The sequence below is a fragment of the Kocuria sp. CPCC 205260 genome (assembly GCF_040981045.1).
Lineage (GTDB): Bacteria > Actinomycetota > Actinomycetes > Actinomycetales > Micrococcaceae > Kocuria > Kocuria palustris.
The window spans coordinates 1-56,426 of sequence record NZ_JAVKPT010000010.1 but is presented as its reverse complement, the minus strand read 5'-3'; the positions used below and the strand labels follow the sequence as shown (position 1 = coordinate 56,426).

The following is a 56,426-nucleotide window of genomic DNA, read 5'->3' as shown; positions in this document are numbered from 1 at the left end:
CGGCCAACCCCTCCAACACCCCGGCTCCCGAGGACGAGGAGGAGGGCGGCCACCACTGAGGCCCCTGCACCGGGCCCTGACCGGTCCGGTGCAGCGCAGGCATCGCACACGACGGCGGGGCGGCGACCACCAGGTCGCCGCCCCGCCGTCGCTCTGCCCGCCGCGGTGGAGCCGCGGCGGGGGCCTCAGACCTCGAACTTGTAGCCGAGCCCTCGCACCGTCACCAGGTGGCGCGGATCCGAGGGGTCGGGCTCGATCTTGGAGCGCAGCCGCTTGACGTGCACGTCGAGGGTCTTGGTGTCGCCCACGTAGTCGGAGCCCCACACGCGGTCGATGAGCTGTCCTCGGGTCAGCACGCGGCCAGCATTGCGCAGCAGCATCTCCAGAAGCTCGAACTCCTTGAGCGGCATGTTCACCGTCTCGCCCTCGACCGTGACGACGTGGCGCTCGATGTCCATGCGCACGGGTCCGGCCTGCACGGTCGCCGAGACCAGCTCCTCGGGCTCGGAGCGGCGGCGCAGCACGGCGCGGATGCGCGCCACGAGCTCGCGCGACGAGTACGGCTTGGTCACGTAGTCGTCGGCGCCCAGCTCGAGGCCGAGGACCTTGTCGATCTCGGCGTCCTTGGCCGTGAGCATGATGATCGGGACGTTCGAGCGCTGGCGCAGCGCCTTGCAGACCTCCGTGCCGGACAGGCCCGGCAGCATGAGATCGAGCAGGACGAGGTCCGCGCCGGCGCGATCGAACTCCTCCAGCGAGGCCTGGCCGTCGGCCACGACCTCAGGGTCGAATCCCTCCTTGCCCAGGAGGTAGGCCAGGGGCTCGGACAGCGACTCCTCGTCCTCCACGATCAAGATCCGGGTCATGCGGACTCTCCTCCTTCTCGTCGGGCCGTCCCGGCGCGCACGGGGCGACGGCCCCGGCGGCCGGAAGCGGCCTGCTCTGCATCGTTCGCCGCAGCGCCCTCGGCGCCGTCGGCCTGGTCCTCCTGGCCCTGCTTCCCGCCGCCCTGCTCGCTCATCAGCGGGATGCAGAGCGTGAAGGTTGAGCCCTGGCCCTCCTCGGACCAGATGTCCACCCTGCCTCCGTGCTGCTGCATCACGTGCTTGACGATGCTCAGCCCCAGACCGGTGCCTCCGGTCTGACGGGAGCGCGCCGAGTCCACGCGGTAGAACCGCTCGAAGATCCGATCCTGCTCGCTCTGCTGGATGCCCGGGCCCTGGTCCGTCACCGCGATCAGGGCCATGCCGTCTCGCTGGCGCAGCCCCACGCCCACCCGCGTGCCCGGAGGCGAGTAGCGGATGGCATTGTCGATCAGGTTGCGCACTGCGGTGGTCAGCATGTCGGCGTCGCCGAAGGCCGGAGCATCGACGGAGCCGCCGATCACCAGGCTGATGTCCCGGGACTCCGCCGTCATGCGGTTGCGGTCCACGGCCTCGGCCACCACGCGCCCGAGCTCCACGGGCCCGCCGGAGGTCACGACGTTCTGGCCCTGCAGGCGCGAGAGCTCGATGATGTCCTGCACCAGCAGGGTCAGCCGCTCCGACTCGCGATGCAGCCGGGACGTGAAGTGACGCACGGCGTCCTCGTCCTCGGCGGCGTCCTCGATGGCCTCGGCGAGCAGCCGGATGGCGCCCACCGGGGTCTTCAGCTCATGGGACACGTTGGCCACGAAGTCGCTGCGCACCGACTGGGCCCGAACGATCTCGGTCTGGTCCTCGGCCAGCAGCAGCACGAACTCATCGCCCAGCACGGCCACGCGCACGTCGAGCACGATCACGCCGGTGTTCTCCGCCCCGCGGCCGATCTCGACGCGGCGCTCCTCCGTCACGCCGGAGGCCCGGGCCGCCCGGATCATGCCCAGCAGCTCGTCGCGCACGATCGAATGCCCGCGCACCAGGCCGAAGGCGTAGGCGGCCGGTGAGGCGCGCACGACTCCGTCGACCCCGTCCACGACCACGTAGGCGGGGCCCATGACCGACAGGACGTCCGCGGCGCCGTGCGGCAGCTGGGGCTCGCCGATCTCCGCCGCCTCGATCCTGCGCCGGGAGGTCCCGCGCAGGGCGAAGAGACCGCTGAGTCCGAGCAGCAGTCCGATCAGCCCCGACAGGAGCGCGAGAAGCAGGGGTTGCACCCTCCCAGAGTAGGGCCACCCCGGGCGCCGACGCGTGCGCCTCGACGCTGTCGGACGGGCCGACGCCTGGGCGCCACAAGGAGATCACCGGACGTTCTCCCGCCGTTCACCGCAGGCCCGGCAGCGCTGCAGCCGGCGCGCGTAGCCTCGACTCTTCGATCATTGCAGTGAGGCGGGCGTCCTATCCGGCTATCCGGGCGCAGGGGCCGCCCGAGGGGAGGCGCAGGATGCGCACGGTGTTCCAGGCGGAGCTCAAGCAGGTGGGCGATGAGCTCGTGGCGATCGCCAGGCTCGTGCGTCAGGCGCTGTCCGAGGCCCGCTCAGCCTTCCTGGAGACCGAGCTCGAGACCGCCCAGGGCGTCATCTCCAACGACGCCCGGATCGACCTGCTGCAGGACGAGCTCGATGAGCGCTCGATCGACATCCTGGCCCGCCAGTCCCCCGTGGCCTCCGACCTGCGCACCCTCGTGGCCGCGCTGCGGATGAGCACCTCGCTCGAGCGCATGGGCGACCTGGCTCGGCACCTGGCTCAGGATGCCCGCCGCCGCTTCCCGGAGGCCGTGATCCCCGAGCGTCTGGCCGACGACTACGCGCGGCTCTTCGAGCTCGACCTGGCCATCCTGGACGGGGTCATCGAGATGCTCGAGACGCGCGACATCTCCTTCTACGAGCGGATCGCCGAGCAGAAGGCGCAGGTCAGCGCCATGCACCGCGGGATCCTCGATGCCATGGGCCGACCGGACTGGGACGCCCCGGTGCACACGACCGTGGATGTCACGCTCTCGGCCCGCTATCTCGAGCGCATGAGCGATCACGGGATCGCCGTGGCCCGCAAGGTCTCGTACCTGGTGACCGGGCAGTGGGCGCCCCCGGCCTGAGCCGGACGGTGCGAGCAGCACCGCACCCAGCGACGACGGGGCCCGGATGCCTGATGGCATCCGGGCCCCGTGCGCTGAAGCGCTGCTGCCGGCCTGCGCCCCGGTGGTCGGGGCGCAGGCCACAGCTCACTTCTTGCCCTGGTTCGCGACCGCCTTGATGGACTCGGCCGCAGCCTCCGGGTCCAGGTACTCGCCGCCGGGGGTGATCGGCTTGAAGTTGGCGTCGAGCTCGTAGACCAACGGGATGCCGGTGGGGATGTTCAGGCCGGTGATCTCATCGTCCGAGATGCCGTCCAGGTGCTTGACGAGCGCGCGCAGCGAGTTGCCGTGCGCGGCCAGCAGGACCGTGCGCCCTGCCTTGAGGTCCGACTTGACCTGGTCCTCCCAGTACGGGAGGAAGCGCTCGAGAACGTCCTTGAGGCACTCGGTGCGCGGGAGGTTCTGGACGTCCTCATAGCGGGGATCGCCGGCCTGCGAGTACTCGTCGCCGTCCTCGATGGGGGGCGGCGGGACGTCGTAGGAGCGGCGCCAGGTCATGAACTGCTCCTCGCCGTACTTCTCGCGGATCTCCGCCTTGTCCTTGCCCTGCAGGGCGCCGTAGTGGCGCTCGTTGAGGCGCCAGGAGCGCTTGACGGGGATCCAGTGGCGATCCGCGGCATCCAGGGCCAGGTTGGCCGTCATGATCGCGCGGCGCAGCAGGGAGGTGTGCACGATGTCCGGGAGCAGACCGCGCTCCTTGAGCAGCTCGCCGCCCCGAGTCGCCTCGCCGCGGCCCTTCTCGGTGAGAGGCACATCCACCCAGCCCGTGAAGAGGTTCTTCTCGTTCCAGTCGGACTGCCCGTGACGGAGCAGGATCAGGTTGTACTTCGCTTCAGTAGCCATGCCCCGAGTATCGCACCTGAGGGACCGACGGGCGAGTGCCGAGCTGACCCGCGACCGGCGGCGTCACCAGGCCGAAGGCCCCGAGGACTCGACGTTGACAGCGGGCTTGACATCCGCCAGGTACACGCCGGAGGCGGTTGCCGCGACCAGCACGAAGATCAGCTGCCCCATCTGCGGGATGCCGCCGGTGAGCAGCGCGATCACCGCGGGAACGGTCATCAGCAGGCTGAAGAGCAGGCAGGCGCCCGTCACCAGCATCCAGAAGGTCCGGGTGCGCTTGAACGCGCGCTGGAACTGGATGGGCTTGGCGGACAGGCAGTGGAGGAACGCCATGGCTGCCAGGACGGTCACCAGCACCATGACAGCGACGTCGACCACCCCGACGGCCAGGAGGATGAGGGAGGTGAGGGACATGGCCACGATCCTACCGGGCGGCGGGCTCGCCCACTGCGGCCAGCGCCCGCTCGAGGTCCTCCCAGAGGTCCTCGACGTCCTCGATGCCCACGGACAGGCGCACCAGCGACTCCGGGACCGTGCGCGGCTCCTCGGGGTGGCGGCGACGGCGCTCGACGAGCGACTCGACGCCGCCCAGCGAGGTCGCCGGCACCCACAGGCGCAGGGCCTCGACGACACGATCGGCCGCTGCGGCGTCGCCGTCGACCTCCAGTCCCACGATCGCCCCGAAGCCGCCCTGCAGCTGCTGAGCGGCCCGCTCGTGGCCGGGGTCCTCCGTCAGGCCCGGGTAGCGCACGGCGCGCACGCCGGGCTGCTCGAGCAGGCGACGGGCGATCTCGGCGGCGCTGGCACCCGCGCGCTCGACGCGCAGGGACAGCGTGCGGATCCCCCGCAGGGCCAACCAGGTCTCGAACGGGCCGGGAATGGCGCCGTGGCGGGAGCGATGGGCGTGCAGGCGCTGGCGGAGCTCCGGATCCACGGCGGTGGCCGCTCCCAGGACGACGTCCGAGTGCCCCGCCAGGTACTTGGTGGCCGAGTGCACGACGAGGTCGGCGCCCCAGGCCAGCGGACGCTGCAGCAGGGGCGTGGTGAAGGTGCTGTCCACGCAGCTGAGCACACCCAGGCGACGGGTGCCCGCCAGGATCTCCGGGAGGTCGGCGACCTCGAGCATGGGATTGGTGGGCGACTCCAGCAGCACCAGATCTGCGCCCTCGGCGGCGGCCAGCACGGCGTCGGTGTCGGTCACCTCCACGGCATCGACGCGGATCCGACCCTCCTGCTCGGCCTCGCGCACGAGCGTCATGGTGCCCATGTAGACGTGCACCGGCACGACGACCCGGCCGCCCAGCGGCACGAGCGAGAGCACGGCCGAGATCGAGGCCACCCCGGAGGCGAAGGCCAGCGACGGCAGCGGCGAGCCCTCGAGCTGACCCAGCACGGATTCGAAGTCGTCCCAGGTCGGGTTGCTGGCGCGGCCGTACATGCGCTCGCCCGGCACGGGCTCCCCCGCGCCGCGGTAGGTCGAGCTCAGCACGATCGACGGGCCGACGGGAGCATCGCGCTCCGGGGCCGGGCGACCGCCGGCGACCGCGATCGTGGCCGGACGCAGCCGCCCGTGGAGGGTCTCCCCCGAGGGCTGCTGCCCGTCGATCGGGCGGGGCGCGGCGGAATCCGGAGAAGTCATGACCTCACCCTATGACGGCCGCGCCCACACGCTTCATGGGGGCGGCGCCGATGTCTGCCGCGGCCCCTACAGTGTCCGTGTGACATTCCAGACCAGCCCAGCGAGCACGCCTGCCGCTCTCATCGCCTTCGAGGGCGGCGACGGCGCCGGCAAGTCCACGCAGCTGCGCCTGCTGGCCGAGTCCCTGCGGGAGCGCGGCGTGCCGGTGCTGCTCACCCGCGAGCCCGGCGGATCGGCCATGGGCGAGCAGATCCGCTCCCTGGTCCTGGACCCCGAGCACGCGCCGGTGGATCCGCGCACGGAGGCGCTGCTGTTCGCCGCTTCGCGCAGCGCCCACGTCCAGCGCACCCTTCTTCCTGCGCTGCGCGAGGGCATCACGGTCCTGACCGATCGCTACCTCGACTCCTCGGTGGCCTATCAGGGAGCGGCGCGCGAGCTCGGCACGCAGACCGTGCGGGATCTGAACCTGTGGGCAGTCGACGGCCTGCTGCCGGATCTGACCGTGCTGCTCGACGTCCCCGAGGAGACGGGGCGGGCTCGCCGGGCCGAGCGCGCCGCGGATCGCATGGAGCAGGAGCCCGCCCCCTTCCACGAGGAGGTCCGCCAGGCCTTCCTGGAGCTGGCCCGGCAGGCGCCGCAGCGCTATCTCGTGCTGCAGGCCGACGCCCCCGTGGAGGAGCTGGCGGCGCAGATCCGCGAGCGCGTGCTCGACCTGCTGGCCCAGAGGGCCTCCGGAGGGCAGCGATCGTGAGCGTCTGGGACGACCTGGTGGGGCAGGACGCCGTCGTGGATCAGCTCGCCCGGGCTGCCCGTGATGAGCAGCCCTCGCACGCCTGGCTCGTGACCGGGCCGCCCGGATCGGGGCGCTCCCACGCCGCTCTCGCGCTGGCGGCCGCGCTGCTGTGCGAGCAGCCGGATCCCGCCGATCGCGGCTGCGGCGAGTGCTCCGCCTGCCGCACCGTCCGCGCCGGCTCGCACGCCGATCTCACACACTTCCGCACCGAGCACAGCGAGATCCGCATCGACGAGGCCCGCGAGCTCGTGGTCAGGGCTCAGGACCGCCCGTCCGTGGGGCGCTGGCGGGTCATGGTGATCGAGGACGCCGACCGCATGGCCGAGCGGACCTCCAACGTCATGCTCAAGGCCATCGAGGAGCCGCCGCCGGGGACCATCTGGCTGCTGTGCGCGCCGAGCCCCAGCGACGTCCTGGTCACCATCCGCTCGCGCTGCCGCCCCGTCACCCTGCGGGTGCCGCCCGTGGAGGCCGTGGCCGAGCTGCTCGAGCGCCGCGACGGCGTGCCGGCGGCCCGCGCACTGGAATGCGCCCGCCTGGCCCAGTCCCATGTGGGCGTGGCGCGCCGGCTGGCCCTGTACGACGACGCCCGCGAGCGCCGTCGTCGGGTCGTCGAGATGCCTCTGCGGCTGGGCGGCGTCTCGGATGCCGTGCGCGAGGCAGGGCGGCTGACGCGCCTGGCCGAGGAGGAGGCGACCGCCGAGTCGGAGGCCCGGGACGAGGAGGAGCGCGCGCACCTGCTGACCTCCATGGGCGCCGCGGAGTCCGGGAAGATGCCGCCCAGCGTGCGCAGCGCCCTGCGGCGCCTGGAGGAGGACCAGAAGCGCCGCTCCAAGCGCGTGCGCACGGACACCCTGGACCGCTTCCTGATCGATCTGACCACGTTCTACCGCGATGCCCTCACGCTGCAGCTGCAGACCGGGTCGGAGCTGGTCAACCAGCACATCGCGGACTCGCTGCGCGATCACGCGCTGAACTCCACGCCCGAGGAGTCCCTCGAGCGCATCGACACGATCGCCCGCACCCGCACCAGGATCCGCACCAGCGCCGCCGCCGGACTGGCCTTCGAGGCCATGGCCGTCTCCCTGCTCTGAGGCCCGCCCGTCGGCGCGTCCCGTGCGCGCCGGGCCGGACCACGAACCCGCACCACAGATGGGATGCCCCCCGGATGAGCCACCGCCCCCGCCGCCGGATGCGGCTGGCCGCTGCCCTGGCCGTGTGCGCCCTGGCGCTGAGCGCCTGCACCGATGCCGACTCCCCCGCCGGGGGCCAGTCAGCACCCGAGGGCGCTGCGCAGGGCATGGACGAGTTCTACGCCCAGGAGCTCGACTGGGGATCGTGCGAGGACTCCGGCGGGATCTCCGGGTTCTTCGGCGGCGACGACCAGCAGTGCGCGCAGCTCACCGTGCCGGTGGACTACTCCGATCCCGAGGGCGAGACCACCACGGTGGCCATGGCGCAGCTTCCCTCGACCGGGGATGCCCCGGAGGGTGCGCTGGTCGTGAACCCCGGAGGACCGGGCGGCTCCGGGGTGGACCTGATCTCCCAGTCCGGTCCGCTGTTCGGCGACGATCTGCGCGCGGGCTACGACATCGTCTCCTTCGACCCTCGCGGCGTCTCCCGCTCGGACGAGATCCAGTGCTTCGACGACGACGCCGCCCTCGACGCATGGCGCTCCCAGCCCTCGCTCACGGGCCAGGACATCACGGCAGAGGATCTGCGCGAGGAGTACAGGGAGCTCGGCGAGGGCTGTGCAGAGCACTCGGGACCTGTGCTGGAGCACATGGACACGGCCTCCGTGGCCAAGGACCTGGACGTCATGCGCGCAGCCCTGGGCCAGGACCGGACCGACTACCTGGGCTTCTCCTACGGCACGCGCATCGGCGCCGAGTACGCCCGGCAGTTCCCGGATCGCGTGGGGCGGTTCGTCCTCGATGGTGCCGTCGATCCGCAGGCCTCGAACTCCGAGGTGGCCATGGGCCAGGCAGTGGGATTCGAGAGCGCGCTGCGGGACTTCATGGAGGACTGCACGCAGAACTCCGCCGACTGCTTCACGGACGGCTCCGCGGACGACGGCATGGAGGAGGTCCAGCAGATCCTGGCCCGCTCCGCGGACGAGGAGATCACCGGGCCCGACGGCCGACGCCTGACCCCCGTCCAGGTGGCCGAGGGCATCATCACGCCGCTGTACAGCACCGCCACCTACCCCAGGCTCAACCAGGCCCTGCGGGACGCCTCGGACGGCGACTACGACGCCCTCCAGGAGCTCTCCGACCTCAACCACGGGCGCCAGGAGGACGGGACGTACCACGGGAACTCGACCGTCGCCTTCAGCGCGGTCAACTGCCTGGACTCGACCGACGACTCGGTCACCGACCAGGACATGGCGGCCCAGCAGCAGGAGCTCACCGAGCGGGCGCCGACCTTCGGCCCCTACCTCGGCTACGCGGAGGCGGCCTGCCAGGGCTGGCCGTACGGACCGGTCGAGGAGGATCCGGACGAGCCGGCGGAGTACTCGGGCGACTCCGAGATCCTGGTCGTGGGCGGGACCGAGGACCCGGCGACCCCGTATGCCTGGTCCGAGGCCCTGACCGAGCAGCTGGGACGGGCCACCCTGCTCACCCGGGAGGGCATGGGCCACGTCTCCTACTCCTCGGGCAACGGGTGCATCGTCGAGGCGGTCGACGCCTATCTCCTCGAGGGCATCCTCCCGGAGGAGGGCACGGTCTGCCGGGACGCCGGCATCTGAGCGGAGGCCGCGCTCAGGAGGCGTGCGAGCGCAGCGGCAGCTCGAGCAGGCCGGGGATGTCGCGGATGGAGTCCACGACCGCGTCGGCACCCGAGGTGCGCAGGGAGTCCTCGCGGTGGGCTCCGGTCAGCACGCCCACGTTGGCGCGGGATCCCGCCCGGCGCCCGGAGAGCATGTCCGCGGCGGTGTCGCCCACGACCATGACCTCGCGGACGTCGGCGAGGTCCAGGGCCAACAGCGCCGTGAGGATCATGTCCGGGTAGGGGCGGCCGCGGCCGGCGTCGGAGGGGCACAGGCTCAGATCGGCCAGACCCATCCAGTCCAGGTGCTCCAGGATCTGGTTCTGGCTGTGGCGGTTGTAGCCGGTGGCCAGCACGACCTTCAGCCCGGACTCCCGCAGCCCCAGGATGACGTCCTCGGCGCCCGGGACGGCAGTGACGGCGTCGGTGCGCAGCAGCTCGTCGAACTGGCGCTCGAACTCGCGGCTGGCCTCGGCGGCGACGGCAGGCTCGTCCTCGAAGAGGTGCTGGAAGACGCGGACCTTGGACTGGCCCAGGGTGTCGCGCACGAAGCCGAGCATGCCCGTGAAGCGCGGCGAGTCCGCGGCGATGCCCAGCTTCTCGAGCGTGCGGGTGAAGGCGCGCTCCATGATCCCGTTGTCCTCGAAGGACGTCCCCGACATGTCGATGAACGCCAGGCGGAGATTGCGGACGATGTCTGGGCGGAGGGTCATCTGCGGTCCTTCAGCGATCGATGCCTGCTCAGCGCGCCGTGCAGCAGCGGTCTCGGAGCAGGAGGGGCCTCGCTCAGCACGAGGGGCTGCAGCGACCATGCTCTCCCCCGGTCCGAGCGCGGTCGCGGATTCGCACCGACGTGAGGGTGAACACACGACGAACACTCATGCATCTCGACCCGGCTTCGACGTCCGCACGGATGTGACCGGCCCGCCCGACGGTGCTAGGGTGTCATCCGCGCTGTGGCCCGCCGCGGTCCGGTCGCGCCGCCTTAGCTCAGTCGGTAGAGCGATTCACTCGTAATGAATAGGTCGCCGGTTCGATTCCGGCAGGCGGCTCCAGCAGAACCCCCAGATCCGATCCCGTGAGAACGGGACGGCCTGGGGGTTCTCTCACGACACGAGCCAGCCCGGAGCTCGCGGCAGATCCGATCTCCGCGGCAGCCCCCTGATCACCCCGTCGATCGCAGAGACGAGGGACAGAGCTGCGATGTCTGATGGACATCAACCTGCAAAGACATGCAACACCGGCAACCGAATCCTGGGCATCATCACACTTCAGGCCTAAGTTGAACCCTGGCGCGCCCTGCCCATCACGCGTCTCGCTCTGTCAGACGGACGGAGCTTCTCCCCCCGGAAGCCCGCCACGTCGACAGCTGAGCCCTAGGACGGCAATGATTCTCAGCTCTCCCTCTGCCACGACATCCACGCACAAGGCCTATGACTCCGTCTGGGTCGAGTTCGATTCCATCTGGCTGAAGCCCCGACTCGTCTTCGATGAGCGCACGCGCGACGCGTTCGATGCCTGCGCAGAGATCTGCAACACGGTGATGTGCGAGAGCATGGGAACCGCGCCGTCCGCGCAGCGCCCCCTGGTGCGCTGCGCGCTGCGCACGGACGGACCGGGGTCCTATCTCCTGAGCTTCGAGATCCCGGAAGAAGGCCCTGCGCTTCCGGAGCCGGACACCACCTCGCCCGCAAGGGGTCGCTGGAAGGCCAGAAAGCGCACCCAGGAAGCTCGGACCGCAAGCCAGCAGGACCCTGACCTGCAGCTCAGGCTCCTGTCGGCCACTCGCATCCTCGTGGAGATGCTGCTGGCGGTCGACACCATCTGCTCCACGCCCGCAGGCCAGCTCAGCGTGAACGAGCGGCGATGCAACCACGGGCACTTCGTGGAATTCGTCAACGGCGTCAGGGTCCTGAGGCATATACACCGGAATTCCTGGATGATGCTGTCGCAGCCGAGGATCCAGAAGCTGCTGAGCCGAGCCTTCGCTCCGTTCCAGGATGCCGAGCTCCACACCATGAGCGTGCGAGAGATCCCCCAGGAGGGGAGCCTCGGCGCCAGCTGGGTGGTCACAGCCAACCGTCGCCTGCAAGCTTTCGCGAATGGGGCACTGCTCGAGATGCCCGCTCTTCAGGGCACGATGCTCGGCGCCCAGCAGTTATCGGCCGAGCGCTCCTGAGCGACCCAACCCCGATTCACCCCGCCGTGAGCCGCCCGTCGACCAAGGTCAGCCGGCGGTCGTCGTCCTCCAGCAGCTCGGCCTCGTGCGTGACCAGCACCGTGGCGGTGCCGAAGCGCCGCGTCGCGTCTCGCAGCATCTGCATGACGGAGATCGAGCGCTCGTGATCCAGCGCGGCCGTGGGCTCGTCGACGAGCATCACCGACGGGCTCGACATCAGCGCCCGGCCGATGTTGACCCGCTGCTGCTGACCGCCCGAGAGCTGGTGGGGCCTGCGACCGGCGGCGGCCTCCAGCCCGAGCAGCTCGAACAGCTCGTCGGCGCGCCTGGCCGCCTCCCGGCGCCGGCGCCGATCCTGTCCGCCGATGTGCGCGGTGAGCAGCAGCTGCTCCCGAGCGGTCAGCGAGGCCAGCAGATTGGGCTGCTGGAACACGACGCCCACCCGGGTCCGGCGCATCTCGGCGCGCTGCTCTGGGGTCATCTGCACGACGTCGCGGCCGTCGATCAGCACCTGCCCCGAGCTCGCTCCGACCAGACCGGCCACGACGGACAGCAGGGAGGACTTGCCCGATCCCGACGGCCCCGTGACCGCGGTGAGGACCCCGGCGGGTGCCTCCATGGAAACGCCGTCGAGGGCGTGGACCACTCGGGGGCGCCCGTCGTCGTCCTGGCCGTCGGGCCAGCTGAGGCGGACGTCGCGCAGCCGCAGCGCGGCTGCGGAATCGACGCGCTCAGCAGCCTCGGCGGACTGCCAGGGGGCGGGGGCGGTGGACAGCACAGTCATGTCGGGCTCCTTCGGAAGCAGAGGGCGGAAAGCGGGCAGGGGCTCAAGCCGCGGACAGCGCGATCTGCGGGTCCACGCGAGCGACCCGGCGCACGGCCAGCAGCGCGGCGGCCAAGCCGAGCAGCAGGATCCCCAGGGCGGGCACCAGGGTGGTGGTCGGCGTGAGGCTGAACGGCACCGCTCCTGTCACCAGGGCGCCGCCGAGGCCGCCGAGCACCAGTCCGAGCGCGGTTCCGCCCAGCAGGACGGCCGCCGACTGGGCCAGCGCATCGCGCAGCACCCAGCCGCGAGAGGCCCCCAGGGCGCGCAGGATCGCGACCTCACGGGTGCGCTGGATGCTCCACACGGTCAGGAACGCGATCACCACGAGCGCGCCGATGCCGTAGAGGAAGGCCTGCATCATCAGCAGGGAGCCGCGCTCCGAGCTGTAGGCGGGCAGTGCCGCGAAGGAGTCGCGCGTGCCGGCGCTCCAGGTGCCTGCGGCCTCGTCCTGATCGGTCATCCGATCCTCGAGCTCGCTGCCGTTCAGGCCGTCGGCAGGGAAGACGGCCAGCGCGCTGCTCTGGCCGTCGCCCATGCGCAGCAGCTGCGCGGAGTCCTCGGTCGAGGTCCACACCACCGGAGAGTGCGAGTACCACTCATCGGCCGCGATGCCGATGACCGTCAGCTTCAGCGCACCCGCGTCCAGCTCGTCGCCGACACCGACGCCCAGCGACTGGGCCGTCTCCTGCGACAGGACGGTCTGCCCGGCCCCCGGACGGGCCCGTCCTTCGAGGATCTCGAGGTCCGGGGCCAGCTCGGTGCCCGGCTGCAGGGCGAGCACGGCAGCCGAGGCCGAGGCGCCGTCGTGCTCGAGCTGAGCGCGCCCGACGTCGAAGCGCTCGGCGGCCTCGACGCCCTCGGCGCGGGCCCATGACCCGGCCTGCTGGGCGTCGACGCGCGAATCGCTGTAGGAGGGATCCTCGCCGTCGCTGCCCGCGGCCAGGACGATGCGCGGGGCCTCGAGCGCCTCGAGGGCGGAGGTGGACTGGCGGCCCAGACCGTCGGTCAGGCCGGTGAGCATGACGACGAGCAGCGTGATCATGGCGACCACGGAGCCGATCAGGGCGAAGCGACCGCGCGCGAAGCGCAGATCGCGCAGGGAGAGGAACATGCTGGTCACTCCTGGCGGATGGTTCGAGGGGCCGGGTGCCTTCCCGGCGCTGTGCGATGGCTCCACTGTCCGCCGCGGCAGGTCGCGGGCGCATCGGACGGCGGTGGGGTCCTGAGCGCACCGAACGGCGCACCCCGGGATCAGCCGATCGGCTGATGCCCCGTCCGGCAGGATCCGTAGGCTGGAGCGATGACCACCTCCGCCGCCGACCGGGCCCTCGGCCCGGACTCCGACGGGGCCGCAGCGACTCCCGCCGTGCTGCGGGCCATGCGCGTGATCCTGCACGTGAGCTTCGCCGGGCTGCTGGGACTGGCAGTGGGCCGGTTCCTGATCGGCGCCTCCTGGCCCGGCGCCCTGTGGCCGCTGGCCCTGTCCCTGCTGCTGGGCCTCGCCTATCTGAGCGGCACCGTCGCGGAGCATCGGGCCTTCCTCGGCGTCCGTCCCCGTGCGCGCCCGGCCAGCGCGGGCGTGTGGCTGGCGGCGGTGCTCGTGCTGTGGTGCCTGCTTGCTCTGCGCGCACCGGACTTCTCCTGGGTGGTCTTCCCGCTGTTCTTCGTCGTCCAGGCCGTGCTGCCAACGATGCCGAGCCTGATTGCGGTCGCCGGGCTCACCGCGGTGGTGATCGCCACCCAGGCTCTGCACGCAGGCACGGGGGGCTTCGGCACCGGACAGGTCATCGGCCCGGTCCTCGGCGCGGTGTTCGCCGTGATCGCGGCCTGGGCCTACCGGGCCCTGTGGCGAGATGCCCAGCGCCACCGCCGCACCGTCGTCGCGCTGCAGGCCGCCAGGGAGGAGCTCGCCCACCGCGAGCACCGCGCGGGGGTGCTCGCCGAGCGCGACCGGCTCTCCCGCGAGATCCACGACACCCTGGCCCAGGGCCTCGCCTCGATCGTGCTGTTCTCCCGCGCCGCCCAGGACTCCCTGGCGCAGGATCGCCCGGACGCCGCCGCCGAGCAGCTGCAAGTCCTGGAGTCGACGGCTTCGGCCGATCTCGCGGAGGCCCGTCGCTTCGTCCAGGGCCTGGCCTCGCCGCGCCTGGCCGCCGGGCTCGAATCGGCCCTGCGCGATCTGGTCGACGGCCTGCAGGGGCGTGCCGAGTCCGCAGGCACCGACCTGAGCGTCTCCCTGCGGGTAGAGGGAGAGCCCCGGGACCTGGAGCAGGCGACCGAGGCCGTGCTCCTGCGCGCGGCCCAGACCTGCCTGAGCAACGTCGAAACCCATGCCCGCGCCTCCCGCGCGGCCGTCACCCTGGCCTACTGGCCGGAGACGGTGACCCTGGACGTCGTCGACGACGGCGTGGGATTCGACGCCGCAGCGCCGCACAGGCCCGGGCGCGACGGCGGCTACGGCCTGCCCCACCTGCGCCGACGTGCGCGCGAGCTCGGCGGGCGGCTGTCGATCGAGTCGCGCCCGGGAGCCGGCACGGCAGCGGCTCTGCAGCTGCCCGCGCCCGTCGCCCGGCCGAGCACACCGCAGCAGCCCTCGAAGGATCGAGACCGGACATGACCCACCCCGCCCCGACGACCGAGACCCCTCTGGGCCTGCTGCTCGTGGACGACCACCCCGTCGTGCGCGCCGGGCTGAAGGCTCTGCTCGAGGCCGACGGCACGCTCGCGGTCCTCGCGGAGGCAGGCGACGGGGCCCAAGCCCTGGCCGCCCTCGACGACCAGCACGTGGACGTCGTGATCATGGACCTGCAGATGCCGACCATGGATGGGCCCACGGCCATCCGCAGGCTCCGCGACCGCGGCGGGCCTCCCGTCCTGGTCCTGACCACCTACGAGACGCAGGCGGACATCGTCTCCGCGCTGGAGGCCGGAGCTACCGGCTATCTGCTCAAGGACTCCCCCGCCGAGCAGCTGCGAGAGGCCGTGCGCCAGACCGCGCAGGGTCGCTCCGTGCTGGCGCCGTCGGTGACCCAGCAGCTCGTGCAGCGGGCGGCTCGCCCGGCGCAGAGCCTCAGCGCACGGGAGATCGAGATCCTGCAGGGACTGGCCACGGGTGCAAGCAACCGCGAGCTGGCAGCGCAGCTCGTGATCTCCGAGGCCACCGTCAAGACGCACCTGCTGCACGTCTACGACAAGCTCGGCGTGGACAACCGGACCGCCGCCGTGCACCGGGCCAGGGAGCAGCGGCTCATCTGAGCCCGAGGGCGCGGGCTGCGGATCAGCAGGCAACCGCTGCAGCTGCCTCAGAGCGATGCGTCCGGGCAGCTCGCCTTCGGCGACGGCGCTGCGGCCGTTCGCCTCAGACCGCCCCGTGCTCCTGCACCAGCGCCTCGCCGCGCACGATGTGCCCGCCGACGGCCTCGGCGCGCCGCCGCACGGCCTCCAGGCGCTGGGCGCGGGCCGTCTCCGGGTCGATGCCCGGCGTGCGGAAGCGGGCCAGCGCCAGCGCTTCGGCCGCCTGGGCCATGTCATTGCCCGCCCGTGACAGCTCCCGATGGAGGTCATTGAGCCAGCCGCCCTCGGAGCCGGGGATGTCCTGGTCGTTCGTGGGCGCCATCGCCTGCGCGGCCGTGCACAGCGCGCGCACCCGGGGGAGCAGATCGGCCAGCTCGTTGGCCGCGGGGACGGCCGCGGCCTGCAGGCCGGCGTCCTGGATCTGCTCGAGCACCTGGTGAAAGCGATCGAGCCCGCGCCGGAACCGGTCATGGGCGCGACGCCACACGCCCAGACCCAACTGCTTCTCATCGCGGCGCTGTGCCCGATGCTCGCTGAGGAATCCCATAGACCTCCATGATGACACGTCGTCACCATCCGGGACGATGCGATTCCGGCGCCCCACGAACCAGTGGCCCCGCGGTGTGCTTCTCGAGCTCGAGACGCACACCACAGGGCCACTGGAGGCAGAACCTGGCGCCCCGCTTCAGCAGCAGCGGCCCTCCGGGTGGCGCTCCTGCCAGTCCTGCCAGCTGCGCCAGAACTCGCGCTCGGTCATGGGCTTCTCCCCCTCGCACCCGTGGGCGCGGTGGTGCTCCAGATAGCGCTGGTACTTGTCGGCGCCCAGCACACCGTCGGCGAACCGCTTCAGCGAGGACACCGCCTCGAGGATCGACGTCATCTGGTCCTCTCCTCCTCTCGTCGTGCCGTGCGATGGCCGCGCTCGTCGTCGGGGTCGTCTCCCGACGACGAGCGCCGCCTCAGTGCCCGTGCCCCGACAGTCCGCCGGGAGTGCGCTGCTCGATCGGGATCTGCTCCCAGCGCTGGGCCAGCTGCTTCTCCGACGGCGTCGTGATGAAGCCGGCCGGAGCATAGAACCGGGACTCGACGTACGGGTCCTCGTGCCCGACGGCCTGCCCGCTGAGATCCTGCACGCCGATCTTCCCGTGCGCGCGGTAGTGCTGGATCGTGCGGATGACGGCCATGACCACGACCGTGATCGTCAGCACCACGAACAGGATGGACAGGGTGCCCTGCACGGTCGTGTTGCGCACGACCGCCTCCATGGCCTCCGTCGTCTGCGCGGTGCCGTGGCTCGTCTCGCCATCGGCCAGCGCCTTGCGGAAGGCCGCGTTGTTCGCCCAGTAGCCGATCGCGGGGTTCGAGGAGAAGATCTTCTGCCACGAGCCCGTGACCGTCACGGCGAAGTCGAAGGCCAGCGGGACGATGATGATCCACAGGTAGCCGAAGCGGCCTCGGGAGGCGGCGATCGTCAGGCAGACCGCCAGCGCGATCGCGGCCAGCAGCTGATTGGCGATGCCGAACAGCGGGTAGAAGGTGTTGATGCCGCCCAGCGGGTCGGTGACGCCGAGGATCAGGATCGATCCCCAGCCGGCCACCATCAGCGCCGTGGTCAGCCACGCTCCCAGCCGCCAGTCCGGGTCGCGGAAGCGCGGGATGAAGTTGCCGAGCGAATCGCTGAGCATGAAGCGGGCCACACGGGTGCCGGCGTCGACGGCGGTGAGGATGAACAGCGCCTCGAACATGATCGCGAAGTGGTACCAGAAGCTCATCATGGAGGCTCCGCCGAACCACTGGTTCATGATCCCGGCCAGGCCCACAGCGAGGGTGGGCGCGCCGCCGGTGCGCGAGACGATCGACTCCTCGCCCACGGCGTCTGCCGTGCCCTGGATCTGCTCCGGTGTGACGTCCACACCGGCCAGTCCCAGCGAGTTCACCCAGGCCACGGCACCCTCGACCGTGCCGCCGGTGGCGGCGGGCGAGGAGTTCATGGCGAAGTAGATGCCCCGGTCGATCGAGATCGCAGCGACCAGCGCCATGATCGCCACGAAGGACTCCATGAGCATGCCGCCGTAGCCGATCAGGCGCGTCTGGCGCTCCTTCTCGATCATCTTGGGGGTGGTGCCCGAGGCGATCAGCGCGTGGAACCCGGACAGGGCGCCGCAGGCGATCGTGACGAACAGGAACGGGAACAGCGCGCCGGAGAACACGGGGCCGTCGGTGCGCCCGGCGAACTCCGAGACCGCCGGCACCGAGATCTCCGGACGGACGACGACGATGGCCACCGCCAGCAGGAGGATGGTGCCGACCTTCATGAAGGTCGAGAGGTAGTCGCGCGGGCTCAGCAGCAGCCACACGGGCAGCACGGCGGCGACGAAGCCGTAGATGATCACGAACCACGCCAGCGTCACGCGCTCCAGGGTGAACAGCTGGACGCCCCAGTCGGTGTCGGCGACCCACCCGCCGGCCACGATCGCGAGCATCAGCAGCGCGAAGCCGACGATGGAGATCTCCAGGACTTTGCCCGGGCGGATGTAGCGCAGGTAGATGCCCATGAACAGCGCGATCGGGATGGTCATGCCCACCGAGAAGACGCCCCACGGGGACTCGCCCAGAGCGTTGACGACCACCAGGGCCAGGATGGCCACGATGATGATCATGATCACGAGGGTCGCGATGATCGCCGCCCAGCCGCCGACCGGTCCGAGCTCGTCCTTGGCCATCTGGCCCAGGGAACGGCCGCCGCGGCGCATGGAGAAGAACAGCACCAGGTAGTCCTGGACCGCACCGGCGAGGATCACGCCGACGATGATCCAGATGGTCCCGGGCAGGTAGCCCATCTGGGCGGCCAGCACGGGGCCGACCAGCGGGCCGGCGCCGGCGATCGCGGCGAAGTGGTGGCCGTAGAGCACGCGTCGGTCCGTGGCCAGGTAGTCGCGGCCGTTGGCCTTGTACTCCGCCGGGGTGGCGCGGAAGTCGTCGGGCTGGGCGAGCTTGCGCTCGATGAACTTGGAGTAGAACCGGTAGGCGATGAAGTAGCTGCAGACCGCTGCCAGCACGAACCAGATCGCGTTGACGGTCTCGCCGCGCACGATCGCCAGCATGACCCAGGCCAGTCCGCCCACCAGGGCGATGGCGACCCACAGGGCGATCTTGGCCGGGGTCCACTTGGCCTGCTCGGCCTCGAGGACCTCGGGTTCGACGGCGGCCGGAGGAAGGTCGGTGCGCGGATCCGGGGTGCCGGATCCGCCGGATCCGGGCGGTGTGACGGTGGTGCTCATGGAAGGCTCCTGGTGAGGGAGAGGGGAAGGCGCGGCCTCGACTGGAGGGCCGGGGCCGCGCACCTGTCACCGGGAGTCTAAGCCGAGGTGATCCGCTTCACGGGGCGGGTGCCGCGGGCGGGCCGCCGCCCCGCAGGCCATCGATCACGGGGTCAGCAGGATCTTGCCGATGTGCGTCCCCGAGTCGAAGTGCTCATGCGCCTGCGCCGCCTGATCGAGCGGGAACTCCCTGTCGACCACAGCGCGGATCTGGCCGGAGGCCACGAGCGGCCAGACGTGCTCGTGGACCTGCGCCATGATCCGAGCCTTCTGATCCGCCGGCCGAGCACGCAGCGTGGTGGCCACGAGATGCTGGCGCTTCACCATGAAGGAGCCCAGATCGATCTCGGCCTTCCGACCGCCCTGCAGCCCGATGATGATCAGCGTCCCGTCCACCGCCAGCGCCTTGAGGTTCGGCTCGAGGTACTTGGCGCCGACGACGTCGAAGATGACCTCCGGGCCGCGGCCATCGGTCAGCTCCTTCACCCGGCCCACGAAGTCCTCCTGGTCGTAGCGGATGGCCTCCGCGCCGAGCTCGCGGACGAACTCGGCCTTGGCCTCGGAGCTCACGGTGGTGATCACGCGCATGCCGATCGAACGGGCGATCTGGATGGCCGCCGTGCCGATGCCGCCCGTGCCGCCGTGCAGCAGCAGCGTCTGCCCGGACCGAGCACCGGCCTCCATCACGAGATTCGACCAGACGGTGGCCAGCACCTCGGGCAGCGCGGCGGCATCCGTCATGGACAGGGCATCCGACACTGGCAGGACGTTCGCCGCCGGGGCGACGACCTCCTCGGCGTAGCCTCCCGAGTCCACCAGGGCGCAGACACGGGCCCCGGGCACCAGGACGTCTCCGGACAGGGCGTGCTGCGGGGCCTCGGCGCCGACTTCGAGCACGCGGCCGGAGATCTCGAGTCCGTAGATCGCGGAGCCGCCGTCGGGGACCTTGTAATGACCGGTTCTCTGGAGGACATCGGCGCGGTTGATCCCGGCATGCTCGACGCGGATGCGGATCCCGTGGTCGGTGAGCTCGGGGACGGGCTGATCGGTCACGGTCAGGACCTCGGGCCCTCCGTGGTCGGCTTCGGCGACTGCGCGCATTTCTACCTCTTTCGAATTTATGGCATCAAATAGGAACACTCAATTTCATGCACAATGTATCAATTTGTGCCCTGGTTCCTCAAGTGTGGGCCGATATATCCAATGTAGATTTTTTCAGTATTTCCGCCATCGAAATAGTAGTGGATTCTCGGTGTCACCATTCCAACTTTACTCAGCTTGAAGTGGGCCCCCATGTATACTCGCCCAGCAGCTTCAACCTCCGTCGGCACCGGAAACACTCGCTCTCGCCCGTATTGATTCTCCGTGGATTCACTCTCTCCAGCAGCATGCTTTCCCGGCGATATACTGAGATACCCCTCGGGAGAATTACTGAGATAATCATGGACTCCACCCGAGAACTTTTCATCACTTCTTGCCCTGAGGTAATCAACACACACTAGGAGGCATTGCCATGCCCCCAAAACAATTCGCCCGTTGGTATCATACCTAGATAGCGACTCCATTGTTCCCACATCCCCCGTGAAGACAACTCCATGCTGTTCGAGATCAGCGATCCTATCTCCCAGATCCTCCATGTTCTCCGGCACGTCCGATATAGATGGAAGATCAACCTCGGAGAACGCTGATTCGCCATCCTCAAAGGTAAGCAGCCTTGTCTGTAATGCAACTTTCTCTTGACTGAGCCGAAATGATTCGCGCTCTTTGAGGACAATGCTCTGGTCATACTCGGCCAACAACGCTTCGTACGCTTGCTCATTCTCCTCAAGTTCAAAGACTTGAGCTTGAAGTCCGGTAATGCGGACCTCAATTTCACTGGCCGCCGCACCCAGTGAGTTTTTAAATTCTATCGCCTCAGCCACTTCCAAGAGCTGCTCATCAGTCACCTCTGAAATTTCCAACCACGACTTAACCAGCTCAATCTGGCCGCGTAGCTTCTCGATTTCACTTCCGCCACCTATTGCATTCGTAGCAGCTGCGCTTTCGGCCTCCATTCGGGGAGCCTTCGTAGACCCACGGTCTAGCCTGAGCCTGCTTAGGAGCTTCTGATCCGAGGCCATCTCCAACAGATGGAGCGCATCCAGAACCTCCTTGGGAATCGGGAGCGCTGAGACCTGCGAACGCGCAGCAACTCCCAAAATTCTAGCAACTCGTCCAGGTCGCTCCTCTACCAACCGTGAGGTTCCTAGAAAGCGGTGACGACTTGCCGATTCCGGTGATTCAAAATCAAGCTTCGGCTCAAACGTTCTAATAGACCACGGGCTGACATTGAAGCCCGATGGGACGATGTCATTAAATTTTCGAGTCGCCTCGGAGTCGAGTATTGCAACCCCTCCCACACCAAATACTTCACGTCCCCACTCTTTCAAGCCCGCCTCAAAGAGTTGTTGAAATTCAGAGTCACCGGTCGACCCCACCAACATGAGTGGTACACGACGACCTTCATCCTTCAGGGATGCTATCAACCCATCGACGTCAGCTACTCCAAGTATTGCAGGCTCGGCTCGCATTCTCCATTGTGCATCAAAAAATGGAAAGCGGCGCATCAGTGACCTGGCGATGCGAGGAACATTTACGTAGGACCGCTTGTCATTACGAATATCGATCCAGACCCAGGGAAGCGTCCCGCCATGCGCCACAATAGATGTAGAATATGTTGGCGTCTCTGGGTCGGCAGGATTCGGCGATTCAATTAGATGCAGCTTGAATATTTCGCGATCGGCGCCTGCTCTCTGCGTCTCCGCAACAAATCGACCATCGTCGGATTCGCTCTTTTCATCCTGCCTTACACTGACACCAAGGTTTTTGACATTGATCCAATCCTGGATTTCGTGCAGGACTTCTCCAAAATCAACCCCTCGGCCCGCCGCCAAAAATGTCCGGTAAGAATCACCAGCCCAGGTGACCTCATTTCTTGCAGTCGAGCCTCTACCGCGAGACACAAAATGACCCCCGACTGGGGCATCCACTCGCGGACTTTGCCCGCGTACAAGTTTGGAAATATCCGAGGGCTTCGGCACAGCTGACTCCGGCCCCGCTTCCAGGGCGGCGGACTTAGCGGAAGCAGTGGAAGGCGAAGGCAGGACTCGATTCGAAGCTTGATTGATTCCCTTACTGGTACTAGCGGCTTCCTCAACTTTCGAGACAGAGCGTGGACCAGTTTGCTCATTTCGCGGATTGTTCCGCTCATACCGTGTAGTGCGGCCTCCAAAGCTCTCCGCTTCGGCAGACCCGAAGGCGCCTTCCCCAGGCGCCCGATTACTGTTAACGTCTAGAGTCGAACTCCTCCGCCTCGTTGCATCGTTTTTTTGAACTACACGTTCGGATGCATTATGCGCATATGGATTCATCGCGAAATTCTTGACGGCCCGCAGTCCCAGGGCGCTGTAATTGGCCTTATTCGCGCGAGCAAGTAGCCGAAATGATTCTTTTTTTAGTATATCGATTTCGTTTCGCGATAACCCCCACTTTTCAGCCTTGCTGATTTGCCTGCGAATCCTACTAAGTTCAATATCAATTTCATATATTTCTTCGTGCACTTCAGCTCCTCAGAAAAACTACCCGCATTCGACCTTGTTCCATGGTTAGCCTACACGCGACACGCGCGAGAATACATATCCATGGGAGTCATTCTTCAAATTCTCGCTCGATGCGAGCCAACCACAGATTCGCTTCCTGTGCGTCCAGGTGGGATACTGGCGCTGTGCGGGCGGTGCATGCCGACCCGTCACGGGAAGGTTGTCCGAGCGGCCGAAGGAGACGGTCTTGAAAACCGTTGTGCAGCGACCCTGCACCAAGGGTTCGAATCCCTTACCTTCCGCGCAGAGCAGCTGAGAGCCCCGACCCCCGCGGTCGGGGCTCTCGCCGCATCACCTGCGGTAGTTTCATCGCCATGGACCAGACGCCGCCCGCCCCCGCCGACAGCCGCTCCCGACGCCACGAGGTGACGCTGCGGTTCCTGGCAGCGCCCACCGATGAGGGGCATTCCGGGACCGTCGACGCCGGCCGGGTCCTGGAGTGGGTGGACAAGGCCGCCTTCGCCGCGGCAGCCGCCTGGTCGGGCTCCTACTGCGTGACCGCCTACGTGGGCAACATCCACTTCGAGTACCCCGTGCAGGTCGGCGAGATGGTCGAGGTGACCGGCACGGTGCTGACCACGGGCCGGTCCTCCATGCACATCAACACCGTGGTGCGCTCGGGCGATCCCAAGACGGGCGAGCTCGAGCAGCGGGCCCGGTGCCTGACGATCTTCGTGGCCGTCGACGGCAGCGGGAAGTCCACGCCCGTGCCGAGCTTCGAGCCGCGGGGCCTGGAGCAGGAGCTGGCCCGTGACTACGCGCTCTCGCGCATCCCGATCCGCGAGGAGATCACCGCCGAGATCGCCCGCCAGGACTTCAGCGCGGAGGGCACCGGCGAGCGCGAGGTCCTGCGCTTCCTGGCCGCCCCCACCGATGTGAACTGGGGCGGCAAGGTCCACGGCGGCATCGTCATGGAATGGATCGACGAGGCCGCATATCTCTGTGCGACCCGCTACTGCGGCCGGGACACCGTGGCCGTGTTCTCCGGCGGCATCCGCTTCATGCGCCCCCTGCACATCGGGGATCTGGTCGAGGTCGACGCCCGCCTGATCTACACCGGGACCAAGGGCATGCACATCGCCGTGGAGGTCCGCTCCGGGGATCCGAAGTCCCGCGAGCTGGAGGTCACCACCAACTGCCTGACAGTCATGGTGGCCCGCGACGAGGAGGGCACCTCCGTGCCCGTCCCCGCCTGGGAGCCGGTGACCGAGGCGGATAAGCGGCTGTGGCAGCACGCACGCACGCTGCTCGAGATCCGCAGCCGCGCCCAGGGCAATCGGCTGCCGAATCACCTGCTGGAGGAGTCCGGCGAGTCGACGACGTCCGCCTGAGGCCACGCGGCGCCGGGAGGCTCAGCGCCGCGGCACGACCAGCCGCACGGTCCCGGAGACCAAGCTCTCGAGCGGGCCGGGGCCTTCCCCGCCGGCCCGCCACAGCGCGGCGAGCCCCAGCAGCAGGAGCACCTGCAGCACGTACAGGTCGGTCAGCTCGGACAGGATCACGTGCAGCGTGTACATGCTCAGCGGCATGGAGCCGGCCGCGAGCACGGGCATCAGCAGGCGGGTGCGCTCCCCTATCGCCAGGCAGATCAGAACGCACACGGCGATGACCGCCGCCGCGATGCCCGAGGTGAAGACCAGGTCGAAGGTCGTCGACGAGTGCGGACCGACCGTGACCAGCCACCACCACGTGGTCGTGGGCGTGGTCCCGTGGCTGCCGATGGTCTGCGCGGCATACGGCGAGCCCCAGGCCAGCGGCGACAGACCGGAGCCGGCGCGCTCGAGGGCCTCGTGCCCGCCTGCGGACAGCAGCAGCTGCGAGCTCACCCAGGCCGCGACGGCCAGCAGGGCGCCGACGGCCCCTGCCCAGGCGGCCGTGGCGGCGCTGCGCCAGTCGAGCCGGGCCAGGAGCAGCCCCACGAGGAGGTAGCCCATCCACTGCAGCACCGGGTAGTAGCCGGTGAGCAGCACGCCGATGACCAGCTCACCCGGCTGAGCCAGGTGGGAGAGCTCGGGCGCTTCGGCGGCGCGCTGGAGGCCGAGCCCGCCGCGGATCAGGTGGGAGGCCACCGGTGAGACCACCAGCCAGAACACGGTCGTGGCCGCCAGACACCGGGTCGGAAGCCGCAGAACCAGCGGGGCGAGCAGGAACAGTACGCCGTAGTTCACCAGGACCACCGCGATCGAGCTCGACAGCGATCCCAGCACGAGTCCGAGGATCGCGATCAGCACGCCGCGCACCGCCAGTGAGGCAGCCGCGTCGCGCCAGCGCCCATAGCGCCGCGTGGACAGCTCGACGGAGAACCCGGCCAGCACCGCGAACAGGGCTGCCGCCTTGCCCGCGATCAGCCCGACGGGCTGCGGATCACCAGCCGCATCCACCAGGTCCATCGTGTGGGTGGCCATCATCCCGAGCAGGGCGACGGCCCGCGCCAGATCGATGCCGAGCATGCGGGCCCCCGGGTCCGGGCGCGTCGGGGGGCTCGAGGGCTCGGAGGCGATGAGGGGCACGCCCTCACTGTGCCTCACATGCTCGGGCCTCGGCCACGCGAGCCCGTCGCACCGCTAGGATCGACGGTGCGGCGCGCAGGTCGTGGGACCTGCACCGCTGAATGACCCCACACGGGAGCCCGGGCACGGGCTGAGAGGAAGCTGACGCGGCTTCGACCGTCGAACCTGCTCCGGTTCATACCGGCGAAGGAAGTGAGAGCTCGATGCCTTCTGCACCCCTGTCCGCCCCCGCGACCGCATCCTCCGACGGGCGCCCTCCCGCACCGACCCGCCGCGCGATCCGCGGCGGGATCATGGGCAACTACGTCGACCAGTTCGACATCTTCCTGCCCGTGATCGCCCTGGCTCCGGTGTCGGCGCAGCTGTTCGGCGATCATGACATCGTGCGCAATGCTGGCCTGATCTTCGTGGCCACCCTGCTGGGCCGCCCGCTCGGGGCCATGATCTTCGGCCCGATCGCCGACCGCGCGGGCCGGGTGCTCATCACCCAGGTCGCCCTCGCCGGCATCTGCCTCACGACCCTGCTGATCGCCCTGGTCCCCGGGCACGAGGTGCTCGGCGCGGGCACGTTCCTGGCGGTGCTGGCGCTGCGCCTCCTGGGCGGGATCTTCCTGGGCGGGGAGTACACCTCGGCGATCCCGCTGGCCATGGAGTGGGCGCGCCCGCGCTCACGCGGTCGTCTCAGCGGGATGATCATGGCGATGTCGCCGCTGGCCAACGCCAGCATCGCCGCCGTCACCTTCCTCCTCCTGCTGCTGCTGGACGACAGCGAGTACGCCGCCTGGGGCTGGCGGCTGCCGTTCCTGCTCGGCGCCGCCCTGGCCGCTGCCATGCTGATCTACTACCGCCACATGGTCGAGGAGGCTCCGCAGCGTCGTCGCCCGGCCCGTTCCGCACACCCGCTGGCGCAGCTCGTCAGGGGCAGCAGCCGCCGGTCGCTGCGGCAGGTCCTCGTGCTGATGACCGGGCTGTGGCTGCTCACCTACATGGCAGTGCCCACCCTGACCGCCCAGCTCTCGCGCAGGCCGCAGCTCGAGCCGCAGACCGTCTCCCTCGTCATGCTGGGCGCGACGGCCGTGTCCGCGCTGGCCATGGCCGGGGCGGGTGCGCTGTCCAGTCGGATCGGGCGGCGCCGGTTCTTCGTGGGCTTCGGTCTGCTCTGCGCAGCGGTCTCTCCCGTCATCCTCCTGGCGCTGCTGTCCGGGGCCCTCGGAGCCGGCATCGGCACGGTGCTGCTGCTGGCAGCCGCGCTGCAGGTCACGACGGTGACCGGCTACGGGCCGGTGGGCGCCTATCTGACGGAGCGCTTCCCCGACGAGATCCGGGCCAGCGGATACGGGGTGGCCTACAGCATCTCGATCGTGCTGCCCGCGCTCTACCCCTACTACCTGCCGCCGCTGCAGCAGCTGCTCGGGCCGCACGCGGCGATCGCCGCGGTGCTCGCGGTGGGCGGGCTCCTGGTGGCCCTCGGCGGGCTGCTCGGCCCCGAGCCGGATCGGTCGGGTCCGCTGCCCGACTGATCGGCAGATCGCGGCTCACAGGCAACTGCCAGCCGCCTGAGGCCCTCGGCGGCGGGGCCGTGAGCGGGACAAGCGCATCATGTACGACGTGATCGCACTGCCCTCCCGCGCCGCCGCCTGGCTGCTGGCCGGATCCCCCTCCGCCTCCTACGGAGCCCCGCATCGCCGACCCGATCGCGACGAGAAGACCCATTCCTGGTGGAAGGTCATGTGCCTGTCCGGCGTGGACTACTTCTCCACCCTGGGCTATCAGCCCGGCATCGCGATCCTGGCCGCCGGGCTGATCTCTCCGCTGGCCACCCTGGTGCTGGTGGCGGTGACGCTGTTCGGCGCGCTGCCGGTCTACCGGTGGGTGGCGGTGGCCTCCCCGCACGGCGCCGGCTCCATCCGGATGCTCGAGACGCTGCTGCCGCGCTGGAGCGGCAAGGTGCTGGTCCTGTGCCTGCTCGGCTTCGCGATCACGGACTTCGTCATCACCATGACCCTGTCCTCGGCCGATGCCGCCGTGCACATCGTCGAGAATCCGCACGTGCCGGCCGAGGCGCAGCACTGGCAGTTCTGGGTGACCGTCGGGCTGCTCCTGCTGCTGGGCGCGGTGTTCATGGCCGGGTTCTCGGAGGCCATCAGCGTGGCCGTCGTCCTGGTCCCCGTGTATCTGAGCCTCAACGCCGTGGTGCTGGCGGTGGGCTGGTGGCAGATCGCCCGCTCGCAGGAGATCGGATTCGCGCAGTGGTGGCATGCGGCGCTGAGCCAGCACTCCTCGCCCTGGGCGGCGGTCGCCGTGGCTGCCCTGGTGTTCCCCAAGCTGGCGCTGGGCCTGTCCGGCTTCGAGACCGGGGTCTCCGTGATGCCCCTGGTGCGCACCTCGCGGGGCCTGCGGGGCCGCGTGGAGGGCACCCGACGACTGCTCACGACCGCTGCGCTGATCATGGCCGGGTTCCTGCTGACCTCGTCGCTGGTGTGCACGATCCTGATCCCGGCCGGGGACTTCGAGCCCGGCGGCGCTGCCAACGGGCGGGCCCTGGCCTACCTGGCGCACAGCCTGCTGGGCGAGACCTTCGGGTCGGTCTACGACCTGTCGACGGTGCTGATCCTGTGGTTCGCGGGCGCCTCGGCGATGGCCGGTCTGCTCAACCTCATCCCGCGCTACCTGCCGCGCTACGGCATGGCGCCCGAGTGGACCCGCGCTCCGCGGCCGCTGGTGCTCACGATCCTGGCCGCTGCCCTGGTCGTCACGGCGGTCTTCCGCGCCGACGTGGATGCGCAGGGCGGGGCCTACGCGACCGGGGTGCTGGTGCTGATGCTCTCGGCCTCCTTCGCCTCGACCCTGTCGGCCGGAAAGCGGGGGCACCGACGCGCCGCCGTGGGATTCGCGGCGATCACTGTGGTGATCGCCTACACGACCGCCGACAACATGATCAGCCGCCCCGATGGCCTCCACGTGGCCCTCGTGTTCATCGCGGCCCTGCTGGCGGCGTCGTTCGCCTCGCGGGTCTGGCGGGCCTCGGAGCTGCGGATCCGCAGCATCGATTTCGACGAGACCTCCCAGGACTGGCTGCGCAGCTGCCGCGGCCGCACGGTGCGGCTGATCGCGCACCGGCCGCGCACCCAGCTGGGCGCAGCAGGGGCCCAGGCCCAGCAGCTCCTGCTCAGCGACCCCGACCTGGCCGAGAAGCTGCGCGACGAGCGCGAATGGCATCGCCTTCCCTCGGCCGACGGCGTCCTGTTCGTGGAGGTGACCCTGCGCGATCCATCGGACTTCGAGGACCGGCTGCGCGTGAGCGCCCACGAGATCGACGGCCACCGCGTCCTGCGCGCCGAGGGCTCGTCGGTGCCCACCTGCCTGGCCGGCGTGGCCCTGGCCGTCCGGGACCGGACGGGGCGGCCGTCGCACCTCTACCTCGAGTGGTCCGACGGCTCGCCCCTGGTCAACTCCCTGCGCTTCCTGCTCCTCGGCCGCGGTCAGACGGCGACGGCGGTGCATGAGGTCCTGCGCCGGGCGGTGCCGCGCAAGCAGGACCGCCCGTTCGTGCACGTGACGTGAGGCCCCACGCAGGCCTCCGCACGCAACCCTCGGGATCAGCAGCCTGAAGTCCCGGACGCATGCATCGGCGCTGCATCCCTGCCAGTGATGGCAAAGGGCCTCGGAAGGGCCAGGGCCTCTGCCGGCTGCCGTTCTCCAGCCCTCAGCCGAGATCCCGCGACGGGGTGTCCGCCGTGGACGGCCTGCCCACGTAGGCCCCGCGGTACTTGGCCGCCGGGTGGGTGTCGAGCACCTTGGTCTGCCCGGCGCCGTAGACGTTCTCGCGCAGGGTGGGCCCGTCGTAGTCCGTGCGGTAGCGACCGCGCTTCTGCAGCTCCGGGACCACGTGCTCCACGAAGTCCTCGAACGAGCCCGGGGACACGTGGTAGGCCAGGTTGATCCCGTCCAGCCCGCCCTCGTCGATCCAGGTCTCGAGCTGATCGGCCACGGTCTGCGGCGAGCCCACGACCACATCGCCCATGCCGCCGATCGCGCAGTGGCGGGCGATCTCCTCGCGCGTCCACTGCTTGGTGCCGTCCTGCATGGTGAACGGCGTGAGGAAGGACTGGATGGCCTCGGTCTTGACGTAGTTCAGGACCTCGTCCTCCTGGAACGTGGACAGATCCAGCCCGGACCAGCCGCCGATGATGGCCTGCGAGGCCTCCAGGTTGGCGTAGCTCTGGTACTCGCGGTACTTGGCCTGGGCCTTCTCGTCGGTCTCGTCGACCACCACGGAGAGCATCGCGTAGATCTTCACGTCGTCCCGGTCACGGCCCTCGGCCTCGACCTTGTCGCGGATCCGGTCGGTCATGTACCGGGTGAGGTCCGGGCGCAGGGCGCCGATGAACACGGCTTCGGCGTGCTTGCCCGCGAAGGCCTGCCCGCGCGAGGAGGCCCCGGCCTGGAAGATCAGCGGCGTGCGCTGCGGGCTGGGCTCGGTGAGCGCCGCACCAGGCACCGTGAAGTGCTTGCCCTGGTGCTGGATCGGGTGGACCTTGGCCGGATCGGCGTAGATCCCGCGCTCCACGTCCTTCACGACGGCGTCGTCCTCCCAGGAGCCCTCCCACAGCTTGTAGCAGACGTCGAGGAACTCCTCGGCGATCTCGTAGCGCTCGTCGTGCTCGATCTGCGTGGGCAGACCCTGGTTCTCGGCCGCCGAAGGCAGGTAGGAGGTCACCACGTTGAAGCCCACGCGCCCGCGGGTCAGATGATCCAGCGTCGCGTACTTGCGGGCCAGCGTGTACGGCTGCTCGTAGGTGACCGCACTGGTCACGCCGAAGCCGAGGTTCTGGGTCACCGCGGCCATGGCGGAGATCTGCATGAACGGATCGTTGACCGGGACCTGCGCGCCGTCGGCGATCGAGGGGGCGGCCGAGTTGCGGTAGATGTCGTAGATGCCGACCACATCGGCCAGGAACAGGGCGTCGAAGCGGCCCCGCTCGAGCACCTGGGCCAGGTGCGTCCAGTACTCGATCGTGTTGTATTCCGTGGCCCGCGAGCGCGGGTGGCGCCACAGCCCGAAGCTCTGGTGATCCACGCAGGTCATGTCGAAGGCGTTCAGGGAGATCCGCTTGGCCATAGAAGGCTGCTCCTGAGAAGACAGACCCGCGCCCCGTGCGCCGCTCATGCCGCGGCCAACCTGCGGGTCCAGCGCGTGCGTGCGCCGTACTTGCCGCACGCGGTCTAGCGAGCGGCCCGATCCTCACCTGGGGCACCCCGCTACGGGAGAGGGTTGCCGTCCGGCCAGCCAGGGCTGTGGGCCGGAACTCTTGATCGTGTGAGCGTCATCCTATGCACACCTGAGGCGACAGTGCGAAGCCCATGCCGCGCGTTGCCCCGCTCGTCCTCCGATTTGCTGTCTCCCCGGACCAGGGCATTGAATGACCCCCGGTTCCCATCCGGAGCGGCCGAGAGACCTGGCTCGTCGACGCCGCAGCAACCAGTGCCGTCCATCCGCGGCACAAGGTGCTAATGCCAGGACCGATGGAGTGATGTGATGATCTCTGCACCCCCGTCCGCCCTGAGCACGGTCGATGCCGCCGCCCTGACCTTCGACCGGGTCGGCAAGTCCTTCCCGTCTTCCGGGGGCCGCCGGCGCGACGTCCTGGCCGATGTCAGCTTCGAGGTCCGCCCCGGGGAGATCGTCTCCGTGCTGGGCCCGTCGGGCTGCGGCAAGTCCACCCTGCTGCGCGCGGTGGCCGGTCTCGGCACCGCCACGGCCGGCCGGGTCCTGATCGACGACGCGCCCGTGCGCGGCCTGGACCCCCGCTGTGCGGTGGGCTTCCAGGAGCCGCGGCTGCTGCCGTGGCGCACCGTGGCCCGCAACGTGGCGCTCGGACTGCCGCGCGGCGTGCGCGGCCGCGAGGCCGAGCAGCGGGTGGCCCACCTGCTCGAGCTGGTCGGGCTGTCCAGGCATGCGGAGGATCACCCGTCGGAGATCTCCGGAGGCATGGCGCAGCGGGCCTCGCTGGCTCGGGCGCTGGCGCGCAACCCGCAGGTGCTGCTGCTCGACGAGCCGTTCGGCGCGCTCGACGCACTGACGCGCCTGAAGATGCAGGACCTGCTGCTGGAGATCCACGCCGCCGATCCCACGACGGTCCTGCTGGTCACCCACGACGTCGAGGAGGCCCTGGTGCTCTCCGACCGCGTGGTCGTGCTCGGGACGCCGCCGGAGGGCGGGCCGGCGGGCATCCAGGAGATCCTCACGGTGGACTCGCCCCGCCCGCGCCACCGCGATGATCCCGAGCTGACGGGTGCCCGCAGGCACCTGCTCGGCCTGCTGGGCGTGGAGGCATGAGCGGGCTGACGCGTCGTCGCCTGCTGGGCCTGGCCGCCGTCGGGGCCGCCGCCGCGCCCCTGTCCGGGTGCGTCATGGAGGGCGAGGGCCCGGGCCGCGGCATGGCCTCCGGCTCGGACACCGAGATCTACCTGGACTACGCGACCTACAACCCGCTGTCGCTGATCGTCCGCGAGAAGGGCTGGCTGGAGACCGTCGCCGCCGAGGGCGGCCAGGAGGTCCACTGGACGTTCTCGGCCGGGTCCAACAAGGCCAACGAGTTCCTGCGCGGCGGGGCGATCGACATCGGCTCGACCGCGGGCTCGGCCGCGCTGCTGGCGCGCACCAACCGCTCCCCCATCCGCGCGATCGACATCTGCTCCCAGCCGGAGTGGGCAGCACTCGTGCGCACCGCGGACTCGCCCCTGCGCTCGGTCGAGGATCTGCGCGGCAGGTCGGTGGCGGCCACCAAGGGCACGGATCCCTACTTCTTCCTGCTGCAGGCGCTGTCGGCGGCGGATATGGGCTTCGACGAGACCACCGTGGTCAACCTCCAGCACGCCGACGGCCGCTCCGCCCTGACCAGCGGGCAGGTGGACGCCTGGTCCGGGCTCGACCCGATCATGGCCGGCGCCGAGCAGGACGGGGCGGTGCTGTTCCAGCGCGACCTGGCCTTCAACACCTACTGCTTCCTCAACGCTCGCGAGCTGTTCCTGGAGATCAACCCGCGCGGGGCCCAGATGGTCGTGGACGTCTACGCCCACGCCCGCGCCTGGGCGCTGGAGAACCCCCAGGAGGGCATCGCGATCCTGGCCGAGGCCTCCGAGATCGAGACGACGACGGCCGAGCGGGTCTGGGAGCGCACGCACCTTGACATCGACCCGGTCCCCGGCGACGACCAGCTCGAGGTCCTCGAGCGCATCGCCCCGATCCTCGTGGAGACCGGTGACGTCCCCGACTTGGAGACCGTCCAGAAGGCCATCGACACCATCCTCGACGCGCGGTTCGCGCAGGAGGCCAGCGCCCAGCGCGCGGCCGAGATCATCGAAGGGCACAGCGCATGAGCGTCACGACCACCTCCGCACCAGCCTCCGAGGCTCCGGAGCCCGCGGGCTCCGACCGTCCCGGCTCCCAGCGTCCGGACTCGCAGCGCTCGGTCCGCACCCCCGCCCCGCGGGGCGCCATCCTGCGCAGCCCCTGGGCCCGGGTCGGCCTGGGACTGCTGCTGCCGGTGGCACTGCTCGCGATGTGGCAGCTGCTGTCCACGAACGGCACGTTCTCCCCGGTGCAGCTGCCGCGTCCCCTGGCGGTCCTGCAGGCCGGTGGCGAGCTGCTGACCGACGGGGCGCTGTGGACCCACATCGGGATCTCGACCCAGCGCGTGGTCGTCGGATTCGTGATCGGCTCGCTGCTCGGGCTGGCCGTGGGCTCCCTGATCGGGCTCTCCCCCTGGGCCAGCGCCCTGGGCTCGCCGCTGATCGGGGCGCTGCGCGCGGTGCCGTCGCTGGCGTGGGTGCCGCTGCTGCTGCTGTGGATCGGGATCGGCGAGAACTCCAAGGTGACCCTGGTGGCCATCGGCGCGTTCTTCCCCGTGTTCACCACGGTCTCGACCGCTCTGCGGGAGGTCGACCGCCATCTCGTGGAGGCCGCCCGATCCTTCGGCTTCTCCGGTCTGCGCCTGCTGCTGACCGTCCAGCTGCCGGCGGTCATGCCCTCTGTGATCTCCGGCCTGCGCCTGGCCCTGGCCCAGGCCTGGCTGTTCCTGGTGGCCGCCGAGCTGCTCGGCTCCTCGATGGGCCTGGGCTTCCTGCTCACCGACTCCCAGAACAACGGGCGCACCGACCGCCTGCTGCTGGCCATCGTCCTGCTGGCGATCCTGGGCAAGCTCACCGACGCCCTGCTCGGGCTGTTCGAGCGCTGGGCCCAGGCCCGCTGGGGCGCAGTGCGCCGGACCTGAGACCCTGGAAGCCGTCCTCGACCCGTTCCGAGAACCCGCCCGCAGCCGCGGGCACCCCGCAAGGAGCACCCGTATGAGCGCAACGCAGTCCTACTCCGATCCCCTGGCCCCCACGCCGAATCCCGCGCGGATCTCCGATGAGGCGCGCGTGGCCTTCTGGGCCGAGCAGGCCTCCCGCCTGGACTGGGCGCAGCCGTGGCACACGACGCACCGCTTCGACAAGCCGCAGCGGATCGGCACCGACGACGACGGCAGCCCCATCTACTCGGTGCCCGAGATCGCCTGGTTCGAGGGCGGCAAGCTCAACGTCGCCGTCAACTGCGTGGACCGCCATGTGGAGGCCGGGCGCGGCTCGCACGTGGCCCTGCACTTCGAGGGCGAGCCCGGCGACCGCCAGACCTGGACCTACGCCGACCTGCAGAAGGCCGTGGCCCGAGCTGCGAACGCGCTGGAGTCGCTGGGCGTGGTCCAGGGCGACCGCGTGGTGATCTACCTGCCGGTGATCCCGGAGACCGTGATCATCACGCTGGCCTGCGCCCGGATCGGGGCGGTGCACTCACTGGTCTTCGGAGGCTTCTCCGCCGAGGCGCTGCGCTTCCGCGTCGAGGACACCGGCGCCAAGGTCCTGGTCACCACCGACGGGCAGAACCGCCGCGGCAAGGTGGTGCCGGTCAAGGCCCAGGCAGATGAAGCGTGTGCCGGCACCAACGCGATCGAGCACGTGCTCGTGGTGCGCCGGACCTCCCGGCCCGGCAACGCGAAGCTGCCGGCCGGCAAGCGCGGGGCGCGCTCCAACGACCAGATGGAGCTGCCCTGGACCCAGGGCCGGGACCTGTGGTGGCACGAGCTGCTCGAGTCGGTCTCCGACGTCCACGAGGCGCAGGCCTTCGACGCCGAGACGCCGCTGTTCATCATCTACACCTCCGGTACCACGGGCCGCCCCAAGGGCCTGGTGCACACCATGGGCGGCTACCTGGTCCAGGCCGCCTACACGCACGCCCTGCTCTTCGACCTGCTGCCGGATGCCCCGGACGACCACGGCGTGCTGCGCCCGCAGGAGCTCTCCGCCGTCAACGACCCCGCCAAGGTGGACGCGACCATCCACTGGTGCACCGCCGACCTCGCCTGGGTCACCGCGCACACCTACGAGATCTACGGGCCCCTGGTCAACGGCGTCACCGAGGTCATCTACGAGGGCACTCCGAGCACCCCGGACTTCGGCCGGCACTTCGACATCATCGAGCGCTACGGCGTGACGACCTACTACACCGCCCCCACGCTCATCCGCTCGCTCATGGGCGCGTTCCCCAAGGGCCTGCCCAAGGTCTGGAACCTGTCCTCGATCCGCCTGCTGGGCACGGTGGGCGAGTCCATCAACCCCAAGGCCTGGCGGTGGCTGCGCGAGCAGGTGGGCCGCGGCGAGGTCCCGTTCGTGGACACCTGGTGGCAGTCCGAGACCGGCTCCTGCGTGGCCTCGCCCCGGCCCCACGATCCGCAGTTCGCCCCTTCCGGGACGTTCCCCGAGGGCACCCCGCACACCGCGGCCAAGCCGGGCTGCGCGGTGCGCCCCGTTCCCGGGGTCTCGACCCGCGTGGTGGACGCGGCCGGCGAGGAGGTCGCGGCGGGCGAGCAGGGCCTCGTCGTGGTGGATGCGATCGGGCCGTCCATGGCCCGGACCGTGTGGGGAGACCCGCAGCGCTACCTGAGCTCGTACTGGGCGGACTTCGGCGAGCGCGGCTGGTTCCTGGCCGGCGATGGCGCCCGGCTCGACGAGGAGGGCGATCTCTACATCCTCGGCAGGGTCGACGACGTCATCAACATCTCGGGGCACCGGCTGTCCACGATCGAGATCGAGTCGGCGCTGGTCACGCATCCGCTGGTCGTCGAGGCCGGGACCGCTCCGGTGGCCGATGCGCTGACCGGCCATGCCGTTCTGGCCTGCGTGGTGCTCACCTCGGAGGGCCGTGCCCTGCCCGAGGCCGAGGTCCGCGAGACCCTGCGCGCCCATGTGGCGCAGGAGATCGGCCCGATCGCCAAGCCGCGCGAGGTGATCCCCGTGCCCGATCTGCCCAAGACCCGCTCCGGGAAGATCACCCGGCGCCTGCTCGCCCAGCTCTACGAGGGGCGGCCGCTGGGCGATCGCTCGTCGCTGCAGAACGAGGGGTCGCTCGAGGCGATCGAGCAGATCTTCTCGGCGCGCGGCTGACCCGCACCCACCATCGCCGCCGCGTCGCCCTGCTTGCAGGGCCCCACCCGGCGGCACAGACTCTCCAGCAGGACCCACGCCAGGGGCGCGCCCCACGAGGAGGACACATGGCCGAGCACCAGTTCGGATTCCGCACCCGTGCGCTGCACGCAGGCGGGACTCCCGATGCCGAGCATGGGGCCCGCTCCGTGCCGATCTACCAGACCAGCTCGTTCGTGTTCAAGGACGCCGACGATGCCGCCAACCTGTTCGCCCTGCAGAAGTACGGCAACATCTACTCGCGCATCGGCAACCCCACGGTCGCGGCCTTCGAGGAGCGCGTGGCGTCCCTGGAGGGCGGCATCGGCGCCGTGGCCACCGCCTCCGGCATGGCCGCCGAGTTCATCACCTTCGCCGCGCTGTGCGGGCAGGGCGATCACCTCGTGGCCTCGTCCCAGCTCTACGGCGGCACGATCACCCAGCTCGACGTCACCCTGCGCCGCTTCGGCGTGGAGACCACGTTCGTGCAGGGCACCGACCCGGCCGACTTCCGGGCCGCCCTCACGCCGCAGACCAAGGCCGTGTACACCGAGCTGATCGCGAACCCGTCGGGCGAGATCGCCGATCTGGACGGGCTGGCGGCCGTGGCCCACGAGGCCGGGATCCCGCTGGTCGTGGACGCCACGCTGAACACCCCGTACCTGAACCGGCCCTTCGAGCACGGTGCGGACATCGTGATCCACTCGGCCACCAAGTTCCTGGGCGGGCACGGCTCCACGCTGGGCGGCGTCGTCGTCGAGTCCGGGCGCTTCGACTGGGGCAATGGGAAGTTCCCTTCCATGACGGAGCCGGTGCCGTCCTACAACGGCGTGAGCTGGTGGGGGAACTTCGGGGAGTACGGCTTCCTGACCAAGCTGCGCTCCGAGCAGCTGCGCGACATCGGCCCGGCGCTGTCCCCGCAGTCGGCCTGGAACCTGCTGCAGGGCGTGGAGACGCTGCCGCAGCGCATCGACGCCCACGTGGCCAACGCCCAGGCCGTCTCCGAGTGGCTGGAATCGGACCCGCGCATCTCCTACGTGAACTACGCGGGGCTGCCCGGGCACCCGCATCACGAGCGCGCGCAGAAGTACCTGCCGCAGGGCCCCGGCTCGGTCTTCGCCTTCGGCGTGGCCGCCACCGCCGAGCTCGACGCCCGCGAGGTGGGCGGCCGGTTCATCGAGGGACTGCAGCTGGCCTCCCATCTGGCCAACATCGGCGACGCCCGCACCCTGGTGCTGCACCCGGCCTCCACCACGCATCAGCAGCTCACCGCCGAGCAGCTCGTCTCAGGAGGCGTGGGCCCGGACCTCATCCGCATCTCCGTGGGTCTCGAGGACGCCGACGACATCCTGTGGGACCTCGATCAGGCCCTCACCACCGCCACGGGCATCACCCGCGAAGGAGCCTCCGCATGAGCAGCCAGAACCGCATCTGGGTGGGCCCCAGCGCCCCCGAGCGCCTGAACATCCTGCGCTCCACGAAGTCCATCGCGATCGTCGGGATGTCGAACAAGCCCTCGCGCGCGTCGTACTTCGTGGCGACCTACCTGCTGTCATCGTCGCCGTACGACGTCTACTTCGTGAACCCCGTGCTCGACGAGGTGCTGGGGCAGAAGGTCTACCCCTCGCTGGCCGACCTGCCCGTGGTCCCGGACCTGGTGGAGGTCTTCCGCAAGGACGCCGACCTGCCCGGCGTGGCCCAGGAGGCCGTGGACATCGGCGCCAAGACGGTGTGGATGCAGCTGGGCTCCTGGAACGAGGAAGCCGCGCGGATCGCCGAGGACGCCGGGCTCAACGCCGTGATGGACCGCTGCGTGAAGATCGAGCACGCCCGCTTCCACGGCGGGCTGCACCTGGCCGGCTTCAACACGGGCGTCATCTCGTCCAAGCGACAGGTCACCGCCTGAGCTGACGCCCCTTCCCCGCCGCGCGCCAGCGTGCCTCCGCGCGCTCTTCGCCTGCGAGAGCGAGGACAAGCACACAGGCGCGCGTGGTCGCGCTCGCGCTCCATGCCGCCCCAGCGGGCGGCGTCGATGTCCCTGGCCGTCAGCGGCACCAACAACGGGTTCGTGGGAGCGCCCCTGCTCCTGCTGCTGATCCCTGAGTCCGCGGGCCTGGCCATCGGCATGTCCATGCTCGTGGACAACGTGGTGATCATCCCCGTGGCGCTGACCCTGTTCGAGGCCGCCTCCGGCCGCGGCGCTCCCCTGGGACGACGGATCGGCGGCATCGCCCGCAGCGTGCTCACGCACCGCTGATCATCGCGATCGCCCTGGCCCTGGTGATGACCGGCTTGGGCCTCGATCTGCCCGGCATGCTCGACGACGCCGTCCGCCTCATCGCGCAGTCGTCGTCGGCGGTGGCCCTGCTGTCCATCGGCGGCATGCTCGTGGGCCTGCAGCTGCGCGGTCAGCTCGCGGATCTCTCAGCCACGGTGATCGCGAAGCTGCTGGTCATGCCGGCGATCGCACTCGGCCTGATCCTGCTGCTTCCCGCGCTCGGGCTGCCCGGGCTGGCCCCGGACCTGGCGGCGGCCGCGCTGCTGGCCTGCGCGCTGCCGTCGATGTCGATCGCCGCAGCCCTGGCCGAGCAGCATGGGGAGGGCGAGTTCGGAGCCGCGGCGCTTCTGCTCTCCACGGTGGCCTCGTTCCCGACGCTGACCGCCTGGCTCTTCGTGGTCGGCGCCCTGGGCTGGCTGCCCTTTGACGCGGCGGCAGCCTGAGCCCTGCCGCCGGCCCCTGCCTGATCGCCGTCAGCTCGCGGCCGCGTCCTCGGTGGACTCCGGCGCGGCCTTGTCCTTGGTATCGCCCGAGATCAGGCTCATGCCCAGCGCGACGGCCATTCCGGCGGCACCCGCGACCTGGAGCGCGATGAGATCCATGAGCACCAGGATCACTGCCGTCGCCGCGCTGACGAGCAGCTGCCACGACTTCAAGACCGCCACCTGGCGGGTCCACACCTCGCGCGACAGGGTGAGCACCGATCCATGGGGCTTGCGCAGCATCGAGGTCGGCATGCACCACACGTCGGCAGCCAGCATGGGAGCCATGATCACGGAGGGGATGACCCGCTCGTTCCCGAGCAGGGGAGGCAGCAGCGCCACGGCGAGCACGGCGATGCAGCCTTCCACTCAGTCCCGCGAGCGCTCCCCAGATCCGGCGGCGCCGGTGCCGATCGCCAGGGCGATGCCGAAGACGACAGCAACCCCAGGGTCGAAGACGTTCAGGAGGACCAGACCGAGCGTTGCCGCGCCCGCCACGTACAGCTGCAGCGCCTTGAGCCGGGCGGTCCGAGCCGTCCACACCTCCCGACCCATGAGAAGCGCCGAGCCGGTCTGGTCCGAGCTGAAGGAGGTGGGGGCGCACCAGGCGCCCACGATCAGGGCGATCGCGGAGACCACCGCCCCCAGGACGTGGGCGCCGGAGATCAGCGGCAGGAGCAGGGCGAGGGCTGCGGCCACGACGGCGGTGGCGATCAGCGGGGGTCTCAGCATGAGCCCATTCAATCCGAGCCGAGCGGGCTTGTCCTCAGTCTCCCGGGGGATGACGACGCCGCTCCAGAGGCCTATGCCTCTTGACCGCGTCGGCGACCCCTCCGTTCTATGGAGCCATGGATTCGGTCCCACGGCAGGGCGGGCGGGGCAAGGACTCGCTGTGCTTGGCAGCAGCGGCGGTACTGGGCATCGGGCACGGACTGTTCAGCCTCTACTGGGCCGGTGGCGGTCAGTGGCTGCTGAGCACGGTCGGGGATGTCGCGTCGCAGTTCGACGGACGCCTGTGGCTGCTCGTGCCGGTGGGGCTTGTGAAAGTCACCGCTGGCCTGGCGCCGTGGCTGCTGGCGCGCAGCGGGTGGCCCCTGGCTCCGCTGAGCCGTGCGGTCTGCTGGCTCAGTGCCGCTGTGCTCATCCTCTGGGGAGGGCTCAGCACCGTGACCGCCCAGCTCGTGCTCGCCGGGGCCATGCAGCCGGACGGCGGCTTCGACCGCAGCTCGATGCTGGGCCATGCCTGGCTGTGGGATCCCTGGTTCGTCGTGTGGGGAATCGTCCTGGTCATCGGCCTGGTCCGCTCCCGTCGGGGCCCGTCCCGGCGCCGCTCGACGACGGCGCCGGGGGCGACAGATGAGCTCGCGCGCGATTGACTGGCCCCATGGAGATCCTCAAGCAGTACCCGGTGCTGGACACCGACGACGTCGACGCCGAGGCCGACTTCTGGGCCGCAGTGCTCGGCGGGACTACCGAGCCGGACTTCCAGAGCGCGGCCGGCGAGTGGCGCACGATCGTGGTGGACGGCCGCGAGGTGCTTGGCATCCAGCTGGCCCCCGATCACGTCCGCCCGCAGTGGCCCGACGGCCCCCAGCACCAGCAGATGCACCTGGACCTCTACATCGCCGACCTCGAGGCCGCCCACGCGGAGGTCACGGGGCTGGGGGCCGAACTGCTGCAGCCGGCCGAGGATCCCGCCGCCGCGCGCGGATTCCAGGTCTACGCCGACCCCGCCGGCCACCCGTTCTGCCTCTGCTGGGGCTGACACAGCCGTAAGGGAGGCTTGAGCCCCCTCCCGCGCCTACGTACCTCGATGCGCCACGTGACACTCAGGGCGCATTAAGGCACGTAGGCGCGGACGGAAGAGGGCACTACTCGGCGAGAGTGCCGAGTGTCAGTGAGTGTGGTGCGCGTGCCGGGCGATGTGGGACGCGCTTCCGGGTCCCGTCGAGCCCGCACCGGGAACCGCAGAATCCGAGGCGGCGGCTCCGGACGAGGCCCCGGTGAAGGCGCCGATCGCCAGGGCGACACCGATGCCGAACATGGCCGCCATGGCCGCACTCAGCAGCTCGAGGCCCTCGAGTCCCACCAGCACGCCGCCGGCCACCACGAGCTGCAGGGTCTTGAGGCGAGCGAGCCGCTGGGTCCAGACGTCCTGGCCCACCGTCAGCAGCGAGCCGATCTCGCCCTGCGTGTAGGTCGCCGGCACGCACCAGGCCCCGATCACGGCGATCAGCCCGGCCACGATGCTGACCGAGACGAACTCGCTGCCCACCAGCGGCACGACGACAGCGACGACCACCACGATGGCCGGGGTCGCGATCAGCGGTGCTCGAAGCATGAATACATTCAATCGCACACAGATCGCTGCACCATCCGGATGACCGGTCATGTCAGCTCCCACATAGGGGGACGGCCGACAGCGGGTGCTGTCGGCCGTCCTGAGGCGCTGCGGGAGTCGTTGCAGGTCAGCCCACAGGGACCGGCGCCTTGACCAGGGAGTACAGGTCCTTGGGGTCGTCGGGATCGGCGATCAGGTCGATGTGCTGCTGCAGATCCGTGTCCGCCGTGGCATCGCGGACGCAGCGCAGCGCGGAGAAGTCGGAGATCGCGAAGCCCACGGAGTCGTAGAGCGTGATCTCGTCGTCCGATCTGCGGCCCGGGGCAGCACCGGTGAGGACCTGCCAGAACTCGACGACCGGGAACTCGGGCTCCATCTGCTGGATCTCGCCCTCGATGCGGGTCTGCGGGGTGAACTCCACGAAGACGCTCGCCCGGCGCAGGATGTCCGCCTCGAGCTCCGTCTTGCCGGGGCAGTCGCCGCCGACCGCGTTCAGGTGCACGCCGGGGCGCACCTGATGATCCGAGAGCACCTTGTTCTGCGCCTTGTCGGCGGTGCAGGTGGTGATGATGTCGGCACCCTCGACGGCCTCGTCGACCGAATCGGCCAGGGTGATCCGGAAGCCGAGCGGCTCCAGGTTCCGGCGGAGCTTCTCCATGGCGGCGGGATCGACGTCGTAGACCCGCAGGTCCTCGATGCCGAGCACCGAGCGGAAGCCCAGGGCTTGGAACTCCGACTGGCTGCCGGCGCCGATCAGCGCCATGACCTTGGAGTCCTTGCGCGCCAGCTGACGGGCGAACATGACCGAGTTCGCCGCGGTGCGCAGCGCGGTCAGCAGGGTCATCTCGGCGAAGAACGTGGGATAGCCGTTATCGACATCCGAGAGCATCCCGTAGGCGGTCACTGTCTGGTACCCGCGGGCGGGGTTCGACGGGTGCCCGTTGACGTACTTGAAGCTGTACGTCTCGAGATCCGAGGTGGGCATGAGCTCGATGACCCCCACCGGGGTGTGCGTGGCCACGCGCGGGATCTTGTCGAAGCGCTCCCACTTGCGGAAGTCCTCCTCGATGTAGCCGACCATCCTCTCGATGATCGATCCGACGCCCTCGCGCTGGATCCACTGCGCCATGGACGGAACATCCACGAGCTGCGGCATACGGCCTCCTTCTGACGTGTTGGGGAACTGCTGCTGACGAGCTGCTGCACGGTTCGTCGAGTGACCCGTTCAACAATATGCGCAGAGAAGTGCGCAGATAAGCCGCAATCTGTGTGCAATCTGCTCACTTGAGCCGCAGTCTGCACAGCGACGCGTAGCATTCTGCGCATGTCGGAGATCACCGAGCTGGAGCGGCGCCTGATCGCCGAGCTGCGCGCCGACGGCCGAGCCCCCATCGCCGCGCTCGCCGAGCGGCTGGGGGTCTCGCGCACCACGATCAGCCGCAGCATCGAGCGCCTGACGGCCCGCGACGTGATCATCGGCTTCACCGTGCGCACCCGCTCGATCACCGACGACGAGGTCCGGGCGATCTCCTTCATCGAGGTCCAGGGCTTCACGACCGATCAGGTGATCGGCTCGCTGCGCGGACTGCCGGAGATCATGGGACTGCACACCACGAACGGCCACTGGGACCTGGTCGCGGAGATCTCCTGCCGGAACCTGCGCGCCTTCGACGACCTGCTGCGCCGGATGCGCTCGATCAAGGGCATCGTGAACTCGGAGACCTCCCTGCTGCTCAGCTCGGTCGTGCGCTGAGCGGAGCACGCGGCCGCCGGGCGGAGCCGGCATATCCCGGCTCCGCCCGGCGGCGGCTGGATGCTGAAGCGCTGAGGGTCAGCGGGACCCGTCGGGATCCCCCGAGGCGCCCCCGCGCGGATCCTCCGGACGGTGCGAGCGCTGGGTGAGCAGCTCCTGACCGGGGCTGGTGCCCACCACGGGATAAGTGCCGGTGTAGCCGTCGCGGGCCGCGGCGATCTCGCGGACGCGATCGCGCACCACGAACCAGCCGATGACCAGGAACGGGATGACGGCCACCATAGCGACCAGCGTGTAGGTGCCCACGGGGTAGTCGAAGGCGATCAGCACCATCACGGCTGCGATGAACGCGATCACGAGCCAGTCGGCGAAGCGGCCGCCCGGGGCCTGGTAGCCAGGGCGGGTGTACTGCCCGAGCTTCACGAGCTGCAGGAACTTCTGGTGGGACATGGCGATCGCCGCCCACGAGGCCATGGTGCCGATCGCCGCGATGTTCAGCACGATCTCGAAGGCCTGCGCGGGGACCCAGAAGTTCAGGGCCACGCCGAACAGCGCCACCACCGCGGTGAGGAGGATGCCGCCCACCGGCACACCGGCCTTGTTCATGGTCCCGGCGAACTTCGGCGCGGAGCCCGCCACCGACATGGAGTGCAGGATGCGACCGGTCGAGTAGATGCCGGCGTTCATGGAGGACATGGCCGCGGTGATCACCACGAGCTGCATGAGCGGACCTGCAGCCTCCACGCCGATCGAGGAGAAGAAGGTCACGAACGGGGACTCGTCGGCGGAGTATGCCGTGTACGGCATGAGCATGCACAGCAGGACCACGGAGCCCACGTAGAAGACCGCGATGCGCAGGATCACGGAGTTGATCGCCCGCGGGATGACCTTCTCCGGGTCCATGGTCTCGCCGGCGGTGGTGCCCACGAGCTCGATGCCGGCGTAGGCGAACACGACGCCTTGCGTGACGATGATGGCCGGGAGGAAGCCGTTCGGGAACAGGCCGCCCTCGCTCGTGATCAGGGAGAAGCCCACCTCGGTCCCCGTGGGGGTCCCGAAGATCACGAAGATGATGCCGATGACCAGGAACAGCAGCAGCGCCCCGACCTTGACCAGGGAGAACCAGAACTCCATCTCGCCGAAGACCTTGACCGAGACGAGGTTCAGAGAGACCACCGCGACGACCACGATCAGCGCCACGACCCACTGCGGGATCTCCCCCAGGAAGGCCATGGACTCGTACTGCCCGAACCAGGCGATGTAGATCGCCAGCGCCGTGGCATCGGCGACCGCCGTCATGGCCCAGTTCAGCCAGTAGAGCCAGCCGGAGACGAAGGCCGAGCGCTCCCCGTAGAACTCGCGGGTGTAGGAGACGAACGAGCCCGAGGACGGACGGTGCAGCACCAGCTCGCCCAGGGCGCGCAGGATCAGATAGCCGAAGAAGCCGCAGACCGCGTACAGGATGAACAGCGACGGGCCGGCGGTCTCGAGCCGCCCGCCGGCACCCAGGAACAGGCCGGTGCCGATGGCCGAGCCGATCGCGATCATCTGGAGCTGACGCGCCCCGAGGCCCTTGTGGAAACCCTCCTGCTCATAGGCGAAGGGATCATCCGGCTGCTGCACCGGGGCATTGCTCTCGTGTGACATGACTGCCTTCTTCTGCTCAGGCGCCATCGGCCCCAGGCGCCGACAAGCACCACGGGGACGCGACGGGAGGGCCGGACGGGACAACCGGTGCAGCAGCGACCGTCATCAGCCGAGATGTAGCGTACATCACAGCTGAGAACGCGCTGCTCCATGAAGGACAGCCCCTCCCCCGCACGCCGTGCAGGCGCGCTGGAGAGGGGCTGTCGTCGTCGCGGAGGATCAGCGGCCGTCGCCGTCCGGACCCTCCAGCGGGCGCGGCGCGAGCTCGTCGTCGCGCATGGCCAGCGTGCCGATCGGGATGAGATCGGTGTAGCTGTCTCGGGTCCGGGAGATCTCCATGACGCGATCACGCACGACGAACCAGCCGATCACCAGAGCGGGCACGACCACGACGACCACCAGGCCGAGCGTCCAGCTGCCCACGGGGTAGTCGATCGCCATGAGGAAGAGCACCACTACGACGAACCCGACCACGAGCCAGTCGCCGAAGACCCCCAGCGGGCTGCGGAACGACGGGCGCTGGTACAGACCCTGCTCGGAGAGCTTCACGAACTTCCGGTGCGACATCACGATGGTGACCCAGGCGGCCATCACGCCGACCGCGCCGATGTTCATGACGATCTCGAAGGCCTGCTCCGGCACGAAGATGTTCAGGGCCACGCCGATGAACGCCATGACGGCGGTCAGCAGGATGCCGCCGACCGGGACGCCCTGGGCGTTGATCTTGCCGGCCAGCTTGGGCGCGGAGCCCGCCACGGACATGGAGTGCAGGATGCGACCGGTCGAGTAGATGCCGGCGTTCATGGAGGACATGGCCGCGGTGATCACCACGAGCTGCATGAGCGGGCCGGCCGCGCCAACGTTGATCGAGGAGAAGAACGTCACGAACGGGGACTCGTCGGCGGAGTACGCCGTGAACGGCAGCAGCAGGCACAGCAGCAGGACCGAGCCGCAGTAGAAGACGGCGATGCGGAAGATCACCGAGTTCACCGCGCGCGGGATCTCCTTGTGCGGGTCGGCAGCCTCCCCGGCGGTGGTGCCCACGAGCTCGATGCCCGCGTAGGCGAAGACCACGCCGCCGATCATGACCGCAGCCGGCACGACGCCGCTGGGGAAGAGGCCGCCGTTCTCGGCGATGAGGGAGAACCCGACGGGCGCCCCGGTCGGCGTGCCGAAGAGCACGAAGAAGATGCCCACCACGAGGAAGAGCAGGATGGCGCCGACCTTGATCAGCGAGAACCAGAACTCCATCTCGCCGAAGACCTTCACGGAGACCAGGTTCAGGGACACGACCAGGATCACGACTGCGAATGCGATGGCCCACTGCGGGATCGCAGCGATCCACTCCAGCGGCATGTAGCGGCTGAACCAGCGGAAGTAGAGGGCCAGGGCGGTGGCGTCGGCCACGGCCGTGAAGGACCAGAACATCCAGTAGAGCCAGCCGGACGCGTAGGCGGCCTTCTCGCCGTAGAACTCGCGGGCGTAGGAGACGAAGGAGCCCGAGGACGGACGGTGCAAGACCAGCTCGCCCAGGGAGCGCAGCATGAGGTACCCGAAGAACCCGCACAGCGCGTAGAGGAGGAACAGCGACGGGCCGGCCGTGGCCAGGCGACCACCTGCACCCAGGAACAGACCCGTGCCGATGGCCGAGCCGATCGCGATCATCTGGACCTGGCGACCGCTGAGGGACTTGTGGAAGCCCTCCTGCTCGTGGGCGTAGGCGTCCTGCGGGGCAGGATCGGTAGTGGGGTGTGACATGTGCACCTTCTCAAGGTGAGGAGCAGTGATGCCTCGTCCTCGGGGCATTGTTGAACAGACCGAGACAGTACTCGCCCCGAGACCCATCAGTGACATGAGCCACGAACCTGACTTCACAATATGCACTGAGCGGTAACTCAGGGTTCACCCAGGAATGATCGTCTGGCCTGGTCAGGTGCTCCGGCCGCTCCAGCAGCGGGGCACATCCTCGGCCTCGCAAGGATCCTGCATGTCTGCCCTGAAGCCCTCCCGCGCCTCGTCGCTGTCCGCCGCCGTCGTCGCAGGCGTCGTGGTCACCTCCTCGTTCGTCGTCCCGGCCCAGGCCGTGGAGCCCACCCCCGACGCTGCTAGCGCCACGGCCACCACCGACCTGCTGTACTTCAACGACTTCCACGGCCGTCTGGACGAGGACCCCGTGGGCTTCGCCGGAGCCATCGAGTCGCAGCGCGGGCCCGAGGACCTCCTGCTCTCGGGAGGGGACAACATCGGCGCCTCGCAGTACACGTCGGCCGCTCAGGACGACAACCCCACGCTGGACATGCTCAACGCTCTCGAGCTGGACGCCTCCGCCGTGGGCAACCACGAGTTCGATCAGGGCCGCGACGACCTCACCGAGCGCGTGGTCGACCGGGCCGAGTTCCCCTACCTGGCCGCCAACGTGCGGGTGGGCTCGGAGACCGGCCCGCTGCTCATGGAGGGCGAGGGCCACGACGGAAATGGCGCCTACGAGCTGTTCGAGCGCGACGGAGTGAGCTTCGCCGTGATCGGTGCGGTCACCCAGGCCACGCCGTCCAAGCTGGCCCCGTCGGCCACGGAGGGCCTGGTCTTCACCGACCCGGTCGCCGAGGTCAATGCGGTGGCCGAGGACCTGGCCGCCTCGGGCGAGGCCGACGTCATCATCGCCGCCTACCACGACGGCTCCGCGAGCCAGACCCAGGCCGAATCGGACCGCTTCTGGACCGAGACCTCCGAGGAAGTCGACGTGATCTTCGGCGGCGACACCCACGCCGAGTACACCGTGAGCGACGACGTGGACGGCGACGGCACCGACGACCGGGCCTACATGCAGACCGGCTCCTACATGGCGAACCTGGGCAAGGTGGAGGTCACCTACGACGCCGAGGCCGATGACGTCGACCTGGTCCCCACCCTGACCTCCTACGACGAGTTCATCGCGGGCCAGACCCCCGAGCAGCTCGTGGCCTCCTCGCCGCGCACCGCCGAGGTGGACCGCATCGTCGACGAGGCCACCGCCACAGCGGAGCAGATCGGCTCCACGCCTGCCGGGCAGATCACCGGCGACCTCACCACCGCCTTCACCGGCAGCACCCGCGACGACCGCCAGAACGAGTCGGCGCTGGGCAATGAGGTGGCCGAGGGCTTCCGCTCCGAGCTGGCGGAGTCCCACGGCGTGGACATCGGCGTGATCAACCCGGGCGGGCTGCGCAACGAGCTGTACTACGTCGACGACCCGGAGGAGATCATCGACGGCGATGCCGACGGCGTGGTCACTGAGGCCGAGATCAACAACGTCCTGCCCTTCGCCAACAACCTCAACACGGTCGAGCTGACCGGCGCCCAGTTCGAGAAGGCGCTCGAGCAGCAGTGGCAGCCGGAGGGCTCCTCGCGGGCGTTCCTGCACCTGGGGCTGTCGGACAACGTCCAGTACACGATGGACGAGTCCCGCCCCGCAGGTGATCGCATCACCTCGATCACGATCGACGGCCAGCCGCTCGACCCGGCCGCCACCTATACCGTCGGCTCGGTCTCCTTCCTGCTCGAGGGCGGCGACGGCTTCACGGCCTTCACCGAGGGCGGGGCCAGCACCGACACAGGTCGCATCGACCGCGAGGCCTTCCAGGACCACCTCGGCTCCTTCGACGCTCCTCTGGAGCCCGCGTTCGACCGCCGAGCGGTCAACGTCACCGGCTCCACGACCGAGGGCGGCACCACGACCCTCGAGCTCTCCGAGCTGAACATGACCTCGCTGGGAGCGGTGGCCAACGAGACCGTCGAGGTCCGGAAGGGCTCGCCGGAGGGCGAGGTCGTGGCCTCCGCCGAGGTCACCGGCGAGCCCGCGAAGGACGCCTCCGGTCAGGTGGGCGGTGCCGCGAGCCTCGAGGTCCAGGTCGCCGATCTGGAGGGCGGGCCCGCCTACCTGGTCGTCTCCCCAGCCGGCACCACTATGCAGCTGCCCGCCGAGCTCTTCGTCGCCGGCGACCCGGAGCCCACACCGGAGCCCACCGATCGCCCGACCTTCGGGCACGGCCGCGATCTGGCCGATCAGCGCAAGGCCGACCGCGGGCGCCCCTCCGGCGATCTGCGCGAGTGGGTGCTCGAGCAGCGCGAGCGCCGCTCGGGTCGCTGAGCCGCAGCCGCCTGCCCAGCTCATCTCCCGGGGCCCGTCGGGAATCCCTCCCGACGGGCCCCTCCCCTCTCCGTCCTCACCCCCTGCCCCCATCCTCCGAAGGGAATCCAGAAATGACTGCCCAGAAGACCCCCCAGCATCGCACCGGGCGCCTGCGCTCGGCCGCTCTTCCCCTGGCCGCCCTGCTGGCCATCCCCGCCGGGCTCAGCACGCTGGCGCCGGCGAGCGCCTCACCGGCCGGCGACGAGGTCGTCATCAACGAGGCCTATCTCAGCGGCGGCTCGGCCAACGCGGTCTACTCGCACAAGTTCGTGGAGCTCTACAACCCGACTGATGCGCCCGTGAGCCTGGACGGCTGGTCGCTGCAGTACCGCTCCGCGACCGGAACGGCGGGGACGTCGAACACCGTGCGCCTGTCCGGGACCATCCAGCCCGGCGAGCACTTCCTGGTCAGCGGAGCCTCCAACGGCACCAACGGGGCAGCGCTGCCCGCGGCCGATGTGGAGGCCGGCGGCAGCCTGAACCCGTCGGGCACCCGCGGCACCCTGGTGCTCTCCAACGGCTCCCAGCCCCTGAGCCTGCCGACCGGCTCCGTCGTGGAGGGCACGGCGGGCGCGGAGTCGGTCGTGGACCTGCTGGGCTACGGCGACTCCAACACCTTCGAGTCCGCCGGGGCCACCAGCCCGTCGTCGAACTCCGACCCGCGCTCCCTGAACCGCACCGACGCGGTGGACACCGACGACAACTCCGCCGACTTCTCGCTGTCGACGCAGGTCACCCCGGCCTCCGGCGACGGCTCCGAGACGCCGAATCCGGAGCCGACTCCCGACCCCGAGCCGGGACCGGCCCAGGAGCTGTCGATCGCCGAGATCCAGGGAGAGGGCGAGACCACTCCGTACCCGGACCAGCAGGTCTCCACCCGCGGCGTGGTCACCGCCGTCTACGCGACCGGCGGGCTGAACGGCTATCAGATCCAGACCGAGGGAACAGGCGGCGATCTGGGCGAGGACCACGGCGCCTCGCACGGAATCTTCGTCTACGCCCCCGAGGCCCTCGACGCGGCCCAGCTCGGCGATCACGTGGAGGTCACCGGGACGGCCAACGAGTTCTACGGCCAGACCCAGATCTCCGTTCCGGCCGATGGCATCGAGGTGCTCACCGCCCCGGCCGAGGCCGTCAAGCCGGCAGAGACTGCTTGGCCCGCCGACGAGGCCTCCCGCGAGCAGCTCGAGGGCATGCTGCTGCAGCCCAGCGGGGAGTTCACCGTCTCGGACAACTACAGCCTGAACTCCTACGGCGAGATCGGGCTGGCCTCCGGCGAGGGCCCGCTGCGCACACCGACCGACGTGGCCCCGCACGGCTCCACCGAGGCCGCCGCGGTCGAGGCCGACAATGCCGCCCGCGGCGTCCTGCTCGACGACGGCTCGACGTGGAATTACACGAATCTGGAGCGCTACGGCGATCAACCGCTGCCCTACCTCACCCTGGAGAATCCGGTGCGCACGGGCTCGACCGTCAGCTTCGATCAGCCGGTCGTGCTGGGCTACGGCCACGATGCCTGGCGCTTCCAGCCGCTCGAGCAGGTCACGGGAGACACCCCCGAAGCCGTGCCCGCCGTGTTCGAGAACGACCGGTCGGAGCATGCCGCCCCGGCCTCCGTGGGCGGCGACTACACGCTGGGCACGTTCAACGTGCTCAACTACTTCACCTCTCTGGGCGAGGACGAGCCCGGCTGCGAGGCCTACACGGACCGCGCGGGCGATCCCACGACCGCCGATTACTGCGACGTGCGCGGGGCCTACGACCAGGACTCGTTCGCCCAGCAGCAGGACAAGATCGTCGCGGCGATCAACGGCCTGGACTCCTCGGTGGTCTCGCTCGAGGAGATCGAGAACTCCGCCGCCTTCGGCAAGGACCGCGATCAGGCCCTGTCCGCCCTGGTGGATGCCCTGAATGCGGATGCCGGCACGCAGAAGTGGGACTACGTCCCCTCCCCCGCCGAGGTCCCTGCCGCAGAGGACGTCATCCGCACCGGGTTCATCTACCAGCCGGGCGAGGTCGAGACCGTGGGCGAGTCCGTGATCCACGTCGACGAGGCGAACTTCGACAACGCCCGAGAGCCGCTGGCCCAGGAGTTCCGCCCCGTGGGCGGCACCGAGGCCGATGACTTCGTCGTCGTCGTGAACCACTTCAAGTCCAAGGGCGGCTCCGGCTCCGGCGACAACGCCGACACCGGGCAGGGCTCCTGGAACGGCGACCGCACCCGCCAGGCCGAGTCCATGCAGGACTTCGCCGAGTCCTTCTCCGAGAAGGCCGATACCGAGCGCACGTTCCTCGTGGGCGACTTCAACTCCTACACCCACGAGGACCCCATGCTCGGGCTCTACGAGGACGGGTACGTGAACCTGGCTCCGGAGGGCCAGCACAGCTACTGGTTCGACGGGCAGGCCGGCTCGCTGGACCACGTCCTGGCCTCCCCGGCTGCCGCCGAGGCCGTGACGGGGTCGGACATCTGGGAGATCAACGCGAACGAGTCCGTGGGCATGGAGTACTCGCGGGCGAACTACAACGTGGTGGACCTCTACGCCCCGGATCAGTTCCGCGCCTCGGACCACAACCCGGCCCTGGTGGGGATCGCACTGAGCGGGTCGGAGGAGCCGTCGCCCGAGCCCACTGATCCGACGGACCCGACCGATCCTTCGCCGGAGCCCAGCCCTGAACCCACCGATCAGCCGACCTTCGGGCACGGCCGCGATCTGGCCGAGGAGCGCAAGTCCGAACGCGGCCGCCCGTCCGGCGATCTGCGCGAGTGGGTCCAGCAGCAGCGGGACCGCTTCACCTCGACCCGCTGATCCGCCCAGCCCCTTCTCTCACGCCTGCGTGCGCGGATGCGTCGCCACCCCGCGAACGGCGCATCCGGGCACGCAGGCGCGGGATCGTGCGCGAGTGGGCTGACGAGGGAGGCTCAGTCCAGGATCTGCTGCGCGGCGCGGTCGGCGTCGGCCAGGGTGCGGGCACCCAGCTCGGCCGGGGCATCGGCCTCGGCGGCGATCGCGGTGCCCCACTGCACCGAGGTCAGCTGCAGCCCCAGCACCCACACGCCCTCCTGGACCCGGTCATTCGTGCCGATCGTGCGGTAGGGGATCTCCGAGACGTCCAGGCCCGCACCGGGCATCCGCACGGCGCCGTCGCGGGTGTCCATGGGCTTGGAGCGCACCAGCCCTGCGTCGTGCATGGACTGCAGCAGCGGCGAGATGTTGCGCCGGACCTCGTTGGGCGGGGACATCGCCTCGAGCATGATGCCCGCCCGGTACGGCTCGGCGGCCACCCACGGGGAGCTGGCCTCGAAGCAGCCGCGCTCGTCGTCCACCCGGAACACCGGATCGGGCCCCAGGAAGCGCACCACATCGGCCCGGGCCAGCGCCGCCAGCTGACGGATCCGCAGAGCGGGCGGCCCCGAGCTCAGCCCCTCGACCAGCGGCGCGAACGTGCGCAGGAGCTCGTCGTGCCAGGAGGCATCGCTCAGCCCCACCTCGGCGATGATCTGCTTGAGCAGGGTGCGCGACCAGTTCAGCGACGAGAAGGCCATCTTGGCCGGGTCGTCCTCACCCTGGGCTGAGCCTGCGGCATCGCGGTCCAGCAGATGCACGACGGCGGCCGCATACTCCTCGTGCGAGCCGAAGTCCTCCCCGCGGAAGGGCTTGGCCGACCGCACGGGGTCGAAGCGCTCGGGTGCCGGCACCGCGCTCTGCACGAGGCGCTCGAGGCGCACCTCCCACGGCAGCCCCTCGGCGGTGTCCTCGGCCAGGCGCTCCTGCGAGTCCTGGGCCCACTCGCGCTCGGCACCCCTGCGGGCGGCCGGGGCGGTGCGCGCGGGCCCGGAGGGGGCGTCGTCGTCGGGAACCCCCAGCGCCCGGTCGAGCTCGACCAGGAAGTCCTCGGCGGGCATGCCCAGGCGATCGGCGTGCACGCGCGCGTACGTGCGGTAGTAGGTGCGGTGGGCATCCCGCAGCACCAGCGGCAGCAGGACGCGCTCGAAGGACAGCGGGCCCTGGCCCCTGAGCTGCTCGATCGTCTCCGGGGTCAGGAAGCGGTGCTCCAGGCTGCGGGCGTAGTAGGAGCCGATCTCCGGCTTGGCGCGGTACGGCGTCCCGCGGCGCGAGCCCGCCACCACGAAGGGCTCCTGGCCGGAGGGCCGGTAGACCAGTCGGTCGGTGCCGTCGTCGGCGGGCTCGAACACGCCGCCGCGGCCCTCGGTGACCTCGGCCAGGACGTCGTGGAAGTTCAGGCCCATGCCGCGCACGAGCACGGTCTCACCCGGCGGCAGCGTGTCCCAGTGGCCGTCGGCCGGGACGACCGGCGGACGGTAGTCCAGCCCGTTCTGGGCAGCGCCGTCCACGAGCTCCTTCTGCCCCCGGCTCAGGTGCGCGTCCAGGTGGCCCAGGGCGAGCACCACATGATCGGCCAGCAGCTCCTGCTGACCGCCGATCTCCACGGCGTAGCGGTGCCGACCGGTCTCGACCCGGCGCGCGGCCACGGCCTCGTCGCGGTGCACCCTCAGCTCGAGCGTGGGCGGCGCGTGCTCGACCAGCGTGCGGAACACCCATTCGAGATAGGCGCCGTACAGCCGCCGCTGCGGGAAGTCCGCAGCCCCCAGCTGCTGCAGCGCCTCCCGGTTCTGCTCGTCCAGCTCCACCGGCAGGCCCCGCTCGACGATCGCCCGACGCCAGCCGTCGAAGCTCATCCCGCGCAGCGGCTCCAGCGGCGGCACCTCCAGGGCGCCGTCGGCCGCGATCACGGTGGGGAACAGCGACGGGGTGTTCATCAGGAACCGCGGCGACTGCCGGGCGCGCCACACGTGGCCCGCCCCCGGAGGGAACGGGTCCACGACGTCGACCTTCACCCGCCGCCCCGTGGCCGCCGCATGCGCCACGACCCGCTCGAGCGCCGAGAGCCCGCGCGGCCCGCAGCCCACGATGACCACACGGGGCACGGGGCGGGAGCGGGGCTCGTCGTCAGGGGTCTCGTCGGGGTGCATCGGAGGGGTCATGGCCCCAGCATAGGAACTGCGGACCCTGCCTGAGGCCCCGGAGCCGGGCCCTAGGGTGGGGACCATGACCGAGACCCCTGCCGAAGACCCTGTCGACGACCTCCTGTGGCTCGAGGAGATCCACGGCGAGCCCGCTCTCGAGTGGGTTCGCGAGCAGAACGAGCGCAGCGAATCCTTGCTGCTGACCCCGCAGCTCGAGCGCCTCGAGGCCGCCGCGCTCGAGGTCATGGACTCCGATGACCGCATCCCCATGGTCTCCAAGCACGGCGAGCACTACTACGGATTCTGGCGCGATGCCGAGCACCCGCGCGGGCTGTTCCGCCGCACGACCTGGGAGTCATGGCTCAGCGACGACCCGCAGTGGGACGTGCTCCTGGACCTGGACGTGCTGGCCGAGGCCGAGGGCGTCCCCTGGGTCTGGGGCGGTGTGCGGCTGCTGCGCCCCCAGCACACCGAGGGCCAGTGGCGACGCATGCTGATCGCCCTGTCCCCGGACGGCGGCGACGCCCGCCGCTACCGCGAGTTCGATCTGCTCTCGCGCAGGTTCGTCCCCGCCGACGAGGGCGGCTTCGACCTTCCGGCGGCCAAGACCTCGGTCTCCTGGCTCAACGCGGACACGCTCTATGTGGGCACGGACACCGGTCCGGGCTCGACCACGACGTCGTCGTACCCGGCCCAGGTGCGCCGGCTGTCACGCGGGCAGGAACTGGCCGAGGCGCCTGTCGTGTTCTCGGTGCCCGCCGATCACGTCCAGGCGTGGGTGGGCCGCGATCACACGGAGGGCTTCGAGCGCACCGTGGCCGTGGATGCGATCGACTTCTTCCGCTCGAGGACCTCTCTGCTGGATGAGGCTCGCGGCGGTGAGCCGGCGCTGATCGACGTCCCCGAGACCGTCGAGGCCGACCCGCACCGACAGTGGCTGCTGCTGCGGCCGCAGGAGACCTGGGGCGACTACGCGCCCGGCACCCTGCTGGTGGCCGAGCTCGAGAGCTTCCTGGCCGGCGACCGCTCCCTGACGGTCGTCTTCGCCCCGGATGAGCACACGAGTCTGCAGGGCTGGTCGTGGACCGCCTCGCACCTGGTGCTGCAGCTGCTCTCGGACGTCTCCTCCGAGATCCGCGTGATCGAGCCCGGTACCTGGCGCTCCGAGCCCATGCAGGGAACCGGCGAGCACCGCTCCACGGCGGTGTGGGCCGTCGACGACGAGGACCCCGTGGCCGGCGACGACGTCTGGGTCTCCACGAGCGGCTTCCTGACCCCCACGACGATCCTGCGCGGCACCCTGGAGCAGTCGCTGCCGCGTCCGCTCAAGCAGGCGCCGTCGTTCTTCGACGCCTCCGGGCTGAGCGTCGAGCAGCACTGGGCCGTCTCCGACGACGGGACCCGCATCCCGTACTACCAGGTGGGCCCCTCGGACCTGCCGCTGGACGGCCGCAATCCCACGCTGCTGTCCGGCTACGGCGGCTTCGAGGTCTCGCGCACCCCCGGCTACTCCGGGGTGATCGGGCGGTCGTGGCTCACCCGGAAGGTCGAGGCCTCAGGCGCGGGCGGGGCCGCACCCGGCCGCACGGGCGTCTACGTCATCGCGAACATCCGCGGCGGCGGCGAGTACGGACCCTCATGGCACCGGGCTGCCCTGCAGTCGCAGCGCCACCGCGCCTACGAGGACTTCGCCGCCGTGGCCCGCGACCTGCACGAGCGCGGCGTGAGCTCCCCGTCCACGCTGGCATGCGCCGGCGGCTCGAACGGCGGGCTGCTGGTGGGCAACATGCTCACCGCGTATCCGGAGCTCTTCGCGGGCATCTCGTGCGGCGTGCCGCTGCTGGACATGCGCCGCTACACGAGGCTGTCGGCGGGGACGTCGTGGATCGCGGAGTACGGCGATCCGGAGGACCCGGAGCAGTGGCAGTGGCTGCGCACGTTCTCCCCGTACCACCTGGTCGAATCGGGGCAACAGTACCCGCCGGTCCTGTTCTGGACCGCCACGAGCGACGATCGCGTGGGACCCGTGCAGGCGCGCAAGATGGCCGAGCGGATGCTGCGGCAGGGCCACGAGCGGGTCTGGTTCCACGAGACGCTCGAGGGCGGGCACGCAGGCGCCGGCGACAACCGCCAGGCCGCACGCTCGCACGCGCTGTCCTACGACTTCATGTGGCGAGCGGTGACCGCCACCCTCTGACCCTCCCCCTCACCCCCGCCGAGTGGATCCCCAGTTGCGATATTGGGCCCTATAGCGCAACTGGGAATCCACTCGGCGGGGGTGAGGGGGCACACGGGGAACCGGCCGGTCTGGGGCGAGGATCGGGTCCTCGACCGGCTCAGGACTCGTTGCGGTACCACTCGGGAAGCGGCTCGAGGCCCAGACGGGTCTGGTCTCCGGGCCGGGTGAGGGTCAGCAGCGCGCGCTGCACCACAGGCTCCTGCTCGAGCAGATCTTCGACGGCCTGGACCCGGGCGCGCAGCTCGGACTCCCGGACATCGCCGGTCACGTCCACGGAAGCCACGACGAACAGCCTGTCGGCACCGACCCACTCGGTGTGCAGCAAGCTCACGGACTCGATGTCGGGGTGCTCGAGGAGGATCGAGAGCAGGCGGTTGCGCCCGCGCGGGCTGCCGCCCTCGCCGGTGAGCAGCTGGACATTGCGCCGGATCAGCACGACCGCCACGACCCCCAGCAGCACGCCGACCAGGATGGAGCCCAGGGCATCCCACATCGCGTTTCCGGTGAACTGATGCATGACCATCCCGCCTGCTGCGATCAGCAGGCCGACGAGCGCGGCCGAGTCCTCGGCGAACACCGCACGCAGCATCGAGTCCGAGGTGGTGCGGATGTAGCGCAGCGGGCTGACGCGGCGGGCATGGGAGCCGGAACGGGCCTGGCGCAGCGCCTGCAGGAACGACGTCCCCTCGAGCACGAATGACACGACGAGCACCAGATAGGCCCAGCCGTAGCCGCCGTCCTCGCCCTCGCCGCCCAAGGACTGGATGCCGTGCCAGATCGAGACCCCGGAGCCCACGGCGAACAGGCCGATCGCAGCGAACATCGCCCAGACGTACCCGGCACGGCCGTAGCCCAGCGGGTGGGAGGCATCCGGGGCCCGACGCGAGCACCGCTCGCCCACCAGCAGGAAGATCTCATTGCCCGTGTCGGCCCAGGAGTGGGCAGCCTCCGCGACCATCGAAGCCGATCCGCTCAGCGCGGCGATGCTCGTTGTCGGAAGGCCAGACGAGGTCCGCGTCGACGAAAAAACGACCCCCGTGTCGCCACGGGGGTCGTCCTGCCGCCTCTGACGAGGCTGATGCAGCGGAGACGGGGGTGTCCTGCGTCACGACATCGTTGACGCCCCTGACCACCACGTTTCCGCATGAGCGTTGACCGATGAGTCC

General features: G+C 69.9%; 48 protein-coding genes, 2 tRNA genes and 3 riboswitches (1 of these 53 running past the window's edge). Of the genes, 27 read left to right on the top strand and 23 right to left on the bottom strand.

The genetic code is table 11. The annotated features are described in order from the left end of the window. Positions 1–59: the final stretch of a hypothetical protein gene (locus tag RF645_RS12385; protein ID WP_006214663.1), read on the top strand. 493 nt of this gene lie to the left of the window's left edge; 59 of the gene's 552 nt are visible here — the last part of the coding sequence; its start codon lies beyond the left edge, outside the window; its stop codon occupies positions 57–59. A 126-nt stretch (positions 60–185) separates the two neighbouring features. On the opposite strand, the gene RF645_RS12380 is transcribed toward RF645_RS12385, so the two are convergent. Together RF645_RS12380 and RF645_RS12375 are read right to left on the bottom strand one after the other, a co-directional pair. Next, positions 186–866 carry a response regulator transcription factor gene (locus tag RF645_RS12380; RefSeq protein WP_006214664.1) on the bottom strand — a complete coding sequence of 227 codons (681 nt, stop codon included), beginning with the start codon at positions 864–866 and terminating at the stop codon, positions 186–188. Beyond that, positions 863–2,134, bottom strand: coding sequence for a cell wall metabolism sensor histidine kinase WalK (locus RF645_RS12375; protein WP_006214665.1), 1,272 nt, complete (start codon positions 2,132–2,134; stop codon positions 863–865). The genes RF645_RS12380 and RF645_RS12375 overlap by 4 nt, the downstream gene beginning before the upstream one ends. 227 nt (positions 2,135–2,361) lie before the next feature. Between RF645_RS12375 and phoU the strand changes: the two genes are divergently transcribed. Beyond that, a complete protein-coding gene (gene phoU, locus RF645_RS12370; RefSeq protein WP_006214666.1) occupies positions 2,362–3,012 on the top strand; it encodes a phosphate signaling complex protein PhoU in 651 nt (216 codons plus the stop codon). A gap of 126 nt (positions 3,013–3,138) precedes the next feature. On the opposite strand, the gene RF645_RS12365 is transcribed toward phoU, so the two are convergent. The 3 genes from RF645_RS12365 to RF645_RS12355 all read right to left on the bottom strand — a co-directional run bounded on the left by RF645_RS12365 (position 3,139) and on the right by RF645_RS12355 (position 5,533). Next, positions 3,139–3,894, bottom strand: coding sequence for a phosphoglyceromutase (locus RF645_RS12365; RefSeq protein WP_006214667.1), 756 nt, complete (start codon positions 3,892–3,894; stop codon positions 3,139–3,141). Between the two features lie 63 nt (positions 3,895–3,957). Further along, complete coding sequence (locus RF645_RS12360) at positions 3,958–4,308, bottom strand: DUF2516 family protein (RefSeq protein WP_006214668.1); 351 nt, start codon at positions 4,306–4,308, stop codon at positions 3,958–3,960. A 10-nt stretch (positions 4,309–4,318) separates the two neighbouring features. Continuing rightward, entirely contained in the window at positions 4,319–5,533 is a 1,215-nt protein-coding gene (locus RF645_RS12355; RefSeq protein ID WP_006214669.1) for a PLP-dependent aspartate aminotransferase family protein, read from the bottom strand. On the opposite strand from RF645_RS12355, the gene tmk reads away from it, so the two are divergent. The 3 genes from tmk (at position 5,532) to RF645_RS12340 (ending at position 9,075) form a co-directional block, all read left to right on the top strand. Then, the gene (gene tmk / locus RF645_RS12350; protein WP_368819196.1) at positions 5,532–6,284 is read left to right on the top strand and encodes a dTMP kinase; all 753 of its coding nucleotides are present in this window, start codon (positions 5,532–5,534) and stop codon (positions 6,282–6,284) included. The two genes, RF645_RS12355 and tmk, sit on opposite strands and share 2 nt — an antisense overlap. Then, entirely contained in the window at positions 6,281–7,420 is a 1,140-nt protein-coding gene (locus tag RF645_RS12345) for a DNA polymerase III subunit delta' (protein WP_053446900.1), read from the top strand. Before tmk ends, RF645_RS12345 begins: the two co-directional genes overlap by 4 nt. A 74-nt stretch (positions 7,421–7,494) precedes the next feature. Beyond that, positions 7,495–9,075, top strand: coding sequence for an alpha/beta hydrolase (locus tag RF645_RS12340; RefSeq protein WP_368819195.1), 1,581 nt, complete (start codon positions 7,495–7,497; stop codon positions 9,073–9,075). Between the two features lie 13 nt (positions 9,076–9,088). Here the strand turns inward: RF645_RS12340 and RF645_RS12335 are convergent, their stop codons facing one another. Further along, positions 9,089–9,808, bottom strand: a complete 720-nt coding sequence (locus tag RF645_RS12335) for an HAD-IA family hydrolase (RefSeq protein ID WP_006214673.1) — start codon at positions 9,806–9,808, stop codon at positions 9,089–9,091. A gap of 266 nt (positions 9,809–10,074) precedes the next feature. On the opposite strand from RF645_RS12335, the gene RF645_RS12330 reads away from it, so the two are divergent. Next, positions 10,075–10,150: transfer RNA gene (locus RF645_RS12330), tRNA-Thr, on the top strand. A 155-nt stretch (positions 10,151–10,305) separates the two neighbouring features. Further along, positions 10,306–11,274: a hypothetical protein gene (locus tag RF645_RS12325; protein ID WP_368819194.1), complete on the top strand. Its 969-nt coding sequence runs from the start codon at positions 10,306–10,308 to the stop codon at positions 11,272–11,274. 16 nt (positions 11,275–11,290) lie between these two features. On the opposite strand, the gene RF645_RS12320 is transcribed toward RF645_RS12325, so the two are convergent. Together RF645_RS12320 and RF645_RS12315 are read right to left on the bottom strand one after the other, a co-directional pair. Next, a complete protein-coding gene (locus tag RF645_RS12320) occupies positions 11,291–12,058 on the bottom strand; it encodes an ABC transporter ATP-binding protein (protein ID WP_285731053.1) in 768 nt (255 codons plus the stop codon). Positions 12,059–12,101: 43 nt separating this feature from the next. Next, entirely contained in the window at positions 12,102–13,211 is a 1,110-nt protein-coding gene (locus RF645_RS12315) for an FtsX-like permease family protein (RefSeq protein WP_006214676.1), read from the bottom strand. Between the two features lie 189 nt (positions 13,212–13,400). Here RF645_RS12315 and RF645_RS12310 point away from each other — a divergent pair, with 189 nt between their 5' ends. Both RF645_RS12310 and RF645_RS12305 read left to right on the top strand, forming a co-directional pair. Next, complete coding sequence (locus RF645_RS12310) at positions 13,401–14,717, top strand: histidine kinase (protein ID WP_368819193.1); 1,317 nt, start codon at positions 13,401–13,403, stop codon at positions 14,715–14,717. Further along, positions 14,714–15,355, top strand: a complete 642-nt coding sequence (locus RF645_RS12305) for a response regulator transcription factor (RefSeq protein WP_006214678.1) — start codon at positions 14,714–14,716, stop codon at positions 15,353–15,355. Before RF645_RS12310 ends, RF645_RS12305 begins: the two co-directional genes overlap by 4 nt. A 103-nt stretch (positions 15,356–15,458) precedes the next feature. On the opposite strand, the gene RF645_RS12300 is transcribed toward RF645_RS12305, so the two are convergent. The 5 genes from RF645_RS12300 to RF645_RS12280 form a co-directional block, all read right to left on the bottom strand. Beyond that, entirely contained in the window at positions 15,459–15,941 is a 483-nt protein-coding gene (locus RF645_RS12300; RefSeq protein ID WP_285731046.1) for a hypothetical protein, read from the bottom strand. Between the two features lie 138 nt (positions 15,942–16,079). Next, on the bottom strand, positions 16,080–16,274 hold the full coding sequence (locus RF645_RS12295; protein WP_204782732.1) for a YbdD/YjiX family protein: 195 nt from the start codon (positions 16,272–16,274) through the stop codon (positions 16,080–16,082). Between the two features lie 79 nt (positions 16,275–16,353). Next, positions 16,354–18,675 (bottom strand): carbon starvation CstA family protein, encoded by a 2,322-nt coding sequence (locus RF645_RS12290; protein WP_368819192.1) that lies wholly within the window; start codon positions 18,673–18,675, stop codon positions 16,354–16,356. A gap of 144 nt (positions 18,676–18,819) precedes the next feature. Beyond that, complete coding sequence (locus tag RF645_RS12285) at positions 18,820–19,815, bottom strand: NAD(P)H-quinone oxidoreductase (protein ID WP_368819191.1); 996 nt, start codon at positions 19,813–19,815, stop codon at positions 18,820–18,822. Between the two features lie 59 nt (positions 19,816–19,874). Further along, complete coding sequence (locus RF645_RS12280) at positions 19,875–21,743, bottom strand: hypothetical protein (protein WP_368819190.1); 1,869 nt, start codon at positions 21,741–21,743, stop codon at positions 19,875–19,877. A 763-nt stretch (positions 21,744–22,506) separates the two neighbouring features. Here RF645_RS12280 and RF645_RS12275 point away from each other — a divergent pair. Then, positions 22,507–22,594 (top strand) — tRNA-Ser (locus tag RF645_RS12275). Between the two features lie 72 nt (positions 22,595–22,666). Next, a complete protein-coding gene (locus RF645_RS12270) occupies positions 22,667–23,683 on the top strand; it encodes an acyl-CoA thioesterase (protein ID WP_285731040.1) in 1,017 nt (338 codons plus the stop codon). 21 nt (positions 23,684–23,704) lie between these two features. Here RF645_RS12270 and RF645_RS12265 read toward each other — a convergent pair whose 3' ends face one another. Then, positions 23,705–24,862, bottom strand: a complete 1,158-nt coding sequence (locus RF645_RS12265) for a heparan-alpha-glucosaminide N-acetyltransferase domain-containing protein (protein WP_368819189.1) — start codon at positions 24,860–24,862, stop codon at positions 23,705–23,707. A 101-nt stretch (positions 24,863–24,963) separates the two neighbouring features. Further along, a riboswitch (TPP riboswitch) is annotated at positions 24,964–25,071 on the top strand. Between RF645_RS12265 and RF645_RS12260 the strand changes: the two genes are divergently transcribed. Then, the gene (locus RF645_RS12260) at positions 25,066–26,382 is read left to right on the top strand and encodes an MFS transporter (RefSeq protein WP_368819188.1); all 1,317 of its coding nucleotides are present in this window, start codon (positions 25,066–25,068) and stop codon (positions 26,380–26,382) included. It overlaps the preceding riboswitch by 6 nt. 79 nt (positions 26,383–26,461) lie before the next feature. Then, positions 26,462–28,426: an amino acid transporter gene (locus RF645_RS12255; RefSeq protein ID WP_368819187.1), complete on the top strand. Its 1,965-nt coding sequence runs from the start codon at positions 26,462–26,464 to the stop codon at positions 28,424–28,426. 142 nt (positions 28,427–28,568) lie between these two features. Here RF645_RS12255 and RF645_RS12250 read toward each other — a convergent pair whose 3' ends face one another. After that, complete coding sequence (locus RF645_RS12250; protein WP_368819186.1) at positions 28,569–29,984, bottom strand: LLM class flavin-dependent oxidoreductase; 1,416 nt, start codon at positions 29,982–29,984, stop codon at positions 28,569–28,571. 81 nt (positions 29,985–30,065) lie between these two features. Then, a riboswitch (SAM riboswitch) is annotated at positions 30,066–30,180 on the bottom strand. A gap of 116 nt (positions 30,181–30,296) precedes the next feature. Further along, a riboswitch (SAM riboswitch) is annotated at positions 30,297–30,403 on the top strand. On the opposite strand from RF645_RS12250, the gene RF645_RS12245 reads away from it, so the two are divergent. The 8 genes from RF645_RS12245 to RF645_RS12210 all read left to right on the top strand — a co-directional run bounded on the left by RF645_RS12245 (position 30,402) and on the right by RF645_RS12210 (position 38,083). Then, complete coding sequence (locus tag RF645_RS12245) at positions 30,402–31,202, top strand: ABC transporter ATP-binding protein (RefSeq protein ID WP_368819185.1); 801 nt, start codon at positions 30,402–30,404, stop codon at positions 31,200–31,202. Its footprint overlaps the riboswitch before it by 2 nt. Continuing rightward, positions 31,199–32,245 carry an aliphatic sulfonate ABC transporter substrate-binding protein gene (locus RF645_RS12240; protein ID WP_368819184.1) on the top strand — a complete coding sequence of 349 codons (1,047 nt, stop codon included), beginning with the start codon at positions 31,199–31,201 and terminating at the stop codon, positions 32,243–32,245. Before RF645_RS12245 ends, RF645_RS12240 begins: the two co-directional genes overlap by 4 nt. After that, a complete protein-coding gene (locus tag RF645_RS12235) occupies positions 32,242–33,138 on the top strand; it encodes an ABC transporter permease (RefSeq protein ID WP_368819183.1) in 897 nt (298 codons plus the stop codon). The genes RF645_RS12240 and RF645_RS12235 overlap by 4 nt, the downstream gene beginning before the upstream one ends. 73 nt (positions 33,139–33,211) lie before the next feature. Next, complete coding sequence (locus tag RF645_RS12230) at positions 33,212–35,344, top strand: AMP-binding protein (RefSeq protein ID WP_368819182.1); 2,133 nt, start codon at positions 33,212–33,214, stop codon at positions 35,342–35,344. Between the two features lie 107 nt (positions 35,345–35,451). Then, positions 35,452–36,777: an O-acetylhomoserine aminocarboxypropyltransferase/cysteine synthase family protein gene (locus tag RF645_RS12225; RefSeq protein ID WP_368819181.1), complete on the top strand. Its 1,326-nt coding sequence runs from the start codon at positions 35,452–35,454 to the stop codon at positions 36,775–36,777. Then, positions 36,774–37,268, top strand: coding sequence for a CoA-binding protein (locus RF645_RS12220; RefSeq protein WP_368819180.1), 495 nt, complete (start codon positions 36,774–36,776; stop codon positions 37,266–37,268). Before RF645_RS12225 ends, RF645_RS12220 begins: the two co-directional genes overlap by 4 nt. A 126-nt stretch (positions 37,269–37,394) precedes the next feature. Beyond that, the gene (locus RF645_RS12215) at positions 37,395–37,619 is read left to right on the top strand and encodes a hypothetical protein (protein WP_368819179.1); all 225 of its coding nucleotides are present in this window, start codon (positions 37,395–37,397) and stop codon (positions 37,617–37,619) included. 26 nt (positions 37,620–37,645) lie between these two features. Beyond that, positions 37,646–38,083: an AEC family transporter gene (locus RF645_RS12210; RefSeq protein ID WP_368819177.1), complete on the top strand. Its 438-nt coding sequence runs from the start codon at positions 37,646–37,648 to the stop codon at positions 38,081–38,083. Between the two features lie 30 nt (positions 38,084–38,113). On the opposite strand, the gene RF645_RS12205 is transcribed toward RF645_RS12210, so the two are convergent. Both RF645_RS12205 and RF645_RS12200 read right to left on the bottom strand, forming a co-directional pair. Then, entirely contained in the window at positions 38,114–38,401 is a 288-nt protein-coding gene (locus tag RF645_RS12205; protein WP_368819176.1) for a hypothetical protein, read from the bottom strand. Positions 38,402–38,491: 90 nt separating this feature from the next. Then, a complete protein-coding gene (locus RF645_RS12200; protein WP_368819175.1) occupies positions 38,492–38,854 on the bottom strand; it encodes a hypothetical protein in 363 nt (120 codons plus the stop codon). Between the two features lie 116 nt (positions 38,855–38,970). On the opposite strand from RF645_RS12200, the gene RF645_RS12195 reads away from it, so the two are divergent. Then, positions 38,971–39,498 (top strand): DUF3995 domain-containing protein, encoded by a 528-nt coding sequence (locus RF645_RS12195; RefSeq protein ID WP_368819174.1) that lies wholly within the window; start codon positions 38,971–38,973, stop codon positions 39,496–39,498. Positions 39,499–39,506: 8 nt separating this feature from the next. After that, complete coding sequence (locus tag RF645_RS12190; protein WP_368819173.1) at positions 39,507–39,887, top strand: VOC family protein; 381 nt, start codon at positions 39,507–39,509, stop codon at positions 39,885–39,887. A gap of 129 nt (positions 39,888–40,016) precedes the next feature. On the opposite strand, the gene RF645_RS12185 is transcribed toward RF645_RS12190, so the two are convergent. Then, on the bottom strand, positions 40,017–40,463 hold the full coding sequence (locus tag RF645_RS12185) for a hypothetical protein (protein ID WP_368819172.1): 447 nt from the start codon (positions 40,461–40,463) through the stop codon (positions 40,017–40,019). Positions 40,464–40,590: 127 nt separating this feature from the next. Next, entirely contained in the window at positions 40,591–41,619 is a 1,029-nt protein-coding gene (locus tag RF645_RS12180; RefSeq protein ID WP_285731011.1) for an ornithine cyclodeaminase, read from the bottom strand. 168 nt (positions 41,620–41,787) lie between these two features. On the opposite strand from RF645_RS12180, the gene RF645_RS12175 reads away from it, so the two are divergent. Further along, complete coding sequence (locus RF645_RS12175; protein WP_368819171.1) at positions 41,788–42,216, top strand: Lrp/AsnC family transcriptional regulator; 429 nt, start codon at positions 41,788–41,790, stop codon at positions 42,214–42,216. A gap of 78 nt (positions 42,217–42,294) precedes the next feature. Here the strand turns inward: RF645_RS12175 and RF645_RS12170 are convergent, their stop codons facing one another. Together RF645_RS12170 and RF645_RS12165 are read right to left on the bottom strand one after the other, a co-directional pair. Beyond that, positions 42,295–43,863, bottom strand: a complete 1,569-nt coding sequence (locus tag RF645_RS12170; RefSeq protein ID WP_368819170.1) for an amino acid permease — start codon at positions 43,861–43,863, stop codon at positions 42,295–42,297. A gap of 219 nt (positions 43,864–44,082) precedes the next feature. Continuing rightward, the gene (locus tag RF645_RS12165; RefSeq protein ID WP_368819169.1) at positions 44,083–45,621 is read right to left on the bottom strand and encodes an amino acid permease; all 1,539 of its coding nucleotides are present in this window, start codon (positions 45,619–45,621) and stop codon (positions 44,083–44,085) included. A gap of 229 nt (positions 45,622–45,850) precedes the next feature. Here RF645_RS12165 and RF645_RS12160 point away from each other — a divergent pair, with 229 nt between their 5' ends. Next, a complete protein-coding gene (locus RF645_RS12160; RefSeq protein ID WP_368819168.1) occupies positions 45,851–47,989 on the top strand; it encodes a bifunctional UDP-sugar hydrolase/5'-nucleotidase in 2,139 nt (712 codons plus the stop codon). Between the two features lie 113 nt (positions 47,990–48,102). Beyond that, positions 48,103–50,841, top strand: coding sequence for an ExeM/NucH family extracellular endonuclease (locus RF645_RS12155; protein ID WP_368819167.1), 2,739 nt, complete (start codon positions 48,103–48,105; stop codon positions 50,839–50,841). A gap of 113 nt (positions 50,842–50,954) precedes the next feature. Here RF645_RS12155 and RF645_RS12150 read toward each other — a convergent pair whose 3' ends face one another. After that, positions 50,955–53,039 (bottom strand): FAD/NAD(P)-binding protein, encoded by a 2,085-nt coding sequence (locus RF645_RS12150; RefSeq protein ID WP_368819166.1) that lies wholly within the window; start codon positions 53,037–53,039, stop codon positions 50,955–50,957. A gap of 64 nt (positions 53,040–53,103) precedes the next feature. On the opposite strand from RF645_RS12150, the gene RF645_RS12145 reads away from it, so the two are divergent. Then, a complete protein-coding gene (locus RF645_RS12145) occupies positions 53,104–55,218 on the top strand; it encodes a prolyl oligopeptidase family protein (protein ID WP_368819165.1) in 2,115 nt (704 codons plus the stop codon). Positions 55,219–55,357: 139 nt separating this feature from the next. Here the strand turns inward: RF645_RS12145 and RF645_RS12140 are convergent, their stop codons facing one another. Further along, on the bottom strand, positions 55,358–56,236 hold the full coding sequence (locus RF645_RS12140) for a cation diffusion facilitator family transporter (RefSeq protein WP_368819199.1): 879 nt from the start codon (positions 56,234–56,236) through the stop codon (positions 55,358–55,360). Positions 56,237–56,426: the final 190 nt, after the last annotated feature.

Bases quoted from the DNA above. Each gene is read 5' to 3' on its own strand.
- phoU (WP_006214666.1), top strand. From the start codon at position 2,362: ATGCGCACGGTGTTCCAGGCGGAGCTCAAGCAGGTGGGCGATGAGCTC.
- RF645_RS12245 (WP_368819185.1), top strand. From the start codon at position 30,402: ATGATCTCTGCACCCCCGTCCGCCCTGAGCACGGTCGATGCCGCCGCC.
- RF645_RS12380 (WP_006214664.1), bottom strand. From the start codon at position 866: ATGACCCGGATCTTGATCGTGGAGGACGAGGAGTCGCTGTCCGAGCCC.
- RF645_RS12150 (WP_368819166.1), bottom strand. From the start codon at position 53,039: ATGACCCCTCCGATGCACCCCGACGAGACCCCTGACGACGAGCCCCGC.
- RF645_RS12170 (WP_368819170.1), bottom strand. From the start codon at position 43,863: ATGTCACACGAGAGCAATGCCCCGGTGCAGCAGCCGGATGATCCCTTC.
- RF645_RS12325 (WP_368819194.1), top strand. From the start codon at position 10,306: ATGGACATCAACCTGCAAAGACATGCAACACCGGCAACCGAATCCTGG.
- RF645_RS12185 (WP_368819172.1), bottom strand. From the start codon at position 40,463: ATGCTTCGAGCACCGCTGATCGCGACCCCGGCCATCGTGGTGGTCGTC.
- RF645_RS12175 (WP_368819171.1), top strand. From the start codon at position 41,788: ATGTCGGAGATCACCGAGCTGGAGCGGCGCCTGATCGCCGAGCTGCGC.
- RF645_RS12230 (WP_368819182.1), top strand. From the start codon at position 33,212: ATGAGCGCAACGCAGTCCTACTCCGATCCCCTGGCCCCCACGCCGAAT.
- RF645_RS12305 (WP_006214678.1), top strand. From the start codon at position 14,714: ATGACCCACCCCGCCCCGACGACCGAGACCCCTCTGGGCCTGCTGCTC.
- RF645_RS12360 (WP_006214668.1), bottom strand. From the start codon at position 4,308: ATGTCCCTCACCTCCCTCATCCTCCTGGCCGTCGGGGTGGTCGACGTC.
- RF645_RS12340 (WP_368819195.1), top strand. From the start codon at position 7,495: ATGAGCCACCGCCCCCGCCGCCGGATGCGGCTGGCCGCTGCCCTGGCC.
- RF645_RS12180 (WP_285731011.1), bottom strand. From the start codon at position 41,619: ATGCCGCAGCTCGTGGATGTTCCGTCCATGGCGCAGTGGATCCAGCGC.
- RF645_RS12220 (WP_368819180.1), top strand. From the start codon at position 36,774: ATGAGCAGCCAGAACCGCATCTGGGTGGGCCCCAGCGCCCCCGAGCGC.
- RF645_RS12355 (WP_006214669.1), bottom strand. From the start codon at position 5,533: ATGACTTCTCCGGATTCCGCCGCGCCCCGCCCGATCGACGGGCAGCAG.
- RF645_RS12250 (WP_368819186.1), bottom strand. From the start codon at position 29,984: ATGGCCAAGCGGATCTCCCTGAACGCCTTCGACATGACCTGCGTGGAT.
- RF645_RS12285 (WP_368819191.1), bottom strand. From the start codon at position 19,815: ATGCGCGCAGTCGCCGAAGCCGACCACGGAGGGCCCGAGGTCCTGACC.
- RF645_RS12255 (WP_368819187.1), top strand. From the start codon at position 26,462: ATGTACGACGTGATCGCACTGCCCTCCCGCGCCGCCGCCTGGCTGCTG.
- RF645_RS12205 (WP_368819176.1), bottom strand. From the start codon at position 38,401: ATGCTGGCTGCCGACGTGTGGTGCATGCCGACCTCGATGCTGCGCAAG.
- RF645_RS12225 (WP_368819181.1), top strand. From the start codon at position 35,452: ATGGCCGAGCACCAGTTCGGATTCCGCACCCGTGCGCTGCACGCAGGC.
- RF645_RS12300 (WP_285731046.1), bottom strand. From the start codon at position 15,941: ATGGGATTCCTCAGCGAGCATCGGGCACAGCGCCGCGATGAGAAGCAG.
- RF645_RS12155 (WP_368819167.1), top strand. From the start codon at position 48,103: ATGACTGCCCAGAAGACCCCCCAGCATCGCACCGGGCGCCTGCGCTCG.
- RF645_RS12260 (WP_368819188.1), top strand. From the start codon at position 25,066: ATGCCTTCTGCACCCCTGTCCGCCCCCGCGACCGCATCCTCCGACGGG.
- RF645_RS12270 (WP_285731040.1), top strand. From the start codon at position 22,667: ATGGACCAGACGCCGCCCGCCCCCGCCGACAGCCGCTCCCGACGCCAC.
- RF645_RS12200 (WP_368819175.1), bottom strand. From the start codon at position 38,854: ATGCTGAGACCCCCGCTGATCGCCACCGCCGTCGTGGCCGCAGCCCTC.
- tmk (WP_368819196.1), top strand. From the start codon at position 5,532: ATGACCTCACCCTATGACGGCCGCGCCCACACGCTTCATGGGGGCGGC.
- RF645_RS12215 (WP_368819179.1), top strand. From the start codon at position 37,395: ATGTCCCTGGCCGTCAGCGGCACCAACAACGGGTTCGTGGGAGCGCCC.
- RF645_RS12290 (WP_368819192.1), bottom strand. From the start codon at position 18,675: ATGAGCACCACCGTCACACCGCCCGGATCCGGCGGATCCGGCACCCCG.
- RF645_RS12240 (WP_368819184.1), top strand. From the start codon at position 31,199: ATGAGCGGGCTGACGCGTCGTCGCCTGCTGGGCCTGGCCGCCGTCGGG.
- RF645_RS12160 (WP_368819168.1), top strand. From the start codon at position 45,851: ATGTCTGCCCTGAAGCCCTCCCGCGCCTCGTCGCTGTCCGCCGCCGTC.
- RF645_RS12165 (WP_368819169.1), bottom strand. From the start codon at position 45,621: ATGTCACACCCCACTACCGATCCTGCCCCGCAGGACGCCTACGCCCAC.
- RF645_RS12195 (WP_368819174.1), top strand. From the start codon at position 38,971: ATGGATTCGGTCCCACGGCAGGGCGGGCGGGGCAAGGACTCGCTGTGC.
- RF645_RS12310 (WP_368819193.1), top strand. From the start codon at position 13,401: ATGACCACCTCCGCCGCCGACCGGGCCCTCGGCCCGGACTCCGACGGG.
- RF645_RS12320 (WP_285731053.1), bottom strand. From the start codon at position 12,058: ATGACTGTGCTGTCCACCGCCCCCGCCCCCTGGCAGTCCGCCGAGGCT.
- RF645_RS12295 (WP_204782732.1), bottom strand. From the start codon at position 16,274: ATGACGTCGATCCTCGAGGCGGTGTCCTCGCTGAAGCGGTTCGCCGAC.
- RF645_RS12365 (WP_006214667.1), bottom strand. From the start codon at position 3,894: ATGGCTACTGAAGCGAAGTACAACCTGATCCTGCTCCGTCACGGGCAG.
- RF645_RS12315 (WP_006214676.1), bottom strand. From the start codon at position 13,211: ATGTTCCTCTCCCTGCGCGATCTGCGCTTCGCGCGCGGTCGCTTCGCC.
- RF645_RS12210 (WP_368819177.1), top strand. From the start codon at position 37,646: ATGACCGGCTTGGGCCTCGATCTGCCCGGCATGCTCGACGACGCCGTC.
- RF645_RS12235 (WP_368819183.1), top strand. From the start codon at position 32,242: ATGAGCGTCACGACCACCTCCGCACCAGCCTCCGAGGCTCCGGAGCCC.
- RF645_RS12190 (WP_368819173.1), top strand. From the start codon at position 39,507: ATGGAGATCCTCAAGCAGTACCCGGTGCTGGACACCGACGACGTCGAC.
- RF645_RS12145 (WP_368819165.1), top strand. From the start codon at position 53,104: ATGACCGAGACCCCTGCCGAAGACCCTGTCGACGACCTCCTGTGGCTC.
- RF645_RS12335 (WP_006214673.1), bottom strand. From the start codon at position 9,808: ATGACCCTCCGCCCAGACATCGTCCGCAATCTCCGCCTGGCGTTCATC.